55 protein-coding genes, 1 pseudogene and 2 other annotated features (1 of these 58 running past the window's edge) are annotated in these 57,671 nt (G+C 36.9%); of the genes and pseudogenes, 48 read left to right on the forward strand and 8 right to left on the reverse strand.

Annotation, left to right across the window (positions count from 1 at the left end; translation table 11 throughout):
* The 24 genes from AC1Q8M_RS16805 to pheA all read left to right on the forward strand — a co-directional run.
* Window positions 1-975, forward strand: the 3' portion of a protein-coding gene (locus AC1Q8M_RS16805) for a valine--tRNA ligase (protein WP_000072222.1). It extends 1,671 nt beyond the left edge of the window; the window shows 975 of its 2,646 coding nt (coding positions 1,672-2,646); its start codon lies off the left edge, out of view; it ends in the stop codon at window positions 973-975.
* Between the two features lie 93 nt (window positions 976-1,068).
* Window positions 1,069-2,370, forward strand: coding sequence for a bifunctional folylpolyglutamate synthase/dihydrofolate synthase (locus tag AC1Q8M_RS16810; RefSeq protein WP_000582037.1), 1,302 nt, complete (start codon window positions 1,069-1,071; stop codon window positions 2,368-2,370).
* 164 nt (window positions 2,371-2,534) lie between these two features.
* Window positions 2,535-3,485 carry a hypothetical protein gene (locus AC1Q8M_RS16815; protein ID WP_023523114.1) on the forward strand — a complete coding sequence of 317 codons (951 nt, stop codon included), beginning with the start codon at window positions 2,535-2,537 and terminating at the stop codon, window positions 3,483-3,485.
* A gap of 233 nt (window positions 3,486-3,718) precedes the next feature.
* On the forward strand, window positions 3,719-4,294 hold the full coding sequence (locus tag AC1Q8M_RS16820) for a Maf family protein (RefSeq protein WP_000720495.1): 576 nt from the start codon (window positions 3,719-3,721) through the stop codon (window positions 4,292-4,294).
* A gap of 46 nt (window positions 4,295-4,340) precedes the next feature.
* Window positions 4,341-5,018, forward strand: a complete 678-nt coding sequence (gene radC / locus AC1Q8M_RS16825) for a DNA repair protein RadC (RefSeq protein ID WP_001013391.1) — start codon at window positions 4,341-4,343, stop codon at window positions 5,016-5,018.
* Between the two features lie 157 nt (window positions 5,019-5,175).
* Entirely contained in the window at window positions 5,176-6,195 is a 1,020-nt protein-coding gene (gene mreB, locus AC1Q8M_RS16830) for a cell shape-determining protein MreB (protein ID WP_000466736.1), read from the forward strand.
* Between the two features lie 41 nt (window positions 6,196-6,236).
* On the forward strand, window positions 6,237-7,088 hold the full coding sequence (gene mreC / locus AC1Q8M_RS16835) for a rod shape-determining protein MreC (RefSeq protein ID WP_001135487.1): 852 nt from the start codon (window positions 6,237-6,239) through the stop codon (window positions 7,086-7,088).
* 14 nt (window positions 7,089-7,102) lie between these two features.
* Window positions 7,103-7,648: a rod shape-determining protein MreD gene (gene mreD, locus AC1Q8M_RS16840; RefSeq protein WP_000975765.1), complete on the forward strand. Its 546-nt coding sequence runs from the start codon at window positions 7,103-7,105 to the stop codon at window positions 7,646-7,648.
* Between the two features lie 35 nt (window positions 7,649-7,683).
* A complete protein-coding gene (gene minC, locus AC1Q8M_RS16845; protein WP_000391521.1) occupies window positions 7,684-8,370 on the forward strand; it encodes a septum site-determining protein MinC in 687 nt (228 codons plus the stop codon).
* A gap of 2 nt (window positions 8,371-8,372) precedes the next feature.
* Complete coding sequence (gene minD / locus AC1Q8M_RS16850) at window positions 8,373-9,170, forward strand: septum site-determining protein MinD (RefSeq protein WP_000503309.1); 798 nt, start codon at window positions 8,373-8,375, stop codon at window positions 9,168-9,170.
* Window positions 9,171-9,303: 133 nt separating this feature from the next.
* Window positions 9,304-10,050 (forward strand): stage IV sporulation protein SpoIVFA, encoded by a 747-nt coding sequence (gene spoIVFA / locus AC1Q8M_RS16855; protein ID WP_029443366.1) that lies wholly within the window; start codon window positions 9,304-9,306, stop codon window positions 10,048-10,050.
* On the forward strand, window positions 10,043-10,903 hold the full coding sequence (gene spoIVFB, locus AC1Q8M_RS16860) for a stage IV sporulation intramembrane metalloprotease SpoIVFB (RefSeq protein ID WP_098855681.1): 861 nt from the start codon (window positions 10,043-10,045) through the stop codon (window positions 10,901-10,903). Before spoIVFA ends, spoIVFB begins: the two co-directional genes overlap by 8 nt.
* Before the next feature lie 67 nt (window positions 10,904-10,970).
* Complete coding sequence (locus tag AC1Q8M_RS16865; protein WP_098855680.1) at window positions 10,971-12,359, forward strand: Rne/Rng family ribonuclease; 1,389 nt, start codon at window positions 10,971-10,973, stop codon at window positions 12,357-12,359.
* Between the two features lie 77 nt (window positions 12,360-12,436).
* Window positions 12,437-12,514 (forward strand) — a sequence feature (ribosomal protein L21 leader region).
* A gap of 14 nt (window positions 12,515-12,528) precedes the next feature.
* Window positions 12,529-12,837, forward strand: a complete 309-nt coding sequence (gene rplU / locus AC1Q8M_RS16870; RefSeq protein ID WP_000270907.1) for a 50S ribosomal protein L21 — start codon at window positions 12,529-12,531, stop codon at window positions 12,835-12,837.
* 11 nt (window positions 12,838-12,848) lie between these two features.
* Window positions 12,849-13,193, forward strand: a complete 345-nt coding sequence (locus AC1Q8M_RS16875) for a ribosomal-processing cysteine protease Prp (RefSeq protein ID WP_002094147.1) — start codon at window positions 12,849-12,851, stop codon at window positions 13,191-13,193.
* 3 nt (window positions 13,194-13,196) lie between these two features.
* The gene (rpmA, locus tag AC1Q8M_RS16880) at window positions 13,197-13,487 is read left to right on the forward strand and encodes a 50S ribosomal protein L27 (RefSeq protein WP_000944957.1); all 291 of its coding nucleotides are present in this window, start codon (window positions 13,197-13,199) and stop codon (window positions 13,485-13,487) included.
* Between the two features lie 63 nt (window positions 13,488-13,550).
* Window positions 13,551-14,099 carry a sporulation initiation phosphotransferase B gene (locus tag AC1Q8M_RS16885; RefSeq protein ID WP_001003587.1) on the forward strand — a complete coding sequence of 183 codons (549 nt, stop codon included), beginning with the start codon at window positions 13,551-13,553 and terminating at the stop codon, window positions 14,097-14,099.
* Window positions 14,099-15,385, forward strand: coding sequence for a GTPase ObgE (obgE, locus tag AC1Q8M_RS16890; RefSeq protein ID WP_000497130.1), 1,287 nt, complete (start codon window positions 14,099-14,101; stop codon window positions 15,383-15,385). The genes AC1Q8M_RS16885 and obgE overlap by 1 nt, the downstream gene beginning before the upstream one ends.
* A gap of 140 nt (window positions 15,386-15,525) precedes the next feature.
* Window positions 15,526-16,233: a response regulator transcription factor gene (locus AC1Q8M_RS16895; RefSeq protein ID WP_002082113.1), complete on the forward strand. Its 708-nt coding sequence runs from the start codon at window positions 15,526-15,528 to the stop codon at window positions 16,231-16,233.
* The gene (locus tag AC1Q8M_RS16900; protein WP_098661979.1) at window positions 16,223-17,305 is read left to right on the forward strand and encodes a HAMP domain-containing histidine kinase; all 1,083 of its coding nucleotides are present in this window, start codon (window positions 16,223-16,225) and stop codon (window positions 17,303-17,305) included. The genes AC1Q8M_RS16895 and AC1Q8M_RS16900 overlap by 11 nt, the downstream gene beginning before the upstream one ends.
* 93 nt (window positions 17,306-17,398) lie before the next feature.
* Window positions 17,399-18,175, forward strand: a complete 777-nt coding sequence (locus tag AC1Q8M_RS16905) for an ABC transporter ATP-binding protein (RefSeq protein WP_000114526.1) — start codon at window positions 17,399-17,401, stop codon at window positions 18,173-18,175.
* Window positions 18,150-20,072 carry an ABC transporter permease gene (locus AC1Q8M_RS16910; protein ID WP_098366041.1) on the forward strand — a complete coding sequence of 641 codons (1,923 nt, stop codon included), beginning with the start codon at window positions 18,150-18,152 and terminating at the stop codon, window positions 20,070-20,072. Before AC1Q8M_RS16905 ends, AC1Q8M_RS16910 begins: the two co-directional genes overlap by 26 nt.
* A gap of 49 nt (window positions 20,073-20,121) precedes the next feature.
* Window positions 20,122-22,035, forward strand: coding sequence for an ABC transporter permease (locus AC1Q8M_RS16915; protein ID WP_098855679.1), 1,914 nt, complete (start codon window positions 20,122-20,124; stop codon window positions 22,033-22,035).
* A 96-nt stretch (window positions 22,036-22,131) separates the two neighbouring features.
* Entirely contained in the window at window positions 22,132-22,983 is an 852-nt protein-coding gene (gene pheA / locus AC1Q8M_RS16920; RefSeq protein WP_065229389.1) for a prephenate dehydratase, read from the forward strand.
* 160 nt (window positions 22,984-23,143) lie between these two features.
* On the opposite strand, the gene AC1Q8M_RS16925 is transcribed toward pheA, so the two are convergent.
* From AC1Q8M_RS16925 to AC1Q8M_RS16935, 3 genes are all read right to left on the reverse strand, one after another.
* Window positions 23,144-23,791: an MOSC domain-containing protein gene (locus tag AC1Q8M_RS16925; RefSeq protein WP_023523107.1), complete on the reverse strand. Its 648-nt coding sequence runs from the start codon at window positions 23,789-23,791 to the stop codon at window positions 23,144-23,146.
* A gap of 79 nt (window positions 23,792-23,870) precedes the next feature.
* A complete protein-coding gene (locus AC1Q8M_RS16930) occupies window positions 23,871-24,413 on the reverse strand; it encodes a transcription repressor NadR (protein WP_000812275.1) in 543 nt (180 codons plus the stop codon).
* Window positions 24,413-25,555 carry an IscS subfamily cysteine desulfurase gene (locus tag AC1Q8M_RS16935; protein WP_098684213.1) on the reverse strand — a complete coding sequence of 381 codons (1,143 nt, stop codon included), beginning with the start codon at window positions 25,553-25,555 and terminating at the stop codon, window positions 24,413-24,415. Before AC1Q8M_RS16935 ends, AC1Q8M_RS16930 begins: the two co-directional genes overlap by 1 nt.
* A 152-nt stretch (window positions 25,556-25,707) precedes the next feature.
* Between AC1Q8M_RS16935 and nadB the strand changes: the two genes are divergently transcribed.
* The 5 genes and pseudogenes from nadB (at window position 25,708) to AC1Q8M_RS16960 (ending at window position 32,116) form a co-directional block, all read left to right on the forward strand.
* Window positions 25,708-27,237, forward strand: a complete 1,530-nt coding sequence (gene nadB / locus AC1Q8M_RS16940; RefSeq protein WP_098361474.1) for an L-aspartate oxidase — start codon at window positions 25,708-25,710, stop codon at window positions 27,235-27,237.
* A gap of 19 nt (window positions 27,238-27,256) precedes the next feature.
* Complete coding sequence (gene nadC / locus AC1Q8M_RS16945) at window positions 27,257-28,090, forward strand: carboxylating nicotinate-nucleotide diphosphorylase (RefSeq protein ID WP_001092229.1); 834 nt, start codon at window positions 27,257-27,259, stop codon at window positions 28,088-28,090.
* Between the two features lie 30 nt (window positions 28,091-28,120).
* Window positions 28,121-29,227 carry a quinolinate synthase NadA gene (gene nadA / locus AC1Q8M_RS16950; RefSeq protein WP_000025335.1) on the forward strand — a complete coding sequence of 369 codons (1,107 nt, stop codon included), beginning with the start codon at window positions 28,121-28,123 and terminating at the stop codon, window positions 29,225-29,227.
* A 225-nt stretch (window positions 29,228-29,452) separates the two neighbouring features.
* Window positions 29,453-29,603, forward strand: a pseudogene (gene safA, locus AC1Q8M_RS16955) (SafA/ExsA family spore coat assembly protein); the annotation flags it as partial.
* 1,868 nt (window positions 29,604-31,471) lie between these two features.
* Window positions 31,472-32,116, forward strand: coding sequence for a YhcN/YlaJ family sporulation lipoprotein (locus AC1Q8M_RS16960; RefSeq protein ID WP_001093537.1), 645 nt, complete (start codon window positions 31,472-31,474; stop codon window positions 32,114-32,116).
* Between the two features lie 33 nt (window positions 32,117-32,149).
* Here AC1Q8M_RS16960 and AC1Q8M_RS16965 read toward each other — a convergent pair whose 3' ends face one another.
* Window positions 32,150-32,584 (reverse strand): hypothetical protein, encoded by a 435-nt coding sequence (locus AC1Q8M_RS16965; protein ID WP_000721216.1) that lies wholly within the window; start codon window positions 32,582-32,584, stop codon window positions 32,150-32,152.
* Window positions 32,585-33,014: 430 nt separating this feature from the next.
* Here AC1Q8M_RS16965 and AC1Q8M_RS16970 point away from each other — a divergent pair, with 430 nt between their 5' ends.
* Complete coding sequence (locus AC1Q8M_RS16970) at window positions 33,015-33,545, forward strand: BofC C-terminal domain-containing protein (protein WP_000871172.1); 531 nt, start codon at window positions 33,015-33,017, stop codon at window positions 33,543-33,545.
* 11 nt (window positions 33,546-33,556) lie between these two features.
* Here the strand turns inward: AC1Q8M_RS16970 and AC1Q8M_RS16975 are convergent, their stop codons facing one another.
* Entirely contained in the window at window positions 33,557-34,501 is a 945-nt protein-coding gene (locus tag AC1Q8M_RS16975; protein ID WP_000823606.1) for an iron-hydroxamate ABC transporter substrate-binding protein, read from the reverse strand.
* Between the two features lie 188 nt (window positions 34,502-34,689).
* On the opposite strand from AC1Q8M_RS16975, the gene ruvA reads away from it, so the two are divergent.
* Genes ruvA through yajC form a run of 6 tightly spaced genes read left to right on the forward strand, consistent with a single transcriptional unit; the run spans window position 34,690 to window position 39,023 of the window.
* The gene (gene ruvA / locus AC1Q8M_RS16980; protein WP_000464511.1) at window positions 34,690-35,307 is read left to right on the forward strand and encodes a Holliday junction DNA helicase RuvA; all 618 of its coding nucleotides are present in this window, start codon (window positions 34,690-34,692) and stop codon (window positions 35,305-35,307) included.
* 5 nt (window positions 35,308-35,312) lie between these two features.
* On the forward strand, window positions 35,313-36,314 hold the full coding sequence (ruvB, locus tag AC1Q8M_RS16985) for a Holliday junction branch migration DNA helicase RuvB (RefSeq protein ID WP_000344450.1): 1,002 nt from the start codon (window positions 35,313-35,315) through the stop codon (window positions 36,312-36,314).
* Window positions 36,311-36,511, forward strand: coding sequence for a DUF2905 domain-containing protein (locus AC1Q8M_RS16990; protein ID WP_000970410.1), 201 nt, complete (start codon window positions 36,311-36,313; stop codon window positions 36,509-36,511). Before ruvB ends, AC1Q8M_RS16990 begins: the two co-directional genes overlap by 4 nt.
* Before the next feature lie 19 nt (window positions 36,512-36,530).
* Window positions 36,531-37,583, forward strand: a complete 1,053-nt coding sequence (gene queA / locus AC1Q8M_RS16995) for a tRNA preQ1(34) S-adenosylmethionine ribosyltransferase-isomerase QueA (protein ID WP_086410356.1) — start codon at window positions 36,531-36,533, stop codon at window positions 37,581-37,583.
* 12 nt (window positions 37,584-37,595) lie between these two features.
* On the forward strand, window positions 37,596-38,735 hold the full coding sequence (gene tgt, locus AC1Q8M_RS17000; RefSeq protein WP_000125365.1) for a tRNA guanosine(34) transglycosylase Tgt: 1,140 nt from the start codon (window positions 37,596-37,598) through the stop codon (window positions 38,733-38,735).
* 27 nt (window positions 38,736-38,762) lie between these two features.
* Window positions 38,763-39,023 (forward strand): preprotein translocase subunit YajC, encoded by a 261-nt coding sequence (yajC, locus tag AC1Q8M_RS17005; RefSeq protein ID WP_000991115.1) that lies wholly within the window; start codon window positions 38,763-38,765, stop codon window positions 39,021-39,023.
* A gap of 36 nt (window positions 39,024-39,059) precedes the next feature.
* Here yajC and AC1Q8M_RS17010 read toward each other — a convergent pair whose 3' ends face one another.
* A complete protein-coding gene (locus tag AC1Q8M_RS17010) occupies window positions 39,060-39,443 on the reverse strand; it encodes a TIGR04086 family membrane protein (protein ID WP_000349148.1) in 384 nt (127 codons plus the stop codon).
* A gap of 103 nt (window positions 39,444-39,546) precedes the next feature.
* Between AC1Q8M_RS17010 and AC1Q8M_RS17015 the strand changes: the two genes are divergently transcribed.
* Entirely contained in the window at window positions 39,547-40,194 is a 648-nt protein-coding gene (locus AC1Q8M_RS17015; protein ID WP_000454821.1) for a DUF421 domain-containing protein, read from the forward strand.
* An 80-nt stretch (window positions 40,195-40,274) separates the two neighbouring features.
* On the opposite strand, the gene spoVB is transcribed toward AC1Q8M_RS17015, so the two are convergent.
* The gene (spoVB, locus tag AC1Q8M_RS17020; protein ID WP_000198301.1) at window positions 40,275-41,834 is read right to left on the reverse strand and encodes a stage V sporulation protein B; all 1,560 of its coding nucleotides are present in this window, start codon (window positions 41,832-41,834) and stop codon (window positions 40,275-40,277) included.
* 185 nt (window positions 41,835-42,019) lie between these two features.
* On the opposite strand from spoVB, the gene AC1Q8M_RS17025 reads away from it, so the two are divergent.
* The 11 genes from AC1Q8M_RS17025 (at window position 42,020) to AC1Q8M_RS17075 (ending at window position 56,466) form a co-directional block, all read left to right on the forward strand.
* On the forward strand, window positions 42,020-42,304 hold the full coding sequence (locus AC1Q8M_RS17025; protein WP_016512296.1) for a post-transcriptional regulator: 285 nt from the start codon (window positions 42,020-42,022) through the stop codon (window positions 42,302-42,304).
* 269 nt (window positions 42,305-42,573) lie between these two features.
* Complete coding sequence (secDF, locus tag AC1Q8M_RS17030; RefSeq protein WP_001119065.1) at window positions 42,574-44,838, forward strand: protein translocase subunit SecDF; 2,265 nt, start codon at window positions 42,574-42,576, stop codon at window positions 44,836-44,838.
* A gap of 156 nt (window positions 44,839-44,994) precedes the next feature.
* The gene (locus AC1Q8M_RS17035; protein WP_000409746.1) at window positions 44,995-45,888 is read left to right on the forward strand and encodes a cation diffusion facilitator family transporter; all 894 of its coding nucleotides are present in this window, start codon (window positions 44,995-44,997) and stop codon (window positions 45,886-45,888) included.
* A gap of 101 nt (window positions 45,889-45,989) precedes the next feature.
* Entirely contained in the window at window positions 45,990-48,329 is a 2,340-nt protein-coding gene (gene recJ / locus AC1Q8M_RS17040) for a single-stranded-DNA-specific exonuclease RecJ (RefSeq protein ID WP_016512297.1), read from the forward strand.
* A 47-nt stretch (window positions 48,330-48,376) separates the two neighbouring features.
* Entirely contained in the window at window positions 48,377-48,889 is a 513-nt protein-coding gene (locus AC1Q8M_RS17045) for an adenine phosphoribosyltransferase (RefSeq protein WP_000346217.1), read from the forward strand.
* Window positions 48,890-49,099: 210 nt separating this feature from the next.
* A complete protein-coding gene (relA, locus tag AC1Q8M_RS17050) occupies window positions 49,100-51,283 on the forward strand; it encodes a GTP diphosphokinase (protein ID WP_001262795.1) in 2,184 nt (727 codons plus the stop codon).
* A gap of 16 nt (window positions 51,284-51,299) precedes the next feature.
* On the forward strand, window positions 51,300-51,740 hold the full coding sequence (locus AC1Q8M_RS17055; protein ID WP_001266965.1) for a D-tyrosyl-tRNA(Tyr) deacylase: 441 nt from the start codon (window positions 51,300-51,302) through the stop codon (window positions 51,738-51,740).
* A 165-nt stretch (window positions 51,741-51,905) separates the two neighbouring features.
* Window positions 51,906-52,082, forward strand: coding sequence for a hypothetical protein (locus tag AC1Q8M_RS17060; protein ID WP_001242605.1), 177 nt, complete (start codon window positions 51,906-51,908; stop codon window positions 52,080-52,082).
* Window positions 52,083-52,136: 54 nt separating this feature from the next.
* Window positions 52,137-52,367: a binding site (T-box leader), on the forward strand.
* Window positions 52,368-52,436: 69 nt separating this feature from the next.
* Window positions 52,437-53,708 carry a histidine--tRNA ligase gene (gene hisS, locus AC1Q8M_RS17065; protein WP_000027079.1) on the forward strand — a complete coding sequence of 424 codons (1,272 nt, stop codon included), beginning with the start codon at window positions 52,437-52,439 and terminating at the stop codon, window positions 53,706-53,708.
* A gap of 12 nt (window positions 53,709-53,720) precedes the next feature.
* Entirely contained in the window at window positions 53,721-55,496 is a 1,776-nt protein-coding gene (gene aspS / locus AC1Q8M_RS17070) for an aspartate--tRNA ligase (RefSeq protein ID WP_000840885.1), read from the forward strand.
* 202 nt (window positions 55,497-55,698) lie between these two features.
* Window positions 55,699-56,466 (forward strand): tRNA threonylcarbamoyladenosine dehydratase, encoded by a 768-nt coding sequence (locus AC1Q8M_RS17075; protein ID WP_000903182.1) that lies wholly within the window; start codon window positions 55,699-55,701, stop codon window positions 56,464-56,466.
* A gap of 536 nt (window positions 56,467-57,002) precedes the next feature.
* Here AC1Q8M_RS17075 and AC1Q8M_RS17080 read toward each other — a convergent pair.
* Complete coding sequence (locus AC1Q8M_RS17080; protein WP_000857722.1) at window positions 57,003-57,644, reverse strand: RsfA family transcriptional regulator; 642 nt, start codon at window positions 57,642-57,644, stop codon at window positions 57,003-57,005.
* Window positions 57,645-57,671 lie beyond the last annotated feature (27 nt).

The raw sequence follows: 57,671 nt of genomic DNA on the forward strand, positions 1-57,671 counted from the left end.
GCACCAGGTCAAGATTTACGTTTCAGCATGGAAAAAGTAGAATCTACTTGGAACTTCATTAATAAAATTTGGAACGCATCACGTTTCGTATTAATGAACATGGATGATATGAAGTATGAAGAAATTGATTTAACTGGTGAAAAATCAGTTGCAGATAAGTGGATCTTAACTCGCTTAAACGAAACAATCGAGAGTGTAACACGTAACATGGATAAATATGAGTTCGGTGAAGCTGGTCGTTCATTATACAACTTCATTTGGGATGATTTCTGTGACTGGTACATTGAAATGGCGAAACTTCCACTATACGGTGAAGATGAAGCAGCTAAGAAAACGACTCGTTCTATTTTAGCTTACGTATTAGATCAAACAATGCGTCTATTACACCCATTCATGCCATTCGTAACAGAGAAAATTTGGCAACATTTACCGCATGAAGGCGAATCTATTACAGTAGCTGCGTGGCCAACAGTTCGCGAAGATTTACAAGATACGGAAGCTGCGGCAGAAATGCACCTTCTAGTTGATATCATTCGCTCTGTTCGTAACATTCGTGCAGAAGTAAATACGCCAATGAGCAAAAAAGTTCAAATGCAAATTAAAGCAAAAGATGAGGCTGTACTTGCTCAACTTACGAAAAATAGCTCTTACATTGAGCGTTTCTGTAACCCAAGCGAATTAACAATTCAAACGGACTTACAAGCGCCAGAAAAAGCAATGACTGCAATCGTATCAGGTGCAGAGTTATTCTTACCGTTAGCTGATCTTATCAATCTTGATGAAGAGAGAGCTCGTCTTGAGAAAGAACTTGAGAAGTTCGATAAAGAAGTAGAACGTGTACAGAAGAAACTTTCTAACCAAGGTTTCGTAGCGAAAGCTCCTGCAGCGGTTATTGAAGGAGAGCGTGCGAAAGAGCAAGATTACCTAGAAAAACGCGAAGCAGTTCGTCAACGTCTAGCAGATCTTGAAAAGTAAAAATATTTTTAGAGACTCACTATATTGGTGAGTCTCTTTTCTTTGCGTATAATAGAACTATGAAAGTTGTCTTTTGAAAGGGGAAAAGCATACGTGATACATACATACGAAGAAGCGATAGGGTGGATTCATAGCCGATTGAAATTTGGTATTAAACCAGGATTAGAAAGAATGAATTGGATGCTAGAAGAGCTCGGAAATCCAGAGCGTCATATAAAATGTATTCATCTTGCTGGTACAAATGGAAAAGGTTCAACGTTAACATATATGCGTTACATGTTAGAAGGCGCGAAATATAAGGTAGGAACGTTTACCTCTCCTTACATTGAAACATTTAATGAACGCATTAGTGTGAATGGAACACCAATTGCAGATGAAGAGATTACTGAACTCGTAAAGATGGTAAAACCAGTCGTGGAAAAACTAGATGAAACGGATTTAGGGGAAGCGACTGAGTTTGAAATTATTACTGTTATGGCAATTTGCTATTTCGGTAAAGTCAATTTCTGTGATGTTGTTTTATTTGAAACAGGGCTCGGTGGACGTTTTGATTCTACCAATGTTATACACCCTGTTCTCACGATTATTACGAATATCGGTCACGATCATATGCATATTTTAGGGAATACACTAGGAGAAATTGCATATGAAAAGGCGGGGATTATTAAGTCTGGTGTGCCGGTAATTACTGGTGTAAAAGATGAAGAAGCTTTGCAAGTCATTCAAAATGTTGCAAAGGAAAACCATGCAAACTTATACGAACTTGGCAAGCATTTTACAGCGTTACATAAACAGTCTAACGAAGATGGGGAACAGTTTGATTTTACTTGTCCTTTTACCGCATTTGAAGATTTGCAAATCTCAATGAAAGGTATTCATCAAGTAGGAAATGCAGCGCTAGCACTTATGGCAGTAATGTATGTAAAAACATATTTATCATTTTTAATTGAGGAAGAGGGAATAAGAACGGGATTACGGGAAGCGTATTGGATTGGGCGCTTTGAAAAGCTACAAAGTAACCCGGATATTATTATAGATGGTGCTCATAATCCAGAAGGTATCGAAAGCCTTGTGAAAACAGTAGAAGCGCATTACAAAGATAAAAATGTAATAGTTTTATTTACTGCCCTTGGTGATAAACAATTGCATAACATGGTAGGCCGATTAGAAACCATTGCAGATGAAATGATTTTTACAACATTCGCCTTTGATCGTGCTATTTCTGCAGACAAGCTTGCATCATATTCACAAAAAGAATCAAAATTAGTTTTTGAAAATTGGAAAGAGGCAATTGATACAAAAGTTGAAATGATAGGGGAAAATGATGTTTTTATCATAACAGGTTCTCTTTATTTCATTTCTGAAGTTCGAAAATATATTCGAGAGAAAAACTAGATAGTCTTTGCTATCTAGTTTTTTGTTCTACAAATGAAGTCAAATGCATACATATAAGATAAATATATAGGGTTATTTGGCGAATTCCTCTGACAAATATCTCGTTTTTTTGTGAAATGAATATGATATGATGCGGACAACGATAAGAGGTGAGGTGTGAGTGTATGGACAAGCAATCACGAACGATCTCAGTGAAAGTGAATGGAACAGAAGCGAAGTATGAGGAAAAGAAGAAAGATGAATTTGAATGGATGGTAGTAGAAAGTGAACGACCTAAAAATGTTGTTCCGTTTCAAAAAGCGAAATCAGTGTCTGTGGAAAAATACCGAAAGAAGTGGAGTAATACATTAATTGCAATCGTTGCAACCGCAATTATTATCGGTACGACGTTTGGAATGGGGATGCTTCATTTACTTACTGGACAAGGAACAACAGGAGGAAGTGAAGTAACTGCTTCAAGGCCGACTGGAAATGGAGAATCAAAGGTGGGTGGAACGGCAGAACAAACACCAGCACCGAAAGAAGAAAAACAAAAGGCGCAGACAGGAACGTCATTGGATCCGATGAAATTATTCTTTGTTCAAGGGGGGCTTTATTCTTCTGAAGAAAAGGGACAGGCAGCTCTTGAAGAATGGAAAGGCAATGGGGGCATTGGTGCTTTGAGACCGAGCGGGGATAAGTATGCAATAGTTGTTGGTATTGCTAGCGATGAACAGGCTATAAATCAATTAATGACTAAGTATAAAAATGATGGTGTCTCCGTTTTAAAAAAGAACTGGGATATAACAGATAAAGCATTGCTGAAAGATGATAAAGAAGTAGGAACATTTTTAACAAAAGTGCAGCCATTATATACTCATTTAGCAAAATATGCTTCTAGCGTACAAGTTGGTGGAAAAAGCAGCGCAAAAGATATAGAAGTGATTGAAAAAGAATGGAAAGCGATTGAAAAAGAAGGGAAAAGTATGAAGCGAGAAGAAGCAAAGAAACTGTATATGTATACGTCGGTAGCTGTACAAACAGTAAAAGATGGGAAAATGGATAAGGAATCTTTGGCGAAATTAAATCAAGTTATTATTGATGGCTTACTCTCGTATGAAAAAATTGTTTCGTAGAAAGTGAAATGATAGGATAATAAAATGAGTAAGAAAGAAGTACATGTACTTCTTTCTTTTCTTTTGAATTTAGAGCAAAGTGCTTTCTCTATGACAGGAATATAATCGTATGCAATAAAGAAGTGTTATTTTTAGTTAGAGAAATTAATATTTCTTTCATTTGTGGGCAAACTATTCCTTTGATACGATTGATATAAATTGTTCTGCTTCATGTGAGAAAGGAAGGAGAAAATATGAAAAAAATAATTTTAGCTTCAGGGTCACCTCGGAGGAAGGAATTGCTTGAGTTAGCTAGCGTACCATTTGAAATCGTTGTAAGTGAAGTAGAGGAAACAATTGGTGCATATTCATCGCCTTCTGATATTGTAATGTCGCTTGCCTTGCAAAAAGCATCAGCGGTTGCAGAAAACAATAGTGATTACATTGTGTTAGGTGCAGATACAATTGTTACATATGAGTCGCGTATCCTTGGTAAGCCTTCTAATAAGGATGAGGCGAAAGAGATGTTACAATTACTATCTGGGAAAACACATGAAGTGTATACAGGTGTTGCGATTATATCAAAAGAAAAAACGGTTACTTTTTATGAGCGTACAGAAGTTACGTTTTGGGAATTAACAGAAGAGGAAATTGATACATACGTCGCGTCAAAAGAACCTCTTGATAAAGCAGGTAGTTATGGGATTCAAGGTAAAGGGTCTATTTTCGTTCAACATATTCAAGGGGACTACTATAGTGTAGTTGGCTTACCAATTGCACGTCTCGTTCGAGAATTAAAACAATTTGATATTGATGTAACCCATGCGTAAAATTGCATGGGGTTTTCTTTGAGAGAACAAATAAAGGGGTGGAGAGATGAACGGTATTCGTGATGTTGTAAGAGAAGAACAGCCACGGGAGCGTTTATTGTTAGAAGGTGCTGGAAGTTTATCAAATCGAGAGCTTCTCGCAGTGTTACTCAGAACAGGTTCTAAAGAAGAAACAGTTTTAAAGTTGTCAGATAAAATTTTACACCAATTTGATGGCTTACGTATGTTGAAAGATGCAACATTAGAAGAGCTAATTAGTATACATGGTATTGGGATTTCAAAGGCATCGCAACTTATGGCAGCCTTTGAACTAGGCAGAAGAATGGTACGTTTAGAATATCAAAATAGATATAGTATTCGAAGTCCAGAAGATTGTGCGAAATACATGATGGAAGAAATGCGTTTTTTACAACAAGAGCATTTTGTTTGTTTATATTTAAATACAAAAAATCAAGTTATACATAGGCAAACGATCTTTATTGGAAGTTTAAACACGTCAATTGTACACCCGAGGGAAGTTTTTAAAGAAGCCTTCCGTCGTGCAGCAGCCTCTATCATATGTCTTCATAACCATCCCTCAGGAGATCCCACGCCGAGCCGTGAAGATATTGAAGTAACCAAACGCTTAGTAGAATGCGGTCAGATTATCGGAATTGAAGTGCTTGATCATATTATAATAGGTGACCATAAATTCGTGAGTTTAAAGGAAAAAGGTCATATTTAAGACTATGCTTTTTACTTATTTTGTTTTATAATGTGATTTATGAGTTTTTTGTAGAAATTTATCTACAAAAAGGATAAAGATATAAAAAACGTACTGTTTTTATAATATAAAGTAAGAAAAAATGAGTCCGTGAAAACAAGAAAGGAAGATAAATAATATGTTTGGATTTGGTGGATTTACTCGCGATCTTGGAATAGACTTAGGAACTGCGAACACGCTTGTATATGTAAAAGGAAAAGGTGTAGTTTTACGTGAACCTTCAGTAGTTGCGTTACAAACTGATACGAAACAAATCGTTGCTGTAGGTAGCGATGCAAAACAAATGATTGGTCGTACACCAGGGAACGTTGTGGCACTTCGCCCGATGAAAGACGGTGTAATTGCTGATTATGAAACAACTGCAACAATGATGAAATATTACATTCAACAAGCTCAAAAATCAAACGGTTTCTTCTCACGTAAGCCGTATGTAATGGTATGTGTACCATCTGGTATTACAGCTGTAGAAAGACGTGCAGTAATCGATGCGACTCGTCAAGCGGGTGCTCGTGATGCTTATCCTATCGAAGAGCCATTTGCAGCAGCAATTGGTGCAAACTTACCTGTTTGGGAACCAACTGGTAGTATGGTTGTTGATATCGGTGGTGGTACAACAGAAGTTGCAATTATTTCTTTAGGTGGTATTGTAACAAGCCAGTCAGTTCGTGTTGCTGGTGATGATATGGATGATTCAATCATTCAGTACATTAAGAAAAGCTATAACTTAATGATTGGTGAAAGAACAGCTGAAGCATTAAAATTAGAAATTGGTTCTGCAGGCGAGCCAGAAGGTATCGAGCCTATGGAAATTCGCGGTCGTGATTTAGTAAGTGGTTTACCAAAAACAGTACTAATTCAGCCAGAAGAAATTGCAGATGCATTAAAAGATACAGTAGATGCGATTGTAGAATCAGTTAAAAATACGTTAGAAAAAACGCCACCTGAATTAGCGGCTGATATTATGGACCGCGGTATCGTATTAACAGGCGGCGGGGCATTACTACGTAATTTAGATAAAGTAATTAGTGAAGAAACGAAAATGCCAGTTCTTGTTGCAGAAGATCCATTAGATTGCGTAGCAATTGGAACAGGTAAAGCATTAGACAATATCGATCTTTTCAAAACTGCTGCTCGATAATATTGCAAAATAAAAATCAGTGAAATTAAGAGGGTGTGAACGTGCCACAGTTTTTCTTAAACAAAAGATTAATTGTTTTGTTGGTTAGTATTATTCTTCTCGTGGCATTGATTGGAATCTCATTGAAAGAACGGAACAGTTTAACATGGCCAGAGCAGTTTGTTAAAGACACTGTCGGTGTTGTAGAACGTGTATTCCAAAAGCCAGCGAAATACGTAGCTGGATTCTTCGAAAATGTAGAGGATGTAAAGCGCACGTATGAAGAGAATAAAGAATTAAAAGCAAAATTAGATAATTATGCAGGTCTATCAGGGAAAGTAAAACAACTAGAAGATGATAACAAGAAGCTACAAGAGCTAACTGGTAAAAAAGAGTTAAATAGCGGGTATACTGAAATTCCAGCTACTGTTGTTTCTCGTAATCCAGATAAATGGTACGATTTAATTGGAATTGATAAAGGGGCACAGCAAGGAATTAAAAAAGATATGGCTGTAGTAACTTCACAAGGGTTAGTTGGAAGAGTGAAAAGTGTATCTCAGTTTACATCATCAGTAGAATTACTAAGTTCTATGAGCCGAACAAATCGCGTTTCTGCTATTGTACAAGGGCAAGAGAAAATCTTTGGTTTGATTGAAGGTTATGACAAAGAAAAACAATTACTTCTTTTCACAAAGATTGGCTCTGATGCACCGGTAGAAAAAGATCAACTAGTTGTAACATCTGGACTTGGTGATATTTTCCCGAAAGGTCTTGTAATTGGAAAAATCGTTGATGTTCAGCCGGATGCATATGGCTTAACAAAAACAGCTTATGTAAAACCTGCCGCTGATTTAAATGACGTAGAGCATATTACGGTTGCTAAACGTGCAACACCTTCAGCGCCATTAGAATAGGAGGAGAAGAAGAGATGATGAAGATATTAAAAAGAGCAGCTCTTCCTCTTTTGCTCCTTTTTGTGTTTCTATTTGAAAATATGTTTGCTACTGTTGTTCCAACGGATGTGTTTTGGAAAGACAGTATAGCAGCACCGCATTTCTTTATAATCGTCTTATGTTTTATTACAGTGTATTATAGTCCGGTCCAAGGGATTTATTACGGACTATTATTTGGCTTCTTATTTGATACCGTATACACAGAACTTGTCGGGATATATATTTTTGCTTATCCGATTTTAGCTTATTTAGTTTATAGTGTGATGAAAGTATTACAATTGAATTTATTTATTGTTGTTTCTATCATATTAGCTAGCATTGTAGCACTAGAGTATTATGTGTATGGATTCTTAACTTTGTTAGGACGTACTCATATGCCAGCGCATGTCTTTTTCACAGATCGTCTCCTTTCTACTTTATTGTTAAATGCTATTTTCTTATTGATAGTTTGTTTCCCACTGAGACGATATATAGTGCGTCTTTCAAAAGCGATGGAAGAAAAAGAAAAAAGGATTTTCTAATTTTATGTCGAATTGAATCGGTGGGGTGAACTTTAGTGGAAGAAAAAAAGCAACAAAATGTAACGATAAAAGGGACAAAAGATGGGATAACGCTTCATTTAGATGATTGTTGTTCATTCTCAGAATTATTGATGGAATTAGACGAAAAACTTTCTACGCATTACTACGATGGTGATGGGCGCTCTTTAATTGAAGTGCATGTGAAAGTAGGAAATCGTTATTTAACAGAAGTCCAACAAGAAGAGATTCGTACGTTAATTCGTAATAAAAAGAATCTTGTTGTGGATTCAATTGAAAGTGATGTTATCACTAAAGCAGAAGCAATAGCTTGGAAAGAAGAAACAGAAATTGTCCCTATTTCCAAAATTGTTCGCTCTGGACAAGTTTTACATGTAAAAGGAAATTTGTTGTTAATTGGAGATGTTAATCCAGGCGGAACGGTTATCGCTGGGGGGAATATTTTTGTCGTAGGATCATTAAGAGGAATTGCACATGCTGGGTATTATGGGGATTCAGATGCTGTAATCGCTGCATCTGTTATGAACCCGATGCAACTTCGAATTAGTGATGTGGCAATGCGGGCTCCGGAAGAGAAAGAAGACGGAGCGGAGGCGGCAGAATGTGCGTATATTAATGAGAACAATCACATTGTTGTCGATCGCCTGCAACTTCTCACTCATCTTAGACCTAATTTAACAAAGTTAGAAAGGGGAATTGTATAGCTGTGGGAGAGGCAATAGTAATTACATCTGGAAAAGGCGGAGTAGGTAAAACTACTACATCTGCGAACATTGGTACGGCCCTAGCGTTATCTGGAAAGAAAGTGTGCTTAATTGACACAGATATCGGTCTTCGAAATTTAGACGTAGTAATGGGGCTGGAAAATCGTATTGTATTTGATCTTGTTGATGTCGTTGAAGGGCGTTGCCGTTTACCTCAGGCTCTTATTAAAGATAAACGTTTTGATGATCTTTATTTATTACCTGCAGCACAAACGAGTGATAAATCAGCGGTAACACCTGAACAAATGGATGAATTAATACAAGTATTACGTCAAGATTATGATTACATATTAATCGATTGTCCTGCGGGGATTGAGCAGGGATTTAAAAATGCGGTAGCTGGTGCGGATAAAGCAATCGTTGTTACGACTCCAGAAGTATCCTCAATGCGCGATGCAGATCGTATTATTGGGCTTTTAGAAAAAGAGGATATTGAACCACCGAAACTTGTTATTAACCGTGTACGTAGTCATATGCTTCATGAACAGGATATGTTAGATGTTGATGAAATTGTACGTACATTGTCAATCGAGCTTCTTGGTGTTGTCGAAGATGACGATGAAGTTATTCGAGCTACAAATACAGGTGAACCTGTGGCGTTGCAACCAAGCGGAAAAGCAGCGTTGGCTTATCGTAATATTGCAAGACGCTTGTTAGGTGAGAATGTACCATTACAAGCATTTGAACAAGAAAAGGTATCGGTATTTGCAAAGGTGAAAAACTTCTTTGGAATCCGTTAAGAGCACTTCGCACATATGCGAAGTGCTTTCTTTTTTCTTCACACGAATATCTTTCTTTCTTAGCTCATACATATGTACAAACTGTATACAACTGTTTCTATTGAAATTAGCTTAACGAAAGAAAGGAGACAGTATGAAGAATAGACGCGTAGAAGAAATTAAAAAGCGGATTGCAAAAAGGAAGGCCGAGCAAGAAAGGATGGAGGAAGAACAGTATTTTACCGGAGGGAATTTTGATAGCGAAACAGTATTTATTGAAGATGGAGAAAAGGAAATGCATCCTTTATTTCGAAAGGAAGTCTTTTTCTTCAAAGTTTTATTATCGGCAATATTAGTTCTTTCGGTTGCTATTTTATATAAGAATGCTCCTTCTTCATTCAATGGAGCTAAAGCTGTTACAGAAAAAGTGATGAAAGAGGAATTTCAGTTTGCTACTGTAGCGAAATGGTACGAAAAGCAATTTGGAAAACCGCTCGTATTCTATTCGCCAAACGAGAAAAAAGAAGGAAGTATTCAGCAAAAAGATTATGCAATTCCCGCTTCTGGAAAGGTAATGCAAGGGTTTCAAAAAAATGGCCAAGGTGTATTTGTCCAAACAGCTACAAATGCAACGGTTGAGTCAGTGAATGAAGGATTAGTTGTTTTTGCGGGTAAGAAAGAGGAACTTGGAAATACAGTTCAAATTCAACATGCAGATGGTACGGAGTCATGGTATGCAAACTTAAACGATATGTCAGTGAAATTATATGATTACGTTTCAAAGAAACAAAAAATTGGAACGGTGAGTAATGATACAAATGATAAAAATGGAAAGTTTTATTTCGCGATAAAAAAGAATGAAAAATTTATTGATCCGATCCAGGTGATATCATTTGATTAAATATAGAGACGTTTTGACGAAAATTTCCGTGCATCCATTATTTTGGGTTATTATTGTCATTGGTATTTTTACTGCACGTTTTAAAGAGTTACTACTGTTATTTTGTATCGTTCTTATTCATGAACTTGGGCATGCTATTGCAGCAGCACACTATAATTGGCGTATAAAAAGAATTCAGCTTTTGCCGTTTGGTGGCGTTGCCGAGCTTGAGGAACATGGTAATAAGTCATTGAAAGAGGAACTTGTTGTCGTAATTGCAGGACCGATTCAACATGTTTGGATGATGCTAGTAGGTTATATGTTGTTTGAAGCCGGTTGGTTGAATGCAGATTTATATTATTTCTTTATGTGGAATAATATAATTATTTTAGCGTTTAATTTACTCCCTATTTGGCCGTTAGATGGCGGGAAAGTATTGTTTAATATACTATCATATCGTTTTCCTTATTTACAAGCACATGAAAAGATGATGAAATTGTCATGTGTTTTTTTTGGTGTAATATTAGGATGGCAGTTGCTCTGGAATAGTAACAATATTATGATGTGGGTACTACTCATATTTTTGGCAGTGTCGTTATATCAAGAGTGGAAACAAAGACGGTATGCATTTATGCGTTTTTTATTAGAACGTTATTATGGAAATAAAAGAGGGATTGAAAAGATTGCACCTATTGAAGTGCAATCAGAAGATCATTTATATAAGATATTCACAAAATTTCGTAGAGGATATAAGCATTCTATTATCGTCCGTGGAAAATATAAAGAGCATTACACATTGGATGAAAATGAATTGCTCTATGCATATTTTACTGAAAAACGAATAACCTCATCAGTTGAAGAATTAATCGGTTAGTGTTGACGATAGCACTAACCTTTTATTATTGTAAAAGCAAAGAAGATTATAAAGTGAGGAAATAATTTTGAAAACGTTATATGTGAATTACGCTGGTTCGGAAAAGCGCGTTGCAATTGAAGAGAAGAAAAAGATTGTTGAGTTTTTATGGAAACGTAATGAAGAGCAAGAGATTGTTGGGCATATTTATGTTGGACGTATCGTAAGAACAATTGCTGGAATGAACGCAGCTTTTGTAAATATAGGTTTAGAAAAACATGCGTATCTTTCATACGATGATGTACCAGCTTCTTATCGTATACATGAAGGGCAAGCGATACTCGTACAAGTTGTGAAAGAGGCAATTGATACGAAAGGGCCTAAATTGACAGCGAATATAGAATTTACCGGGAAATATGTCGTTTATATGCCGTTTGATGAGATGCGAGCTGTTTCTCGGAAAATAAAAAATAATAAAAGAAGACAACAGTTACTTGAAATTGAAGTAGAAGGAACGGGAGGTTACATTTTCCGCTCTGCTTCTGAAAAAGGGGGAATTGAAGAAATACAAGCTGAAATGCAAAGGTTACAACAGTTGTATGAAGAGTTAAAAAGAAAAGAGGATCAAGGAAAGGCGCCGTTATTACTTCATCGACCGGCGACCTTTTTAGATCGTGTATTTCAAGAGAACCCAATTGAAACAATTGAAAAAGTAGTTGTAGATACAAGAAGTATAGTAAAAGAATTAGAAGACAAAGTTGGAAAAGAAAAAGTATCTTTTTATAATGAAAAGTCTTCGATGTTTAACCATTTTGGAATAGAGCGTGAAATTGAGAAAGCACTCCAAAAAATTGTGTGGCTTCCAAATGGTGCTTATTTAATTGTAGAGCAAATGGAGACGATGACTGTAATTGATGTGAATACGGGCAAGTTTACTGGAAAACAAAATTTACAAGATACAGTACTTCGCACAAATGAGATGGCAGCTGAAGAAATTGCACGCCAATTAAGACTTCGTGATATTGGTGGTATGATATTAATTGATTTTATTAATATGAAAAAAAGAGAAGATAAAGAAAAGGTAAGAGAATGTCTCATAGCTGCTATGAAAGATGATCGTACTTATACAAGAGTACTTGGATTTACTGAGTTAGGAATTTTGGAGATGACACGAAAACGTAAAAAACATTCTTTACGTGACGTATTACTAGAAGAGTGTGTATCTTGCAAAGCGACGGGTTATGTAATGTCGTATGAAACAATTGCGTATGAGCTAGAGAGAGAATTAATCACATATGGCAACATAGAGGATGAGGCAGTATTAATCGCTGCGCCTAAAGAACTGCAAAAACAATTTTTGCAAAAAGAATTACAAAAAAATATTCCATTTGAAATTTATTTCAAAGATGATATTATCGAAAAGTACGCTATTATCCGTTTTGGAAGTAAAAAAGAAATTGTAGAACGGAAAAAATAGTTAGTAGAAGATTCATTGACAATACTCAATGAATTATGGTAACATCTTTATGTTATAGTTTATAGCACCTAAACGGCTATATGCTACAACCGCACAAGACAGGTTCCCTAAAGGCATTTATGTCTACCTCGTTTTTGGCGAGTCTTAGTAATTAAGAGGAGGTGCAAGTATGTACGCAATTATCGAAACAGGTGGAAAACAAATTAAAGTTGAAGCTGGTCAAGCAATCTACATTGAAAAATTAGATGTTGAAGCTGGTGAAACTGTTACTTTTGACAAAGTTCTTTTCGTTGGTGGCGAAAACGTTAAAGTTGGTAGCCCAGTTGTAGAAGGTGCAACAGTTACTGCGAAAGTTGAAAAACAAGGTCGCGCTAAGAAAATCATTGTTTTCAAATACAAAGCGAAAAAGAACAATCGTAAGAAACAAGGTCATCGTCAACCTTACACTAAGCTAGTTGTTGAAGCTATCAACGCTTAATTCTGGTTAACATGATTAAAATTACGATAAGTCGCACGAAATTAGGAAGTATCCAATCATTTAAAATGACTGGACATGCCGATTATGCGCCACATGGACAAGACCTTGTCTGTGCTGGAACTACAGCGGTTGTGTTTGGTTCTATAAATGCAGTGGAAGAACTTTGTAATGTGCAGGCAACTATTGAACTCGGAAGTGATGGCGGATTCTTAACGTATGAATTGCCTAATGATTTAGACGTTCATGCAGCAGAAAAAGCACAGATACTTTTAGAAGGATTGGTTGTTTCGCTTAAGACGATCGAACTTGATTACGGAAAGTATATCCGTTTAATAGAAAAAGTGCAGGAGGTGTAACGTATGTTAAGATTAGATCTTCAGTTTTTCGCATCTAAGAAAGGTGTAGGTAGTACAAAGAACGGTCGTGACTCTCAGTCAAAACGTCTTGGTGCTAAACGCGCAGATGGTCAAACGGTTTCAGGTGGTTCAATTCTTTACCGTCAACGCGGTACAAAAATTTATCCAGGTGTTAACGTTGGTCGTGGTGGCGATGACACTTTATACGCGAAAGTTGACGGCGTAGTACGCTTTGAGCGTCTTGGCCGTGACCGCAAACAAGTGAGCGTATATCCTGTTGCTCAAGAAGCATAAGAACTCACGGAAAACTCTAACCTGAGTGCAGGTTAGAGTTTTTCTATATTAAGGGGTATCTAAATGAATGAAAAATGGACAATTATAGATGCATTGCGCCATTCAAGACATGATTGGCTCAATCGTATGCAGATGGTGAAAGGAAACCTTTCACTTGGAAAAGTGGAAGAAATTCATAGTCTCATCGATCGTTTTGTCCAAGAAGCGAGACAAGAATCCAATCTGATGGGGCTATCAATGCCTTTATTTTCAGAGTGGATTTTAACATATAATTGGAAACAGCAGCCGTGCTTATTGGAGTACGAAGTATTAGGGAAATTACATAACTTATCTCACTTAGATGAGACTGTATGTACATGGACGAATCAATTTTTCTCAATGCTTCAGCATAGTTTAGACGTATATGTTGAAAATTATGTTTGTATCACAATTGAATGTGACGCGGAGAATGCTCGTTTCTTTTTTGATTTTCGTGGTAAGCTAACGAGTGTAGAAGAACTACAAAATTGGCTTGCGACCCAAAACAATAAATGGTATTCCATTTCTTATACAGTGCGAGACGAAGAAGTCTCAGTTATATTACAACCAATTGAAAAAAGTGTGGTGAAATAATGTTTGTAGATCAGGTCAAGATATATGTAAAAGGCGGCGACGGTGGTAACGGTATGGTTGCGTATCGTCGTGAGAAGTATGTTCCTAAAGGTGGCCCAGCAGGTGGTGACGGCGGTAAAGGTGCAGATGTTGTTTTCGTAGTTGAGGAAGGCTTACGTACATTAATGGACTTCCGCTACCAACGTCATTTCAAAGCTGATCGCGGTCAGCACGGAATGAGTAAAGGTCAGCACGGGCGTAAATCTGAAGATTTACTTGTAAAGGTTCCGCCAGGAACAGTAGTAAAAGATGAAAAAACTGGTCAAATTCTTGCCGATTTAGTAACGCATGGACAAACTGCTGTAATTGCAAAAGGTGGCCGTGGTGGCCGTGGTAACTCACGTTTTGCAACAGCTACGAACCCAGCGCCAGAAATCGCTGAGAACGGGGAACCAGGTCAAGAGCGTGATGTCATTCTAGAACTTAAAGTACTAGCAGACGTTGGACTTGTTGGATTCCCAAGTGTAGGTAAATCTACATTATTATCTGTTGTATCATCAGCGCGTCCGAAAATTGCAGAGTATCACTTCACAACAATCGTTCCGAATCTTGGTGTTGTTGAAACTGGTGATAACCGCAGCTTCGTTATGGCTGACCTTCCAGGACTAATTGAAGGCGCACATGCTGGCGTCGGACTTGGACACCAATTCTTACGTCATATTGAGCGTACACGTGTAATCGTGCATGTTATTGATATGTCTGGTTTAGAAGGCCGTGAGCCATATGAAGATTACGTAACGATTAATAATGAATTGAAAGAATACAATCTTCGCTTAACTGAGCGTCCACAAGTTGTTGTTGCAAACAAAATGGATATGCCAGATGCAGAAGAAAACTTACAAGCATTTAAAGAGAAAGTGGGAGACGAAGTAAAAATCTTCCCAATCTCAGCTGTAACAAGACAAGGTGTTCGTGACTTACTGTTTGAAGTAGCAAACTTAATAGAAACAACACCAGAATTCCCAATACATGAAGTTGCGGATGAGTCTGATACAAGTGTAATGTACAAATTTGATACTGAAGGTGTTAAATTTGAAATTACACGTGAAAGTGATGGCACGTTTGTTATCTCTGGTTACGATATCGAGAAAACATTCAAGATGACAGACTTCTCACGTGATGAATCTATACGTCGTTTCGCTCGTCAAATGCGCGGAATGGGTATTGATGAAGCGCTTCGTGCACGTGGTGCAAAAGACGGAGATATTGTGAAAATTCTTGAATATGAATTTGAATTTATCGATTAAGACTGCCGAAATACGGCAGTCTTTTTTTATATCGTAAAAATCGGATTTATATAGGAAAAAATCCCCACTAATTAAATTTTCAATTTATAATGGAAAAAGGAGTAAATGTAGAAGAATTCTTTTATGGGGAGAAAAAGAACATGTATAAAATATTAATTGTAGAAGACGATGAGAAAATTGCGGGAATATTAGAGGAGCATTTAGAAAGGTATGGCTATCAATCATTTAGAGCAAGTGATTTACGTCATATAAAAGATGAGTTTGTAAAAATAAATCCTCATCTTGTGTTACTTGATATTAATTTACCGTACTTTGACGGTTTTTATTGGTGTCGTCAAATTCGTACTGTATCGAATGCGCCGATTATTTTTGTTTCTGCAAGAACAGGGGAAATGGATCAAGTAATGGCGATTGAAAATGGCGGCGATGATTATATTACGAAGCCATTCCATTTAGATATCGTAATGGCAAAGGTGAAGAGTGCGCTTCGCCGTGGCTATGGAGAGTATGCCTCTGCTGCTGAGAGTGATTGTTTAGGTGTAAATGGACTGTTGTTATTCCCGTCCCAGCATATCGTTGAGTGGCAGGGACAACAAACTGAACTGACAAAAAATGAGTTTTACTTATTAGAGTGTTTAATGAAACAGGTGAATCAATATGTAACGCGTGAAGAACTGTTAGAAGCTCTATGGGATGAAGTAGCATTTGTGGATGATAATACATTAACCGTAAATGTAAAACGTGTAAGGAAGAAACTAGAAGAGCTAGGCATTAAAAATGCAATTGTAACGAAACGTGGATATGGTTATGCGCTTCTTACAGAGTGGGGCGAAGGGCATGAAGGTTAAAAATTACCTCATGGACCGCTTTTCTTTAATACTTTCTTATATTGTTAGCCTTTGTTTATTTGGGCTTGTTTTGCAGTTGCAAAGTCTTTTAGAAAAGAAATCCATTGATTGGAGTACGTGGTTATATGGACTTTTATTAGGAACAGTTGTGTTTACTGTATACCTCATTTACGATTACCGAAAACGGAGTGTGTTTTTAAAGAGTATCAAAAAGTATGTTACTGGCGGAAATACATTACATGACTCTTTACTTATTGATGAATCTTATACATTAGAGCAAGAAATGGTCGTTGAATCTTTTACGTTATTAAGACAGCAATATATGAATGAAGTTCATAAACAGCATGCGAAAGAGCAACAGCAAATGATATTTATGAACCAATGGATTCACCAAATGAAAACACCAGTATCTGTTATTGAATTATTGTTGCAGAAGTTTGGCAAGGAGCATCGTGAGGCAAGAGCAACAGTTGAAAGTATTCGTGAAGAAAATAACCGTATACTAAATGGTTTAGATTTAGCGTTACATATGGCAAGGCTAGAGCAGTTTGCGAAGGATTATAAAGTAGAAGTAGTAAATGTTATAGATGTCGTGCGAGGTATTATTAATGAAAATCGAAAATCCTTCATTCAATCGTCTGTATTTCCGAAAGTGATGTTTGAAGAAGATACTTGTATGGTTGCATCTGATAGAAAATGGCTGAGTATTGCTATAGGTCAAATTGTTGTAAACGCAATCAAGTATACAAAAATTTCAGCGGCAGAGAAAAAAGAAATTCAATTTCAAATTGAAGAGAAAAATCAAAAGGTGTTATTACATATTAAGGACAATGGAATTGGTATTCCAGAGCAAGACGTAAAGCGCATATTTGATCCATTCTTTACGGGAATAAATGGACGTAAAACGAGAGAAGCGACTGGGATGGGCTTATATATTACGAAGGAAATTTGCGATAATTTACATCATGGAATATATGTTCAATTGGCTGAAGGAGAAGGAACAACATTCACGTTCCAATTTGCAAAAGATGAAGAGTATCATACATTAATGAGAAAAATGACAAAACTGTAAGATAACAAAACGTTTTGTAAGGGAAATCACTCGTTTCTTTTTCTTATTTTTCTTATAGTAAATGTAAGAAGAAAACACATAGGGGGATTAGAAATGAGTGTTCTTGAAGTAAAAGGATTAACGAAGGTGTACCAATCAAAAGGTTCAGTAGCGACGACTGCTTTAAACGATATAAATTTTAAAATAGAAGAAGGCGAATTTGTAGGGATTATGGGTCCTTCAGGAAGCGGAAAAACGACGCTTTTAAATTTATTAGCAACAATTGATAAGCAAACTTCAGGTCATGTGCTTGTAAATGGTGAAGAAATTAATCAAATGCGTGCTGCAAAATTAGCGGAGTTTCGCCGTACACATTTAGGGTTCATTTTCCAAGATTTTAACTTACTTGATACGTTATCCATTAAAGAAAACATAATTTTACCGCTTGTAATGGCGAAAAAACCTGTAAATGAAATCGATGCGAAAGTACTGGAAATTGCGAAGTTTTTAAGCATCGAAGAAATTTTAAATAAAAAAGTATACGAAGTATCAGGCGGACAACAACAACGTGCAGCAGCAGCGAGAGCAATCATTCATGAACCGACGTTAATTTTAGCAGATGAGCCAACTGGAAACTTAGATTCGAAGTCAGCGAAATCGCTAATGGGCGCTCTACAAGATTTACACGAGCAAAAGAAAGTAACGATTGCAATGGTTACGCACGATCCAGTAGCGGCTAGTTATTGTGAACGTATCCTTTTCATACGCGATGGAGAAATTTTCTCGGAAATACATAAAGGAAGAACGAAACAAGCCTTTTTCCAAGAGATTCTGGACGTACTTGCGATGCTAGGAGGAGAGTATCATGAACTTTCGCCAGCTCGCGCTTAATAACGTAAAAGGAAATTGGCGTAACTATAAAGCGTTTCTTATAAGTAGTTGTTTATCGATTGTCGTATTTTTCATGTATGCTTCTTTTATTTATCATCCAGATGTCGTAAGCGGTAATATTAGTATGAGGAAGATGATCACAAAAGGATTAGAATCGATGAATTATATTGTGGTCATCTTCTCGGCACTCTTTATTTTATATGCAAATTCAACGTTTTTACGAGCAAGAAAAAAAGAGTTTGGTCTACTAACATTAATTGGCGGAACGAAATCGCAGCTCGGCCGAATGATTATATTAGAGCAACTGATGTTAGGTAGTATTGCAATTGTAGTTGGTATTGGGGCTGGAATGCTTTGTTCAAAATTATTTTTCCAAGCGTTAAGCGTATTATTGAAAATAGATAAGACACTTCCACTCGTTTGGAATAGTAAAGCAATTCTTATTACAGCTGGTGTATACTTTATTCTATTTTTAATCCTATCATTGTTTAGTGTTTGGACAGTCGGGCGCTTGCAAATTATTGATTTATTAAGAGAAGCAAGAAAGCAAAAAGTAGAGCCGTTTGCATTTACATGGTTATGTGTAGTTGGTATAGGATGTATTATTGCTGCGTATGTACTTAGCTTCCAAGTAACGTTTCTGAATTTCCTCATCCTCTTTTTACCGGTTGTAGGACTGACAATTGGCGGAACGTATTTACTATTTACACAAGGTAGTACAGTCGTATTAAAAGCATTGCAAAAACGAAAACAATCTTTTTATACGTACCCAAATATGTTCGTCCTTAGTAACCTTATTTATAAAATGAAAGATAATGCTCGTTTTCTATTTGTAATTTCTATTATTACGGCGGTTGTATCCTCGGCAGTTGGCACGCTTTACGTATATTTTGAAAATTTGAGTGCGAAAACGGTAGAACTTACACCACACGCTATTTCATATGAGGAAAAGGGGTTAAATACGCATAGCCTTATTAATGAAGAAAAGGTACAGGAGCTTGTGAAGAGACATGGGTTTGAAGATGCGCGAAAAGTAACCTACGTTAAACTACCGGCAACACAGAAAATAACGTTGTTTAATAGTGAACATGAAGTACCGATGACGATTATTTCAGAAAAAGAATATAATACGGAAGTGCGCAAACAAAAGAGAGAGCAACCTACAGAAGTTCATAATGCACCAGGTAGTGCAACAATGGTTATGGTTGATATGTCAAATGAACTGATGAAGCCAGACCGCACGAAACCGTATGAATTTACAATTAACGGACAAAAGCAGTCTGTTCAATTAAATAATCCAACGCAGTATTCTGTTTTTAATGATAGTGAATATCTCGTTGTAAATGCTCAAGATTTTGAGAAGTATGCAAAACTCGTACCAGATGAAGAAAAGACGAAATATTACGGTTATTATATTGAGGATTGGAAAAGTACAGAAGATCTTGTATTAGATTTGAAAAATGAAATTGCACCAGAAAAGCAAGGAGAATTGAGAAATTCAGTGTTTGCGTATAAGGATATAAGAGAAGGTGGAGCGATTACAATGTTCATCGGTTTCTTCGTGGCGGTACTATTCTTCTTCTTCGCTTGTAGTATGACATACTTTAAATGGTTTAACGATAAAGAACAAGATCGTATTCAATTTAAATCGTTAAAGAGAATCGGTATGACAGATAAAGAAATTCGCAAAATTGCGATTCGACAAATGGGAGTTATCTTCTTTATACCAATTTTAATCGGTTCCATTCATAGTGGATTTGCTCTTCATACGTTAGGGAAAATGCTTTATATTAATTTGTGGAAATCAGGTGCGCTTGTAATTGGAGCATACATTTTAGCTTCTGCCATTTACTTTATGATCGCGCAAAGAGGATATTTAAAACACGTAAAAAGCTAGGGGAACCTCTAGCTTTTTGCCTATGTAGTAAGTTACAGGAGGAAGATAGATGAACATTCAGCAACTAGCGCTGCAAAATATAAAAGGAAATTGGCGTAATTATAAAGTGTTTTTCTTAAGTAGTTGTTTTGCGATATTTGCATCTTTTGCATATATGTCTGTCATTGTACATCCGTATATGCAAGAGACGATGTGGTATCAAAACGTACGCTGGGGACTTATCATATGTAATGTTATAATTATTTCTTTTTTCGTCATATTTATTTTGTACTCTACTTCTATTTTCATAGAAGCACGTAAGAAAGAATTAGGGTTATATATGTTAATGGGAGCAACGAAGTCTAACGTAATAGGAGTAATTATGACCGAGCAAATATTAATTGGAATTTTTGCTAATATTTTCGGTATAGGGCTGGGCTTGATCTTTTTAAAGCTCTTCTTCATGGTGTTTAGTATGTTACTGGGGCTTCCGAAAGAACTCCCTGTTATATTTGACGTAAGTGCGATTGGTGTAACATTTATTACATATATGGTCGTTTTTATTCTGTTATCTTTTATAAGTGCTTTACGTATATGGAATATAAAAATCATTCGGTTATTGAAAGAATTTCGAACAGATAAAAAAGAGAAGAAAACATCAAAGTGGCTTTGTATATTCGGCTTTATTTGTTTAGGGATAGGATATGCGTTAGCGCTACAAGTGACGATGGCTACGATAGCAATATACTTTTTCCCTGTGTCTATACTTGTCTTTTTGGGAACGTATTTTTCTTTCGCGCATGGTGCTACCCAAGTGTTAGAAGTGATAAAGCGAAATAAAAAGATTATGTATACATATCCATATTTATTTATAGTGAATCAATTGTCACATCGAATGAAGGAAAATGGTCGCTTTTTCTTTCTGATGTCTATGGCAACGACGTTTGTAGTTACGGCAACAGGTACGGTGTTCTTGTATTTTTCTAGCATGCAAGATATGTGGCGAACGGGAGGGATACACTCGTTTTCGTACATAGAAAAAGGTATTTCTACTTATGAAGTCTTTGAAGAAGGTGCGGTTGAAAAATTACTGAATCAATATGGGTATGATGATTTTCAATATATGAGTTTTGTTGGAGTGTATGCATCCTTTCAGTCTAATAAAGGAGAAACAACAATAGCACCGCTTATAAAAGAAAGTGATTATAACCAAGAAGCGAGGAAACAAAAACAGAAAACATATCATCCTAAAAAAGATACAGTGACACTCGTTTATTATAATAAATACAATAATTCGAATGTATATAATCAAAAAGAGATTCAATTGCAAGTAATGAATCAACCATATCAATTCGTATTTAACGGTCAGAAAGAAGGGGTTCAATTTAACTATCACCCTTCGTACATTAATGGTCTGTTCTTCGTTATGAATGATGAAGACTTTGACAATATAGCAAATAAGGTTCCTGATTCTGAAAAGATGATATATAGAGGCTACACATTATCAAATATCGAAAAGACGAAGAAATTGAACGAAGATTTACGGAAACATATGAAACAAGATAATAATAATGCATTTCGAAGTAATATGGAGTTATATGTAAGTATGAAAGAAGGCGGCGATATTACTCTATTTGTGGGCTCGTTTATTAGTATATTATTCTTTCTTACTTCATGTAGTATCGTGTATTTTAAATGGTTCCATAATATTGCATCGGACCGAAAGCAGTATGGTGCACTCTCTAAACTTGGAATGACGAAGGAAGAAGTATGGAAAATTTCTCGTTGGCAATTATGTATGCTATTTTTTGCGCCAATTATAGTAGGGAGTATGCATAGTGCAGTTGCGTTATATACGTTTCATAATACTTTTTTTATGGATGGATCATTAAAAAAAGTAGGTTTGTTCATTCTGTTTTATATCGTAGCATGTATCATTTATTTCTTCTTCGCTCAAAGAGAATATAAGAAACATTTAGACTAGCAAATGCTAGTCTTTTTTTAATATTCGAAATTTACATAGAAGAATATAAAAAAGTATGGTATAACAGTAAGAAAACGAAAAAGAGGGGAAAAGACGATGATTCGAGTAGGATATTTAGGACCAGAAGCAACATTTACAAATATGGCGGTGAGTCGTTTTTTTCCGGAAGCAGATCATGTACCGTATCGAACGATTCCAGATTGTATAGATGCAGCTGCAAATGAAAATGTAGACTTCGCAGTCGTACCGTTAGAAAATGCAATAGAAGGTTCAGTGAATATAACGGTTGATTATCTTGTACATGAGCAGCCGCTTTCTATTGTAGGAGAAATTACAGTACCAATTCAGCAGCATTTACTTGTACATCCGCAGTATGCAGAAGTGTGGGATGAAGTATATGCGGTGCATTCTCATCCGCATGCCATTGCACAGTGCCATAAGTTTGTAAATGAAGAATTAAAAGGAGTAACTGTTAGAGATATGACATCCACAAGTGCCGCTGCGCAATATGTGAAAGAACATCCTGAAGAAAAAATTGCCGCTATTGCAAATGAAGCAGCTGCAGAAAAATACGGATTAACAATTGTAAGACGTAGTATTCATACGCATAAAAATAATCATACACGCTTCCTAGTGCTCCATAAGAAAAAGAAAGCAATACTCCCGAATAACGGAGAAAACCGCGGAGAGAAAACGACGCTTATGATAACGTTACCTGCAGATTATGCAGGTGCCCTATATCAAGTGCTATCAGCTTTCGCATGGAGAAAATTAAACTTATCAAAAATCGAATCGCGTCCGATGAAAACAGGTCTTGGAAATTACTTTTTCTTAATCGATGTCGATAAAGCATACGATGACGTATTATTGCCAGGCGTAACGATGGAACTTGAAGCACTCGGTTTTTCTGTTACTGTACTGGGGAGTTATTCTTCTTATTGGTTGTAAGATGTAGATGGAATATTTGTATTTGCCTAATCGTCCATATCATTTCATTGCCTAGTATATTTTTTGATAGATTAATAAAATCCCACCTGCAAAAGGTGGGATTCTTTATCCCGCTATTTGCCGGGCAGCCCGATTGGTGAGGGCTGATTAAAGTTTCACTTTATTTTAACTTCGCAAGACGATCTTCTAACTGACCACGCCAAATATCAGCTAGTTCTGGAACAGCAAGAATTTTTTCAATGCCATCTTTATCTTTTCTATTATGAAAATAAATTTCGTTAGAGAACAAAACAGAAACATTGCCGGGTTGACGTTCTAGTAATGTAATTTTAGAATCTTTACGTACAGTACCTTCTTGAAGAACACGGCATAGGTAGCCAGTAAATCCAGTTGCTACAATGCGCGGCAAAATGCCAGGGATGCCAAGACGTTTTGAAATTGTGCTACAAGGTACGCGAGCTTGCGTTACTTGAATGATTGCTTCGCCTAGTTGATATGTATCTCCGATGCATACGTCATGCTCTAACATATTTGTTACGGTAATGTTTTCACCAAATGTGGAAGCGGGAAGCGTAGTTTGAAATTCCTCTTCCCATAGTGCGTAATGCTCGTGTGGGTACACACAAACGGCACGATCAGGTCCCCCGTGATGTTTTAAATCCGCTACGTCATCACCACGAAATCCGTCTTTTGAGAGAAAGGCCTCTTCTGTAGGATCTTTACATATACCTGTTATCATTTCTTTATCTTCGCCATATTTCATTTGTTTCGGTTTGCCAATGCTAAAGTGAACGAGTTCAATTCCCATATTTGATCTCCTTTACGATTGATTACAATATTATAGCATTAAAAAAGCACAGAGAATGATAAAAACTCTGTGCTTTACATTAATAAACGAGAAATCCTGCTTTATCCAGTGCCTCACAAGCAGCATCTAATTTTTCTTTAGAATCTGCCTCGATTGTATGTAAGTGAATACCATCTGTTAGTTGTGAAAGATAGGAAGCATTTGTGTTTTCGATTTTTTGTAAATATTGCTCTACATCAAAGCGATTGCTTACCATAATGGATGCTGTTAAGTCACCGTATACAGGATGCTCAACTTTTACGTCTTTAATCGTAACGCCATGGTCAACAAGCATTGTAAGTTCCTGACGTACTTCTGCTGGTTTATGTTGGCATACAATTACGCGTTCGAAAGTTTGTTGCTTCTCTTGTGGCTTTAAATATAAATAACCTTGAGCAGTCGCAATAATTGGTTCGTTTCGTGCTTTAAGCAAGGAAATATCTTGCACGATAACTTGTCTACTTACGTTCGTCTTTTTCGATAGTTCATTCCCAGATAACGGTTCATTTGCAGCAAGAAGCCACTGGAGGATAAGCTGTCGTCTTTCTTCACCTAAAATCTTTTTTTGTTCATTTTGTTTCATTATGATTTAACACCTCTATAAAATTGATTTCCAATTGTGTGTAGTGCATGAATAGTAGTATCAATTTGATCTTTCGTTGTTTGTTGTCCGAAAGAGAAGCGGACATATTGTTTGGCCTCTTCATACGTTTTTCCAATTGCAAGCATAGTTTTCGAAGGCTCTTGTTTACCGACTTGGCAAGCACTTCCGGTGGAAATGGCAATACCATGACGATTACATTCTAGCATAGTATATTGACCTTCTATTCCTTTTATTGTAACCCCAACAATATGTGGTAAACAAGAAGTAGAATGGCCTTCTACTTCAATTTCTAGCCGAAGTGTTTGTATTTGCTCTAAAAAGTAGGATCGTAACTCTTTAAAACGTAAACTTTCTTCCCATTGGGTTTTTAATATATTTTCAGCAGCTGTTAAAAAAGATGCGATGCCGGGAACATTTACTGTACCTGGGCGAAATCCTTTTTCGTGAGAAGTTCCTGGAAATACTTGTTCCCAGCGAGATTGCGGATTTATGTAGCAAGCGCCGACACCTTTTGGTCCGTATATTTTATGTGCTGAAACAGAAAGACTATCAATCCCCATCTCAAAAACATGGATAGGCAGTTTACCAAACGTTTGCACACAATCCGTATGAAATAAAACATTATATTTTTTTAAAAGTGGCCCGATTTTTGTAATGTTTTGAACGGTTCCGATTTCAGAGTTTCCATGCTGTATACTTGCTAGCACAGTATCTTCTGTAATAGCTGCCTCTAAATCTACTAAACAAATGAGTCCGCTTTTATCAACAGGAATTTCAGTGATCGTATAACCTTTTGATTTTAGAGATTGAAAATAACTTCGAATGGATGCATGTTCCATAGGTGTCGTAATAATATGCTTCTTATTTCGGGCATTTAGAAGTGATTGAATCGCAAGATAGTTCGATTCCGATCCACCGCTTGTGAAAAATACGCCTTGTTCTTTGCCTCCAATCATTTCCGCAAATGTTTTTCGGCAAACTTGTAATAAAGAAGAAGCCGTTCCTCCAATATCATGTAAACTTTGTTCATTTCCGAAGTATTGCGAAGCTGCTTTCATATATGTTTGTAACGCTTCCTCGCTCATAGGTGTAGTAGCTGCATAGTCAAGATATATCATCATGTAAGTTCCTCTCTCTAGTAAGAGTTACATTTCTTTTACTTTTTAAATGGTAGTGAAAATAAGAATTATAAAAAAACTCTTGTCATTATTTTAAAACTATGTAAATATAGGTGTCAAGACAGTTGAAAAGTGTAAAGTAGGAGGCAACAATTATGCCAAGTGCAGATGTCTTAATTATTGGAAGTGGCGTTGCGGCACTTCGTGTTGCAAAAGAGATTTGTCACGAAAAGAATGTGATTATTATCACAAAGGAGACGGAACGTAATAATAATACACATTTAGCTCAAGGTGGAATTGCCGCAGCGGTAGCTACATATGACAATCCTAATGATCATTTTGAAGATACGTTAGTAGCAGGGTGTCATTATAACAATGAAGAAGTGGTCCGTTATTTAGTCGAGGAAGGACCGAAAGAAATTAATAACCTTATTGAAAGAGGAATGAAATTTGATGGAGATGAAACAGGTCCTCATCTTGGAAAAGAAGGAGCGCATCGAAAACGTCGTATTTTACATGCAGGTGGCGATGCAACAGGAAAGAATTTATTAGAGCATCTTATTCAAGAAGTAGCTCCATACGTTACGGTAGTGGAACAGGAAATGGTGCTCGATTTTATTATAGAAAAAGATAAATGTGTTGGGGCTTTAACTCGCAACAATAAAGGAGAACTGAAACGTTACAATGCAGATTATACGGTGTTAGCTTCAGGCGGTATTGGCGGTTTATACGCCTTTACTTCTAATGATGAGACAATTACAGGTGATGGACTTGCAATGGTGTACCGTGCAGGCGGAGAGCTTGTAGATTTAGAGTTTATACAATTTCATCCGACGATGTTATACGTGGGTGGGCGTTGTTCCGGCCTCGTGTCCGAAGCTGTTCGTGGAGAAGGAGCTGTCCTTATAAATGGCAAAGGGCAGCGTTTTATGATGGATATACATTCCGAACAGGATTTAGCGCCTCGTGATGTAGTCGCAAGGGCTATTCATGAACAGCTACTTGCGGGTGAAAAAGTGTACTTAAACATCGAAATGATTCAAAACTTTGAACAACGCTTTCCGACCGTGTCATCGATATGTAAAACGAATGGAGTCGATATAAATAAAAACCTTATTCCAGTCGTGCCCGGTACTCATTTTCACATGGGTGGCGTGAAAACGAACTGTGATGGAGAGACGTCTATTCCGAACCTATACGCAGTCGGAGAAGTAGCTTGTAATGGGGTTCATGGTGCAAATAGATTAGCGAGTAATTCATTATTAGAAGGTCTTGTGTTTGGAGGAAGAATCGGAAGGCACATTTTATCTAGAGAGACAAAAGAAAAGGTGAACATGCTAGCCGACAAAGAAGCAAAGTTTATCGTTCTGAATCATTTACCGACGAAAGAAGAAATACAAAAATGTATGATGAAATATGTTGGGATTGTGCGAACAGAGCAAAGCTTATTTTATGCGAAGAGCTGGCTTAGTAAGTACGGTGTTCGAAATATGATATTACAACATGATGTTCTTACGAATGAAGAGATAACGCTTATTAATATGTTAACAGTTTGTGAGCTTATAGTTGTTTCAGCCCTGCAAAGAGAAGAAAGTATTGGCGGGCATTACCGAAGTGATTATCCAGATAGAAATATAGGAAAGAAAGAGATTGTTCGAGTAAAGAGAAAACTACAACTTGTGTGATGAAGGGAAGAGGGGCTTTATGAACACGATAAAAGTTAAAGAAGCATTAAATCGATTTTTTTTAGAAGATATAGGAGAAAGAGATGTAACATCTCAGCTTATTTTTCCAGATAACTTACTTTCGAAAGGAACGTTTCTTGCGAAGGATACAGGGGTCTTTGCAGGACGTTTAGTAATTGAATCAGGATTTAAATTAATTGATGAGAGAATTGAAGTAGAGCTTCATAAAAAAGATGGAGATCTTGTAGAAAAAGGCGAAATCATTGCAACTGTGCAAGGGCCAATTGCATCGTTATTAACAGCAGAGCGCGTTATATTAAACGTTATTCAGCGTATGAGCGGAATAGCGACGATGACGCGTAAAGCGGTTCTTGCTTTAGATAGTAGCCATACTCGCATTTGTGATACGCGAAAAACGATGCCAGGACTACGTATGTTTGATAAGTATGCAGTCGTGTGTGGTGGTGGATTTAATCATCGCTTCGGTTTATATGATGGTGTCATGATTAAAGACAATCATATTGTGTTTGCTGGTTCTATTACAAAAGCTGTTACATCAGTGAAAGAAAAGTTAGGACATATGGTGAAAGTAGAAGTAGAAACAGAAACTGAGGAACAGGTGAGAGAGGCTGTTGCTGCTGGTGCGGATATTATTATGTTCGATAATCGTACGCCAGATGAAATCCGGGAGTTTTCGAAAATTGTACCAAGCGCTATCGTTACAGAAGCTTCAGGGGGCATCACAATTGAAGATTTATCGAAATACGGAAAAACAGGGGTAGATTATATTTCACTTGGAGCGTTAACACATTCAGTGAAAGCACTTGATATTAGTTTCAATATTGAAGGGTAAGGAAAGTGGCTTAGAGGGGGAGAAACGTATATGAGTATTTTAGAACAAGTACAGCCAATTGAAACGATGTTACCAGAGCGTTATTACACGATGTCAACGGAAGATATGGAAAAGCGTGTTCGTGAAATTAAAGAGAAGATGGGGAAAATGTTATTCATTCCAGGGCATCATTATCAAAAAGATGAAGTGGTACAATTTTCAGATGCAGCAGGGGATTCACTTCAGCTTGCGCAAGTTGCAGCGAGCAATAAAGACGCAAAATATATTGTGTTTTGCGGGGTACACTTTATGGCGGAAACAGCAGATATGTTAACGACAGATGATCAAGTTGTTATCTTACCAGATATGCGTGCAGGTTGTTCGATGGCGGATATGGCAGATATTGAACAAACAGAAAGAGCGTGGAAAGAGTTAAAGAAATTATTTGGAGATACGATGATTCCGTTAACATATGTGAACTCTACAGCTGCAATTAAAGCGTTTTGTGGTCGTAACGGAGGAGCAACAGTAACTTCTTCTAATGCAAAGCAAATGGTATCTTGGGCGTTTACTCAAAAAGAGCGTCTCGTCTTTTTACCAGACCAACATTTAGGGAGAAATACAGCGTACGATTTAGGTATCCCGTTAGATAAAATGGCAGTATGGGACCCACACACAGATTCATTAGAGTACGATGGGGATATAGAAGAAATTCAAGTGATTTTATGGAAAGGGCATTGTTCTGTTCATCAAAATTTTACAGTGAAGAACATTGAGAGCGTACGAAAAAATCATCCTGATATGAATATTATTGTACATCCAGAATGTTGCTATGAAGTGGTAGCTGCTTCAGATTATGCAGGCTCAACGAAGTATATTATTGATATGATTGAATCGGCGCCATCTGGTAGCAAATGGGCGATTGGTACAGAAATGAATTTAGTGAACCGAATTATTCAGCAACATCCAGATAAAGAAATTGTTTCACTTAATCCATTTATGTGTCCATGCTTAACGATGAACCGAATTGATTTGCCTCACTTATTATGGGTACTTGAAACGATAGAAAGAGGAGAAGAAATTAACGTTATTAGCGTAGATAAACAAGTAACGGCAGAAGCGGTTCTTGCATTAAATCGTATGTTAGAGCGTGTGTAAAGCAACGGTATTCCCGTTGCTTTTTTTCATACATATAATCATAACAAGAACAAAATGGGCATACATTGTTTTGAAGAAATCATTGTGGTTCTTTATGCTTATTCCACTTCGAATGATATTGAAAATCGAAGAAGTGATAAAAGTGAAAAGAAGTTAATGTTATTTAGAAAGAGTTACTTCATGAGATTTGTTACTTATAGATAAGTTATACAGGAGGGGGAAAATTTGAAAATTCATATCGTGCAAAAAGGGGATACCCTTTGGAAAATTGCGAAAAAGTACGGAGTGGATTTTGACACGTTGAAAAAAACAAATGCACAACTTAGTAATCCAGATTTAATCATGCCAGGTATGAAAATTAAAGTGCCATCAAAGAGTATTCACATGAAACAACAGGCTGGAGCAGGTTCAGCGCCTCCAAAGCAATACGTAAAAGAAGTGCAGCAAAAAGAATTTGCAGCAACACCAACTCCGCTTGGAATAGAAGATGAAGAAGAAGTTACGTATCAATCAGCACCAATTACACAGCAGCCAGCTATGCAACAAACACAAAAAGAAGTGCAAGTAAAACCGCAGAAGGAAATGCAGGTAAAGCCGCAAAAAGAAGTACAGGTGAAACCGCAAAAAGAGGTGCAAAAAGAACAGCCAATTCAAAAAGAGAAACCAGTTGAAAAACCGTCTGTTATTCAAAAACCACCTGTGATAGAAAAACAAAAACCGGCGGAAAAAGAAAACACGAAGTTTTCGGTAAATGTATTGCCACAGCCGCCACAACCACCAATAAAACCGAAAAAAGAATATAAAATTTCAGATGTAATAAAAAAAGGAAGCGAGTTAATTGCTCCTCAAATTAGTAAAATGAAACCTAACAATATCATTTCTCCGCAAACGAAAAAAAATAATATAGTATCGCCGCAAGTGAAGAAAGAGAATGTAGGTAATATAATAACGCCGCAAGTGAAGAAAGAAAATGTAGGGAATATAGTGTCACCGCAAGTCAAGAAAGAAAATGTAGGAAATATAATGTCACCACAAGTGAAGAAAGAAAATGTAGGGAATATAGTGTCACCACAAGTGAAGAAAGAAAATGTAGGGAATATAGTGTCACCACAAGTGAAGAAAGAGAATATAGGGAATATAATATCGCCACAAGTGAAGAAAGAAAACGTAGGGAATATAGTGTCACCACAAGTAAAGAAAGAAAACGTAGGGAATATAGTGTCACCACAAGTAAAGAAAGAAAACGTAGGGAATATAGTATCACCAAATGTATCGAAAGAAAATGTAGTTATTCCACAAGTCATACCGCCAAATATTCAAATGCCAAATATTCAAATGCCAATTATGGATAACAACCAGCCACCGAATATAATGCCAATTATGGATAACAACCAGCCACCGAATATAATGCCAATTATGGATAACAACCAGCCACCGAATATAATGCCAATTATGGAAAACAATCAAATGCCGAATATAATGCCGATAATGGATAACAATCAAATGCCGAATATGATGCCGATAATGGATAACAATCAAATGCCGAATATGATGCCGATAATGGAAAACAATCAAATGCCGAATATGATGCCAATTATGGAAAACAATCAAATGCCGAATATGATGCCGATAATGGATAACAATCAAATGCCGAATATAATGCCGATAATGGATAACAATCAACCACCGAATATGATGCCATATCAAATGCCGTATCAACAGCCCATGATGCCGCCGAATCCGTATTATCAACAACCAAATCCATATCAAATGCCATATCAGCAAGGAGCGCCGTTTGGACCACAATATACGTCTATGCCAAATCCGAATATGATGCCAATGGATAATAATATGCCGCCGCTTGTGCAGGGTGAGGAAGATTGTGGATGCGGAGGAGAAAGTAGACTATATAGTCCACAACCAGGTGGTCCGCAATATGCGAATCCTTTATATTATCAACCAACTCAGTCTGCATATGCACCACAGCCAGGAACGATGTATTATCAACCAGATCCACCAAATGTATTTGGAGAGCCCGTTTCAGAAGAAGAGGACGAAGAAGTTTAAAAAGGCGGGAGTATTCCCGCTTTTTTGCATTCGTGTTAATTAAGAAAATGCAGTTTTTTTATGAAGTGCTAGAAAATTCCCAGTGAAATATTAACAGTGTAAAAACCTTCTCTGTTACTCATCATAAGAGGGAGCTTTTCAGTAGAGAAGCTCATTCTAACAGAGGGGGTTTTTGTATTGAATACGAAAGTAAAAGTGATTGCTGCTTCTTTGTTAGTTACCAGTGCATTAGCTGCATGTGGTACACCGAAAGATAACAATGCAATGGATGGACGTAACTACAATTACGAACGTACATCTTATAATGATACACACCAGTATCGTGATAATGTGACACGTAATGATCGTTATACAGATTATGTAACATATAGAAATGGTCGTAACGATACAGGATACAATTATTATCGAGATGTAAATTACAATGGACAAATTGCTAATCCGCATCCAACTCGTAATATTACAATGAACAATTCATACATTAACAATGATGGTAAAACAGCTGAAAGAATAACAAATCGTGTGAAACGTATGAATAACGTAGACCGTGTGTCTACAGTTGTATATGGAAACGATGTAGCGATTGCGGTAAAACCACGTAACACAGTGACAAATGAAACGGCGATGGCGAACGAAATTCGTCAAGCGGTTTCAAATGAAGTTGGAAACAGAAACGTATATGTTTCTGTAAGAAATGATATGTTTACTCGTGTCGATGCAATGAGTACGCGTCTACGTAACGGTACAGTTACAAACGATTTTAATCGTGACATAGTGAATATGTTCCGAGACATTCGTTACGGTTTAACTGGTACAGTGCGATAACAAAACAAAAGAGGAAGGGTGAGCCCTTCCTCTTTATTCATCGTTGTCTTGTAAACGACGTTTTTTAATAAAATAACTAACGGAGTAAGAAACTAAAAAGCATATGAAAAGAATACTACCTGTTAAAATAGCTTCAAACAGTGGTCTTTCTGGACTGAAAATAATATAAATAATAGCCATAACGATTCCTACAATAAGGGAGCGGAAGACAAGTTTATAATAAGGAGTTGACTTTATTTCCTTTTCACTTTCTTCTACATCGATTGAAACACTTAACTGTAAATAACTAAGGACGATACTTGTAAGAATAAATAATAGCCATAATGGAGATTTCGTAATTTGATCCATTCCTTCAGTGAATCCGATATAGCCTAAAATGCCAATTATACCAAGCGATTGAAAAAGAAAGGCAATACGTATGTTTTTTAATGTTTTCAGAATGAGACGTTCATCCTTTATTTTTTTCACAATATCCATCTCCTGTTTATTATGATTTCGCTGTTATATTAATTGTAACATATATATTACTTTTATCAATTTATAATTTACATATTATTCAGTTGGATAAAAGAGGGAATAAAATATTTTTATAAACATGTTGCACTTATAATTTATTAATGTTATATTAACAAAGCGATGAGCTAATTTACGTAAGACGAGAGATATGCTTAAGTGCTAAACACGCGAATGTGGTCGCCTGGTCTCTCGCCGTAAACGCATCAAGACGCCTGCTTTGCAGGCGTCTTTCATTTTATATAAAAGTAAATGATACATGCAGATGAGGTAAACCCTTATCTGCATTTTTTATTTTTCGAAAGAAATGTAATATGGATAAAACCCCCATTTCCGGAAAAACTACTAATGAAAGTATGATCTTGCCTAAAAGAGGTGAACGGAAATGAAATGGATACTGATTGCGATGCAAGCTTTCGTTATGATGTTTTGTTTCGTTTATGAAACGAATGTGAAGGCGGAAGGGCCAGTACCAGAAGTAACGGAAAAAGAACCTGAGGTTACAATTTTATTAGAGCGTATGTATGTTGATGGAGAAGTAAGTGAGGAAATACTTACAGAAAAAGTAGCGGATTTAGAAAAGTTTTTACAGCAATATAAAGAATGGCAACTTGTTGATCGTGATGATGTACAAATCGTATTACAAAAGAAAGTTGATGATATTTCTCCGTTATTGAAAACGAGCGGATATTTTGGTGTTTCAGAGGAAGGGATATTACAAATTTTCAAAGGTGTGCCAAAAAGTGATAATGCGATCCATTCTTTCTTTCAAATTGATATGAAAAAGCTTGAGAGTTATGAGCGTGCGAAATTGAAGCGTGGTATTCGGATTAAATCAAAAGAAGGTTTTGTAAAGACGATTGAAAAAATGAAACAATACGCAGTGCAAAATAAGAAAAAAAGCAGCTCATGGTGAGCTGCTTTTTCTTACTTATTTTTAGCTAAAATTTCTTTTGCGATTTCATCAATTAGCATATCTTTTCCAATTGGATTGAATGCTTTCGTATTGAAGACTTCATTTGATACTTCATATACGTGATTATTTTTAACTGCTTTATTGTCTTTCCAAACAGCACTGTTTTTGTAGTCTTCGTACACTTTATCAGCTTCGCCGCCGAAGTTTACAATAAACATTTGATCAGGCTGGAATGCAACTAGACCTTCTAGTGATACTTGCGCCATCGTTTGTTTTAAATCTGTACCTTTTGTTGCAGGAAGTTTTAAGTCGTTAAAGATGATGTCACCGTATCCGAAGCTGCCGTATACACGGAAGTTTTGAGGTGTAACTGCAACGAACATAAAGTTCTCATCTTTTGTTTTCTCTTTAATTTTTTTAGATAAAGAGTCTGCTTTCTTATCGTAGTCTGCAATCCATTTGTCTGCTTTCTTCTCTTCGTCAAATAGCTTACCTACTTCTTTAAACTTACCACGCCAGTCTTCTAAGTTTGTTTCTAGAACAACTGTAGGTGCAACCTTTTCTAGTTGATCATAAATTTTTAATTGACGGTTGTTTAAAATTATTAAGTCTGGTTTTAAAGCAGTAACAGCTTCTAAATCAACTTTAGGTGCCCAGTACCAACCAACTGCTTTTACTCCATCTAATTTGTCTGTTAAGTGATTTTGGATTTTATCTTTATATGTATTTGCTGTACCAACAGGTTTGTGTCCAAGAAGTAATAGTTCTTCTGTTGATCCAGATAAGTCAACAATTCTCTTTGGATTTACTGGAATTGTAGCTTCACCTTTAGCATGTTTTACAACTTTTGTTTTCGGTTGTTCTTTTGCTTTCGATTCTTCTTTTTGAGAAGAACAGCCAACGATAGAAAGAACAACAAGCATAATAGTAAATAAAATAAATAGCTTACGTTTCATCCTGATGTAACCCCTTTAATTAGTATTGATAATCATTATCGACCTCTGTATATTAAGGTGCTTTAACCTTTCTGTCAATGGAAAATAACAGAAGTTTCAAGTGGAGAACATTTGTTGGGGCAGTCTCGCTTTTCTATCATTAAATATGTTAAAATGGAATACATGATTTAAGAGGGAGAGATCGTATTTTGTTTGAATATGTTACAGGTTACGTGGAGTATGTAGGGCCGGAATATGTCGTAATTGACCATAATGGAATTGGTTATCAAATTTTCACACCGAATCCGTATGTATTTCAAAGAAGTAAGCAAGAAATCCGTGTCTATACATATCATTATGTGAGAGAAGATATTATGGCACTTTACGGGTTTAAAACACGTGAAGAGCGTTTATTATTTACAAAGTTGTTAGGCGTGTCTGGCATTGGGCCAAAAGGCGCTCTTGCAATTTTAGCTTCTGGTCAAACAGGACAGGTCGTTCAAGCGATTGAGCATGAAGATGAGAAGTTTTTAGTGAAATTCCCAGGCGTCGGAAAGAAAACAGCACGCCAAATGATTTTAGATTTAAAAGGAAAACTAGCAGATGTCGTACCAGATGCATTTGTGGATTTATTCTCAGACACAGAACGTTTTGATGAGAAGAAAGGTTCATCAGCTGAGCTTGATGAGGCACTGGAAGCTCTGCGCGCACTTGGATACGCAGAACGCGAAGTTTCTCGCGTTGTACCAGAGTTATTAAAAGAATCATTAACGACGGATCAGTATATTAAAAAGGCACTTAGTCTTTTACTAAATGGTAAGAGGTGAGTATAATGGACGAACGTCTCCTTTCAGGGGAATCTGCATATGAAGATGCGGATTTAGAATATTCATTACGGCCACAGACGCTCCGTCAGTATATTGGCCAAGATAAAGCGAAACATAATTTAGAAGTATTTATTGAAGCAGCGAAAATGCGTGAAGAAACGTTAGATCACGTGCTTTTATATGGACCGCCAGGTCTTGGTAAAACGACGCTTGCGAATATTATTGCAAATGAAATGGGCGTTAATGTTAGAACAACTTCAGGTCCCGCGATTGAAAGACCAGGAGATTTAGCTGCTGTATTAACAGCGCTTCAGCCAGGGGATGTATTATTTATTGATGAAATTCATCGTTTGCATAGATCAATTGAAGAAGTATTGTATCCTGCGATGGAAGACTTTTGCCTTGATATCGTAATTGGAAAAGGGCCTTCAGCACGTTCTGTACGCCTAGATTTACCGCCATTTACATTAGTTGGAGCAACGACACGCGCCGGAGCATTATCGGCACCGCTTCGTGACCGCTTCGGTGTACTTTCAAGGTTAGAGTATTACACAGTAGATCAGCTTTCTGCGATTGTTGAACGTACAGCAGAAGTGTTTGAAGTTGAAATCGATTCGTTAGCTGCATTAGAAATTGCAAGACGTGCTCGTGGTACACCTCGTATTGCGAATCGTCTTTTAAGACGTGTACGTGATTTCGCGCAAGTTCGTGGTAACGGAACGGTTACGATGGAAATTACGCAAATGGCATTAGAGCTACTGCAAGTAGATAAATTAGGTCTAGATCATATTGATCATAAATTACTGCTTGGTATTATTGAGAAATTCCGTGGTGGTCCAGTTGGATTAGAAACGGTTTCAGCAACAATTGGAGAAGAATCTCATACGATTGAAGATGTGTATGAGCCGTATTTATTACAAATTGGCTTTTTACAACGAACGCCAAGGGGCCGAATTGTAACGCCGCTTGCGTATGAACATTTCGGAATGGAGATGCCAAAAGTATGATGGAGATGCCCAAAATGCTTATTACAGCGGGAATCTTACTCATCGTTGTTGGATTAGCTTGGAAGTTCATTGGCAGGCTTCCAGGCGATATTTTTGTGAAAAAAGGAAACGTTACCTTTTATTTTCCTATCATTACATGTATTGTGTTAAGTATTGTACTATCTTTTATTATGTATATAATAAATCGATTTAAATAAGAAATAGGTGGATATAGCTATGGATATAAATCTGTTTGATTTTCATTTACCAGAAGAACTTATTGCACAAGTCCCGTTAGAAGAGCGTGAAACATCAAGATTAATGGTGTTAGACCGTGAAACAGGTGATATTGAGCATAAACATTTTACGGACATTCTTTCTTACTTACATGAGGGGGATTGCTTAGTTTTAAATGAAACGAAAGTTATGCCTGCTCGTTTGCACGGTGTGAAAGAAGATACAGGCGCGCACATTGAAGTACTTCTTTTAAAACAAGAAGAAGGCGATAAGTGGGAAACGCTTGTAAAGCCAGCGAAACGTGTAAAAGAAGGAACCGTTATCTCTTTTGGCGAAGGGAAATTAAAAGCAACTTGCACAGGAACTGCAGATCAAGGTGGACGTCAGCTTGAATTTTCATATGACGGCATCTTCTATGAAATTTTAGATGAACTTGGGGAAATGCCACTTCCTCCATATATTAAAGAGACGTTAGAAGATCGCGATCGCTATCAAACAGTATATGCGAAAGAAATCGGTTCAGCAGCAGCGCCGACTGCGGGACTTCACTTTACAGAAGAGTTACTTGAGAAGTTAAAGCAAAAAGGCGTTCAGTTGGCATTCATTACACTTCACGTAGGGCTTGGAACATTTAGACCAGTTTCTGCAGACACGATTGAAGAACACCATATGCACGCAGAATATTACCATATGTCTGAAGAGACAGCGGCATTATTAAATCGTGTGAAAGAGAATGGTGGACGTATTATTACTGTAGGTACGACATCAACTCGTACGTTAGAAACAATTGCAACAGATCATGATGGTAAGCTTTGCGCCGCTTCTGGATGGACAGATATTTTCATGTATCCGGGATATGAATTTAAAGCAATTGATGGTTTAATTACAAACTTCCACTTGCCGAAATCAACATTAATCATGCTTGTAAGTGCATTTGCAAATAGAGATAATGTACTTCATGCTTATAATGAAGCAGTAAAAGAAAAATATCGTTTCTTTAGCTTCGGTGATGCAATGTTCGTTGCATCTCACGCTAAAATGAGAAACAAATAAAAGGAGTAAGTTATGACAGCAATTCGTTATGAATTTATTAAGACATGTAAACAAACGGGTGCCCGTTTAGGTCGTGTGCATACACCGCACGGTTCATTTGATACACCAACATTTATGCCAGTTGGTACACTTGCGACAGTTAAGACAATGTCACCGGAAGAATTAAAAGCAATGGATTCTGGCATTATTTTAAGTAATACGTATCATTTATGGCTACGTCCAGGTCATGAAATTATTCGTGAAGCAGGCGGCTTGCATAAATTTATGAACTGGGATCGTGCAATCTTAACAGACTCTGGTGGTTTCCAAGTATTCAGTTTAAGTGACTTCCGTCGTATTGAAGAGGAAGGCGTTCACTTCCGTAATCACTTAAATGGAGATAAATTATTCTTATCACCAGAAAAAGCGATGGAAATCCAAAATGCATTAGGTTCGGATATTATGATGGCATTTGATGAGTGTCCACCATTCCCGGCTACTTTTGAATATATGAAGAAATCTGTAGAGCGTACGAGCCGCTGGGCAGAACGTTGCTTAAAAGCGCATGAACGTCCGCAAGATCAAGGTTTATTCGGTATTGTACAGGGCGGGGAGTACGAAGAGCTTCGTCGTCAAAGTGCGAAAGACCTTGTTTCAATGGACTTCCCTGGTTACGCTGTAGGTGGTTTATCTGTTGGTGAACCGAAAGATATTATGAACCGTGTACTTGAGTTTACAACACCACTTCTTCCAGATAATAAGCCTCGTTACTTAATGGGTGTAGGTTCTCCTGACTCATTAATCGATGGTGCAATTCGTGGTATTGATATGTTTGACTGTGTACTTCCAACTCGTATCGCTCGAAATGGTACATGTATGACAAGTGAAGGTCGACTCGTTGTAAAAAATGCGAAATTCGCAAGAGACTTCGGTCCGCTTGATCCAAACTGTGATTGCTACACATGTAAAAACTACTCACGTGCGTATATTCGTCACTTAATGAAATGTGATGAAACGTTCGGAATTCGTTTAACGTCTTATCACAACCTTCATTTTCTGTTAAACTTAATGGAGCAGGTGAGACAAGCTATTCGTGAAGACCGTCTTGGCGATTTCCGCGAAGAGTTCTTTGAACAGTATGGCTTTAATAAACCGAATGCTAAAAACTTCTAATACATAATTTAAAAGGAGGAACAAAAGATGAATGCAGGTATGATGAATATCGTTATGATCGTTGCGATGTTTGCGATTTTCTATTTCTTATTAATTCGCCCGCAACAAAAACGTCAAAAAGCAGTTGCTCAAATGCAAAGTGAGTTAGCAAAAGGTGATGCTATCGTAACAATCGGTGGTTTACACGGTACAATCGAATCAGTAGATGAGACGAAAATCGTTATTAAATCTGGTGGTTCACACTTAACTTTCGATCGCAATGCGATTCGTGAAGTTGTGAAAAACTAATGTGGAAGGCCCTGCATGAAATGTGCAGGGCCTTTTTTAGTTACTTTGCTTTGACATATTTACACCGAAAATACCACCGAGTGTACTCGCCCCCATTAATGCTAATTGATAAAGTAATTGTGAGTTCGATAAGGTTTGAGAAAAGCCTAAATAGTTAACTAAAAAGACGAGTATAGTGAATGTGAGCCCTGTTGTGAAACCTACTAGCCAACCTTTTCCTTGAGCCTTTTTGCCGGCAGTAAATCCAGACATAAGCATAGATAAAAGAGCGAGTATAAAAATAGTAACGGTTAATGTCCCTTCATTTATATTTGTAAACTTTAATAAAAGAGCCATAATCATACTAGTAATAGATGCGAGAATTAGTAGTGTAACAATACCGAAGCCAATTGCAGTTGATAATTTTTTCGTTCCATCCATTTATGCATTCCCCCTTTTTAATACAAGCATATTTTCCTTTTGCCCAAGTTAGACTAGTTTCTTTTTTATAGGGGAGTCTATACGTAAAAAAGGAGATGTAGAAATGGAATGGATATCAATAATTGGACGGACAATGCTTTTGTATATCATCATCTTAATTATTTTTCGTCTTATGGGTAAACGTGAGATAGGAGAGCTAAGTGTATTAGATTTAGTCGTATTTATTATGCTTGGAGAAATGGCCGTAGTGGCAATTGAAAATACCGATAAATCACTTTGGCATCAATTAGTTCCGATGACTTTTCTTATGTGCATCCAAATTATTTTGTCAGTCATTTCCCTAAAGTATCAACGCTTTCGGCATTTAATAGAAGGTGAGCCAGCTATTCTTGTAAACGCGGGGAAGATTGATGAAAAGAAGATGAGAAAGCAACGGTATAATATAGATGATTTAATGATGCAATTAAGGGAACAAGGAGTTGGAGATATTCGGGATGTAGAATATGCTATTTTGGAACCGTCTGGGAAGTTATCTGTCTTTCAAAAACAAAAAAATAAACAAGATACATTACAGTTTACGCTTCCTCTTATTATTGATGGAGAAATTCAATCTAGTCATTTACAAATGATTGAGCATACAGATGAATGGCTTATTGAGAAATTAAAAAACTTAGGTTATAACGATGTAACACAAATTTTATACTGTAGTTTTCAAAACGGACAATTTTTTGTTGATGTAAAAGAAAATTAGAGATTTATCCTTTGAAAGAGTAAGAATGATTGGTTTAACTAATAATCAGTGGAGATTACCCCACTGATTAAAGTTTCACCTTATTTCAAAAATGAAAGTTTACGAATGATAGGGAGACGACTTAACTCTTCTTTTCGAATGAGTTTGAAAGTGAAGAGAAGTACGATATAAACAATTGTTGTTAAAGTGATTTCCCATAATGTTTGTATGCCAAGGGAATGAGAGAAAATAATATATTTATGGAGATAAAAACCGAAGGCGCCTGCGATACCGATGGCAAGTCCGCCGAAAATATAGTCTTTTGCGTAAATGGTAAATGTAATCTTTTTTAAAACAGTAGCGTAGTGAAGAAATGTTACTGTTACAATATTTGCAGCGATAGCAAGTGCAACCCCCATCATTTGAAATTCTGGCCTTGATGCTAGTACAAAAATAACGATTAATTTCACGATGGCACCAATAAATGTATTCATCATTGCAGCCCTTGCTAAGTTTAAAGCTTGCAAAACAGAGGTAAGTGGACTTTGGAAATAATGAAATAAAAAGCAAGGCGCAAGAAGTTGAATGAATGCTGTTGCGCTGTCTGATCCATACATAAGAGTTAAAACAGGAGAAGCGAATACGTATAATATAACGACAGACCATCCGCCGGTAATTAATGAAATTCGAAGTGCTTGTTGTAAACGGTGCTCCACTAATTTATGTTGTCTTTTTGCCATTGCTTCACTAATAGAAGGGACGAGCGCTGTAGAAAGAGCGTATGTAATAAAGGCGGGTAGTGATAGAAGCGGGAATGCATAACCGTTTAATATACCGTATTGCTGGGTTGCAACAGAAGCAGCGACACCAGCGATTGCTAAGCTTTGCATAACGACAATAGGTTCAAAAAAATATGAAACGGAGCCGATTAAACGACTTCCTGTAGTTGGAAGGGCAATATCCATCAGAGAATAAAATGTCCCTTTGCTTTCCTTTACAGTAGTGAAAAATCCAGAGCGTATTGATAAATGTTTTTCTCGCTGAAATAACGTGAGTAAAAATAATAAGGATGCAACTTCACCGAGAACAGCTGATAACATAGCGCCGGCTGCAGCGTATTCTATGCCGTAAGGTAAAAATAACTGGATGCATATAGCGATAATGGTAATGCGGACGACTTGTTCTAGAACTTGCGCATAAGCGCTAGGTTTCATGTTTTGTTTCCCTTGAAAGTAACCACGCAAAACAGAAGAAACAGCAATAACGGGGACAACGGGCAAAATAGCCATTAATGGATAGTACGTTCTTTCGTCGGTTAATAATGTTTTTGCTAAAATAGGCGTGAGGAACATAATTCCGATTGTTAAAATGATACTAATAACGGATGTAACAGCTAGTGATACGGTTAATATTTTTTTAACTCTTTGTTTATCGTTCACAGCTTCTGCTTCTGCTACAAATTTTGCGATTGCGACAGGAAGACCAATTTGTGTCAATGTAATTGCTAAAATGAATGTAGGAACGGCCATCATATAAAGACCAACGCCTTCTTCTCCTAAAATACGTGCCATTACTATGCGGTTGATAAAGCCAAGTATTTTTGTAATAAAGCCGGCTATCATTAAAATAAATGCGCCTTTTAAAAAGCTTTGTCTCGTCATGTTCTTCTCCTACCTTCTCAAAATCAATGGAATGATTTACAATAATTTATATGCACGTACGAGACAAGAATGACAAGCATTTAAGAGAGTGAAGTATGATAGTGCTCTTGAAAGTAGTTATTGCTGTCCATTAGAGCGGGATTAAAGCGACTTTTTCGTGCTGAAATAAGAAGGAGATGTTATAAATGTTAGATAGAGAGGCTTTGGTAGAATCATACCGCGGACAGTTACAAGTCGTTTTAGAAAGTAAAGTAGAAGAGTTTCAAATGTTCGGTTACGACCGAGTAACAGATGATGACATTTGGAAGTTTCTCAAAGTGAAAAAGTGGAAGAAGATAGACAACGATGTTAGATTGTATGAATTAGTTAATGACGTATTAACAGTAAGTACTAATGAATATATGACATATTTAACTGTTGAAGCTTACCAAGCACCGCTTTGGTCATTTGATGAGTACGAAAATAAATAACCGACTGCAATTGGTTTGTTCTTCCTTTTGCAGTATAATGATATGTATTGATAAAGAGGAAATAATTGTGTCTAAGATTATATATAAAGGAGGTAGTGAAGAGGAAAATAAATGATGAAAGTGTAGGGAGTGTAAAAGCTTACCTATACAGCTAGTGATGAGCTAGCAAAAATTATAGAAAGGAAGTCTACTAACTAGGCGTATGCACACGTATAGCAGTGAATCGTAAAAGATTTATTGAAAGTGTTAGTAGCAGAAAGAGGGTACATATGGCAAAGCGTGGTACGAGAATTGCCGCCTTTTTCCTCATCGTCTTATTAATCGGTGGAGTAATTGGTGCGGCAGGAAAAGACATAGCAAAAGGAATTAGTCTAGGACTAGACCTTCGCGGTGGTTTTGAAATTCTGTATGAAGTAAAACCAGCCAAAAAAGGTGATAAAATCGATCGAGACGTACTTGTAAGTACAGTAGGTGCTCTTGAAAATCGTGTCAATGTTCTCGGTGTAAGTGAGCCGAACATTCAAATCGAAGGGCAAGATCGAATTCGTGTACAGCTTGCTGGTGTACAAGATCAGCAAAAAGCACGTGAAATGTTATCAACACAAGCGAAATTAACATTCCGTGATGTGGATGATAACCTTCTTATGGATGGAACGGATTTAAAAGGCGGCGGAGCGAAGCAAACATTTGATGAGCAAGGCCGTGCGAGCGTAGGTCTTACACTAAAAAGCGCTGAAAAATTCCGTGAAGTAACTGAAAAAATTTCTAAAATGCCACCACCAACGAATTTAATGGTAATTTGGCTTGATTTTGAAGAAGGAAAAGATTCGTATAAAGCAGAATCTGCAAAACCGAATCCAAAGTTCTTATCAGCAGCAACAGTAAACCAAGTATTTAACCAAGCTGAAGTATCTATCGTAGGTGGAAACTTCACAGTTGAAAGTGCGAAACAACTTTCATCTTTATTAAATGCAGGTGCACTTCCTGTTGATTTAAAAGAAATGTATTCAACATCTGTTGGAGCGAAATTTGGTCAACAAGCGTTAGAGCAAACGATTTTCGCTAGTGCGATTGGTATCGCTCTTATTTTCTTATTTATGCTTGTATTCTACCGTTTACCAGGACTTGTAGCGGTTATTATGTTAGGTTTATACATTTTCGTTACATTACTTGTCTTTAACTGGATGCATGCAGTTCTTACGTTGCCAGGTATTGCGGCGTTAGTGCTCGGAGTAGGTATCGCAGTTGATGCGAATATTATTACGTACGAGAGACTGAAAGAAGAGCTGAAAATTGGTAAGTCCATGATGTCGGCATTCCGAGCTGGTAACCATCGTTCATTAGCAACAATTTTAGATGCAAACGTTACGACTCTTGCAGCAGCTGGTGTGTTATTCGTTTATGGTAATAGCTCTGTAAAAGGATTCGCAACAAGTTTAATCGTAAGTATTTTAGTTGGTTTTATTACGAACGTATTCGGTACTCGTTTCTTACTAGGTTTACTTGTAAAGAGCCGTTACTTCGATAAAAAACCAGGATATTTTGGTGTGAAACAAAAGGATATTATTCCATTAACAAAAGGTGTAGTGCATCCGCCAACGAGATTTGATCGTATTAACTTCGTGAATATCGGTCATAAATTCCTTATCTTCTCAATTGTAGTTGTAATTGCGGGTGCAATTATCTTACCAATTTTCAAATTGAATCTTGGGATTGACTTTGCAAGTGGTACACGTATTGACTTGCAATCAAAACAAGCCGTTACGGTATCTGATGTTCATAAAGATTTTAAAGAATTGAACATTGATGTGAAGGAAGAAAATATTGTACCGACTGGAGATGACAATAAAGGTTTCGCAGTTCGTACATTAGGTGTTTTATCAAAAGATGAAATTGCCAAAACAAAAACATTCTTCCACGATAAATATGGTACAGATCCAAACATAAGTACAGTTTCACCGACAATCGGTAAAGAAATTGCACGAAATGCATTTATCGCTGTACTGATTGCTTCTGCAGTTATCATTTTATACGTAAGTATTCGATTCCGATTTACGTATGCGTTATCTGCAGTGCTTGCGTTACTACATGACGCATTCGTTATGGTTGTTATGTTTAGTATTTTCCAATTAGAGGTAGACTTAACGTTTATCGCTGCAGTACTAACAATCATCGGTTATTCTATTAATGACTCAATTGTTACATTTGATAGAAACCGTGAATTATACAAGCAGAAAAAACGAGTGCGCGATATAAAAGACCTAGAAGAGATTGTAAATGCAAGTATCCGCCAAACGCTTGGTCGTTCGATTAACACCGTATTAACAGTGTTATTCCCAGTAATTGCACTGCTTATCTTCGGTAGTGAGTCACTACGTAACTTCTCGTTTGCGTTACTTGTTGGATTAATTGTAGGTACGTACTCTTCTGTTTTCGTTGCCTCTCAAATTTGGTTAATGCTTGAAAACCGTCGTTTGAAAAAGGGGAAAAACAAGAAGAAGGTTGAGAAAGTAGAATCTGAACCGCAAGTATAGAAAAGATGATGCCTTATTATGAGGCATCTCTTTTTTCGTTTGTGGATACAATAAGATAGCAACTTTTTGATGGGAAGAAGATGGAAGAAAGTGGTGGTGTTATCGCTGTTTTTGTTAAAATAAAAAGATAGGTTAAGAAAAGAAGGGATTTTAATTATGGAAAAAGATGAACGTTTTAAACAGGCCGAGTTTGGTGCTATTGTCGGGATCGTTGGTAATATTATATTAGCAATTGTAAAGGCGGTAATTGGTTATATTGGGAACAGTAAAGCACTGCTAGCAGATGCGGTGCATTCTGCATCAGATGTAATTGGTTCGCTAGCTGTACTTTTTGGATTGCGAGCGGCAAAGCAGCCACCTGATGAAGATCATCCGTATGGTCATGGTAAAGCGGAATCGATTTCAGCGATTATTGTTGCGGTATTATTATTTATTGTGGGACTTGAAATCGCGATTTCATCTATAAAAGCTTTTTCGCAAGAACTAGAACCGCCGAAAGGAATTACGATTTTTGCTGTTGTTCTTTCAATCGTCGTGAAAGAAGGAATGTTTCAATATAAATTCCGATTAGGGAAAAGGGTAAATAGTGATGCAATTATTGCAAATGCATATGAGCACCGTTCGGATGTATTTTCTTCAATTGCAGCTTTAATCGGTATTTGTGCAGCTATACTCGGTGGTAAGCTTGGTATAGACTGGCTTGTATATGCTGATCCGATTGCAGGATTAGTTGTTTCGCTTCTTGTTGTAAAAATGGCATGGAGCATTGGAGCGGAAGCAATTCATGCAACGCTTGACCATGTTCTTCATGAGGAGGATGTTATTCCGCTTAGAGAAGCAGTTCTTCAAGTAGATGGTGTGAAAAAAATTGGTTCTTTATATGCACGGGAGCATGGTCATTATGTTATTGTCGATATTAAAGTGTCTGTAGATCCATACATTACTGTAGAAGAAGGACACCGTATTGGAAAACATGTGAAAGAAATACTTATGAAACAAGATAATGTACAAAATGTATTCGTACATATAAATCCGTATTCTCCAAATTAAACATCATTAACATTTTAGTATATAGATATTGCATCGTAGTTTGCATTATATTGTCACCCCTTAATCTGTCTTGTATAATGAACAGGTTAAGGGGTGATTTCGTGTTACAACCGAAGACGCGTTGGAAAGAAAAAGAATATAATGACGAACGAGTGAGTGAATTAGCAAGTAAATTACAGTTATCGCCACTTGTCGTTTCATTATTCCTCGGTAGAGGACTAGATACAGAAGATAAGATTTTAGATTTTTTAAATACAGAAAATCAAGAATTTCATGATCCATTTTTATTAGAAGGAATGGATAGAACGGTAGAACGTGTAAATAAGGCGATTCAAAATGGAGAACAAATATTAATATTTGGTGATTACGATGCAGACGGAGTAAGTAGTACAACTGTGTTATATCTTGCTCTTCAAGAATTAGGTGCAGAAGTAGAATTTTATATTCCAAATCGTTTTACAGAAGGGTATGGGCCGAACGAAGAAGCGTTTCGTTGGGCGCATAGCGCAGGGTTCTCACTGATTATTACTGTCGACACTGGCATCGCAGCAGTACATGAAGCAAATGTAGCGAAAGAGCTTGGAATAGATCTAATTATTACAGATCACCATGAGCCACCGCCAGAATTGCCAGAAGCACTTGCGATTATACATCCGAAATTAGATGGCGGTGTATATCCGTTTCACTATTTAGCTGGTGTAGGTGTTGCGTTTAAAGTTGCGCATGCACTATTAGGCCGTGTACCAGAACATTTATTAGAGATTGCAGTAATCGGTACAGTAGCCGATTTAGTGTCACTTCATGGTGAAAATAGGTTGCTAGTGAAACGCGGTTTAAAACATATGCGTATGACGAAAAATATTGGTTTAAAGGCATTGTTTAAAGTTGCTAACGTTTCGCAAAGTGAAATTACAGAAGAGAGTATTGGCTTCTCAATTGCACCGCGTATTAATGCGGTCGGGCGTTTAGAAGATGCAACGCCGGCTGTACACCTTTTATTATCAGATGATCCTGAGGAAGCGAAAGAGTTGGCCGAAGAAATTGATGAGCTGAACAAACTGCGAAAAGATATTGTAAAGCAAATTACAGAAGAGGCTATCGCTGAAGTTGAAAATAACTTCCCACCAGAAGAAAACAAAGTGTTAGTACTTGCAAAAGAAGGTTGGAATCCAGGTGTAATTGGGATTGTCGCTTCTAAATTAGTTGAACGTTTTTATCGTCCGACTATTGTATTATGTATTGATCCTATAAAAGAAACAGCAAAAGGCTCAGCGCGTAGTATTGCAGGATTTGATTTGTTTGCAAATTTATCAGATTGTAGAGAGTTATTGCCACACTTCGGAGGGCATCCAATGGCAGCGGGAATGACGCTACATATGAATGATGTAGATGAATTACGTCGCCGCTTAAATGAACAAGCAGATGCAATTTTAACAGAAGAAGATTTTATTCCAATTACAGCAGTTGATGTTTTTTGTAAAGTAGAGGATGTAACACTAGCGGCAATTGAAGATATGCAAAAACTAGCCCCGTTTGGTGTTGGAAATCCGAAACCACGTATTGCAGTGAAAGATGCAGAGTTAGAAAGTATTCGCGCGATCGGATCAGATGGCTCTCATTTAAAAATGGCTCTTCGTGATGGACAAGCAACACTGGATACAATTGGATTTGGTTTTGGTGCATATGCGAAAGAAATCTCTCCAGTTGCAAAAGTATCTGTAATAGGAGAAGCATCCATCAATGAATGGAATAATTTTAAGAAGCCACAATTAATGGTACAAGATATTGCTGTAGAGGCGTGGCAATTATTTGATTGGCGTAGTATGCGTAATGCAGAAGCAAATTTAGCAGAACTTCCGAAAGAAAAAATAACAATGGTGTATTTTTCTGAAGAGGTATTGAATAAATTTTCTTTAGAGAGCTATAAAGAAAAGCTCATGCATGCTTCAGAAGTAACGCATTTGGATGATCAATATATCGTGTTACTTGATTTACCAAAAGGAAAAGATGAATTAAGTGAGCTATTTAAAGTAGGATTCCCAGCGCGAATTTATACGCTATTTTATCAAGAGAATAACCACTTATTTAGTACAGTTCCGACGAGAGAACACTTTAAATGGTACTATTCTTTCTTAAACCAAAAAACACCATTTTCTTTAAGACAATATGGAGAACAACTATGTCGTCATAAAGGCTGGTCAAAAGATACAGTAAATTTCATGACACAGGTGTTTTTTGAGTTAGAATTTGTTACAATAAAAGATGGCGTCATTTTTATGGCAGACAAAAAACAAAAGCGTGATTTAATTGAATCGAACACATATCGTGAGAAGATGAACCACTTACAATTAGAAAAAGAATTGGTTTATAGCACATATCAGCAACTATATACATGGTTTGAAACGATTCGTAATCATAAAGAAGTAGAACAGTTAGGGTAAAGGATTTGTATTTACAAACCTTTTAGATCTGAGGAGGATTCAGAAATATGGATTTCAAGCAACATATCGCAATTGTACCGGATTATCCGAAAGAAGGTATTGTGTTTAAAGACATTACACCTTTAATGAATGACGGTAAAGCATACAAAGCAGCAACAGATGCAATCGTTGAATACGCAAAAGAAAGAGATATCGATGTTGTAGTAGGACCAGAAGCTCGTGGTTTCATTATCGGTTGCCCAGTTTCTTATGCGTTAGAAGTAGGATTTGCGCCAGTTCGTAAATTAGGAAAATTACCACGTGAAGTAATTACAGTTGACTACGGTAAAGAATATGGAACGGATGTTTTAACAATCCATAAAGATGCAATTAAGCCAGGTCAACGCGTATTAATTACAGATGATCTATTAGCTACAGGTGGAACAATCGAAGCGACAATTAAGTTAGTTGAAGAGCTAGGCGGAGTTGTAGCAGGGATTGCATTCTTAGTAGAGCTTACTTACTTAGATGGTCGTAAAATGTTAGATGGTTACGATGTATTAGTATTAGAAAAATACTAATCACTATATAGGTAAAACTACGGTGATAAAAAGTACCCGTGAATCTCTTGGAGAGGAGCGGGTACTTTTGTATAATTGAACAAAAAATCATGGTGAAATGTCAGTAAAATCTTTTCCTTTTCACAATTCACAATCATTGGGTTATAATGATAGAATATAATTTATTCTATTAAATAAAGATAAAGTCAATTTTCAATAAAAGGTGATTCGATGGCAAATGAGCAGGTACTAACAGCTGAACAGGTACTCGAGAAAGCAAGTCAATATTTAGCGGATGAAGATATTGAGCTAGTGGCACGTGCCTATGAATATGCACGAGATGCGCATAGCGAACAATATAGAAAATCGGGTGAACCGTATATTATTCATCCGATTCAAGTTGCAGGTATTTTAGTTGATTTACACATGGATCCAGCTACGGTATCAGCAGGTTTCTTACATGATGTAGTGGAAGATACAGAGATTACGTTAGAAGATATTGAACGGGAATTTAACAAAGAAATTGCTATGCTTGTTGATGGTGTTACAAAGCTTGGGAAGATCAAATATAAATCTCACGAACAACAACAAGCAGAAAACCATCGCAAAATGTTTATTGCAATGGCTCAAGACATTCGAGTTATTTTAATTAAATTAGCTGATCGTCTTCATAACATGCGTACATTGAAACATTTGCCTCAAGAGAAGCAGCGTCGCATAGCGAATGAAACGTTAGAAATCTTTGCACCTTTAGCACATAGACTCGGAATTAGTACTATTAAATGGGAGCTAGAGGATACGTCACTTCGCTATTTAAATCCCCAACAATATTATCGTATTGTAAATTTAATGAAGCGTAAACGTGCAGAACGTGAAGAATACTTAGACGAAGTAATGACTGGTATTCGTGAGAAATTAAAAGAAGTTGCAATTCAACCTGAGATTTCTGGAAGACCGAAACATATTTACAGTATTTATCGTAAAATGGCACTGCAAAATAAGCAGTTCAATGAAATTTACGATTTATTAGCTGTACGTGTCGTTGTAAATAGTATTAAAGATTGTTATGCGGTGCTTGGAATTATTCATACGTGCTGGAAGCCGATGCCAGGTCGTTTTAAAGATTATATTGCAATGCCAAAAGCAAATCTATATCAATCTCTTCATACGACTGTAATTGGACCAAAAGGTGATCCACTTGAAGTGCAAATTCGTACGAAAGAAATGCACGAAATTGCAGAATTCGGGATCGCGGCACACTGGGCGTACAAAGAAGGAAAAACAGCAGAAACAACAGGTACATTAGAGAAGAAACTCACATGGTTCCGTCAAATACTAGAATGGCAAAATGAAGCTTCTAATGCAGAAGAATTTATGGAGTCATTAAAAATTGATTTATTTTCTGACATGGTATTCGTCTTTACACCGAAAGGCGATGTAATGGAATTACCACTTGGATCGGTTCCGATTGATTTCGCGTATCGTGTCCATTCGGAAATTGGGAATAAAACAATTGGTGCAAAAGTAAACGGTAAAATGGTGACGTTGGATTATAAATTAAAAACAGGCGACATCATTGAAATTTTAACGTCGAAACATTCATATGGCCCAAGTCAAGATTGGGTAAAACTTGCTCAAACATCTCATGCGAAAAATAAAATTCGTCAATTCTTTAAGAAACAACGTAGAGACGAAAATATTGAAAAAGGCCGTGAACTTGTTGAAAAGGAAGTACGTGGTCTAGAGTATGAGATGAAAGAAGTATTAGCGCCTGATAACTTAAAACGCGTCGCTGAGAAATTTAACTTTGCAAATGAAGAAGATATGTTTGCAGCAGTTGGATATAGCGGAATTACAGCTTCGCAAATTGTTACGCGACTAACGGACAAGTTCCGCAAACAACGCGAAGAAGAAGAAATTGTTGAAGTTAAAGAAGTTCGTAAACCGATGAAAATTCGAAAATGGGATTCTGGTGTAAAGGTAAGCGGTGCTGATAATTTATTAATCCGTTTATCGAAATGCTGTAACCCAGTTCCAGGCGATGATATCGTTGGATATATTACGAAAGGCCGAGGTGTATCGATTCACCGCCGTGATTGTGTAAACGTTCATACAGAAGAAGCTGTAGAACGTTTATTAGAAGTAGAGTGGGAAGGTAGCCCTGAAAAAGAAATTGAGTATAACGTTGATATTGAAATTTCGGGTTACGATCGCCGTGGTTTATTAAATGAAGTACTGCAAGCTGTTACAGAGACGAAAACGTACATTTCAGCTGTTTCTGGTAGAAGTGACCGTAATAAAATGGCAACAATTAATATGTCAATCTCGATTCGTAACTTACAACACTTGAAAAAAGTAGTAGAACGCATTAAACGCGTTCCAGAAATTTATGCAGTACGACGCATGATGCATTAATAGGGAGTGTAGAAAGATGAGAGTTGTTTTACAACGATCAAAGAAAGCGTCTGTCACAGTAGACGGTGAGATCGTAGGACAAATTCCGTTCGGTTTAACATTACTAGTTGGCATTACGCATGAAGATACAGAAAAAGATGCAACTTATATTGCGGAAAAAATTGCAAACTTACGTATTTTTGAAGATGAGAGCGGAAAGATGAATCATTCTGTACTTGATGTAGAAGGACAAGTTCTATCTATTTCGCAATTTACATTATACGGAGATTGTCGCAAGGGAAGACGTCCAAACTTTATGGATGCTGCGAAACCTGACTACGCAGAGCGTTTATACGATTTCTTTAATGAAGAAGTTCGCAAACAAGGATTGCATGTGGAAACAGGGAAGTTCGGAGCAATGATGGACGTTTCTTTAATCAATGATGGTCCGGTGACCTTAATTGTAGAAAGTAAATAGTGTTGATAAAAAAGAGAGGGTTATATAATCCTCTCTTTTTTATACATTGTTGTATGTTTTGTTCATTTATTTGGAATCAATAGCAGTTTCGGTTATGTATAACTCTCTCATCAATATGGAACAATAAAAAGTAAAACATCCATATTGAATGTGAGGGATATACGTATGCGTATGAATGAAAAAGGGCATTCTGTTACAAATGGTGCAAATCAACTGTTTAACGTGAATTTTCATGATTTTATTTCAAAAGAGCAAAATAATACTTCAATGGAGCTTGCTTCCGAGTTTGGGATTTCTCTTCAAGATGTAAAGCGTTTAAAGAAGCAGATTGAACGTTCTTAGAGCACTTGACAATCCTACTTAACAAACGTATAGTAATTTTATATTTACATATGAATATAACCGTTGATAGAGAAGAGTAAATGAGATACACATGGAAAGAGAAGGAATGTCTTAGGCTGAAAACATTTCTGCATGATGACTGATTGAATGACACTCTAGAGGTTTCAACTTGAACGGCATATATGCTTAGTAGGGATGAACGCATATTTAAGCGTTATTAAAAAAGTGGAAGCATACGTGCTTCAATTAGGGTGGCACCACGGGTATAATACTCTCGTCCCTACTGTTTAAACAGTAGAGGCGGGAGTTTTTTTATTTTTATTAAGATTAAAACAATTTGAGGAGGAACTGAATATGTCTATTCAAATCCCACGCGGAACGCAAGATATTCTTCCAGGCACTGTTGAGTTATGGCAGTATATCGAAGGGCAAGCACGCGAAATTTGCCGTCGTTACAATTATAAAGAAATTCGTACACCAATTTTTGAGCACACTGAGCTATTTTTACGCGGTGTTGGTGATACGACAGATATCGTACAAAAAGAAATGTACTCATTCCAAGATCGTGGAGAGCGTAGCTTAACATTACGTCCAGAAGGTACTGCACCTGTTGTACGTTCTTACGTTGAAAATAAAATGTTTGGTGATGCAACACAACCAACGAAATTATACTATATCGGTCAAATGTTCCGTTATGAAAGACCACAAGCAGGTCGCTATCGTCAATTCGTACAATTCGGTATCGAAGCAATCGGCAGTAATGACCCTGCAATTGATGCAGAAGTAATTGCACTTGCTGTTGAATTTTACCGCGGCATGGGCTTAAAAAATATTAAAGTTGTATTAAACAGTTTAGGTGACGCAGCGAGTCGTCAAGCACACCGTGATGCATTAATCGCACACTTTGAGCCACGTATCGGCGAATTCTGCTCTGACTGTCAATCTCGCTTAGAAAAGAACCCACTTCGAATTTTAGACTGTAAGAAGGACCGTAACCATGAATTAATGGCAACAGCTCCATCTATTACAGAATACTTAAACGAAGATTCAGCAGTATACTACGACAAAGTACAAGAACTATTAACGATGATGGATGTTCCATTTGAAAAAGATCCGAACTTAGTGCGTGGTTTAGACTACTATCAACATACTGTTTTTGAAATTATGAGTGAGGCAGAAGGTTTCGGTGCGATCACTACATTAAGCGGTGGTGGCCGTTATAACGGACTTGTACAAGAAATCGGTGGACCAGAAATGCCAGGTATCGGTTTTGCAATGAGTATTGAACGTTTAATTATGGCGCTAAAAGCTGAAAACATTGAATTACCACTTGAACATAGCATTGATTGTTACGTTGTAGCGCTTGGTGAAAAAGCGAAAGACCATGCTGCAAAAGTGGCATTCGATCTTCGTAAAGCTGGATTGTCGGTTGAAAAAGATTATTTAGATCGCAAAATGAAAGCACAATTTAAATCAGCAGATCGTCTAAAGGCGAAATTTGTAGCTGTATTAGGAGAAGATGAGCTAGATAAAGGCATCATTAACTTAAAAGATATGGCAACAGGTGAACAAGAAGAAGTAGCGTTAGATGTATTTGCTTCATACGTAGCAGAGAAATTAATATAGGGGGAACTTACAGTGGCTGAAAGAACACATGCATGTGGAAAAGTAACAGTAGAAGCTGTTGGACAAACAGTTCAATTAAAAGGTTGGGTACAAAAACGCCGTGACTTAGGTGGATTAATCTTTATCGATTTACGTGACCGTACAGGTATCGTACAAGTTGTATTTAACCCAGAAACATCAAAAGAAGCGTTAGAAGTAGCAGAAACAATTCGTAGCGAATACGTATTACACATAGAAGGTACAGTTGTTGAACGTGGTGAAGGCGCAATTAATGACAATATGGCAACTGGTCGTATTGAAGTACAAGCAACAAAAGTAAATGTACTAAATGCAGCGAAAACAACACCAATTATCATTGCTGATGATACAGATGCATCAGAAGATGTGCGTTTAAAATATCGTTATTTAGACTTACGTCGTCCTGTAATGTTCAACACATTCAAAATGCGTCACGACGTAACAAAAACAATTCGTAACTTCTTAGATACAGAAGAGTTCTTAGAAGTAGAAACACCAATTTTAACGAAAAGTACGCCAGAAGGAGCTCGTGACTATTTAGTACCAAGTCGTGTACATGACGGTGAATTCTATGCATTACCACAGTCACCACAGTTATTTAAACAGCTTCTTATGGTCGGCGGATTTGAGCGTTACTATCAAGTAGCACGTTGTTTCCGTGATGAAGATTTACGTGCAGATCGTCAACCGGAATTCACGCAAATCGATATCGAAGCTTCATTCTTAACACAAGATGAAATTTTAGAAATGATGGAGCGTATGATGACGAAAGTTATGAAGGATGCAAAAGGTGTAGAAGTTAGTGCACCATTCCCTCGTATGAAATATGCTGATGCAATGGCTCGCTACGGTTCTGATAAGCCAGATACACGCTTTGAAATGGAACTAACAGACTTATCTGAGTTTGCAGCAGGTTGTGGCTTTAAAGTGTTTACAAGTGCTGTAGAAAGCGGCGGACAAGTAAAAGCAATCAATGCAAAAGGTGCTGCAAGTAAATATTCTCGTAAAGACATCGATGCATTAACTGAATTCGTGAAAGTATATGGTGCAAAAGGTCTAGCTTGGCTTAAAGTTGAAGAAGACGGCCTAAAAGGACCGATTGCGAAATTCTTCGGTGAAGAAGATGCAAATGTGTTAATGAGCACATTAGAAGCTACTGCTGGCGACTTATTACTATTCGTAGCAGATAAGAAGAGCGTTGTTGCAGATAGCTTAGGCGCACTTCGTTTACGTCTAGGTAAAGAGCTTGAGTTAATTGATGAAAGTAAATTTAACTTCCTATGGGTAACTGATTGGCCACTTCTTGAGTACGATGAAGATGCAGATCGTTATTTCGCAGCTCATCACCCATTCACAATGCCATTCCGTGAAGACGTTGAGCTACTAGAAACAGCACCAGAAAAAGCACGTGCACAAGCATATGACCTTGTATTAAACGGTTATGAGCTTGGTGGTGGATCACTTCGTATTTACGAGCGTGACGTACAAGAAAAAATGTTCAAAGCACTTGGATTCTCACAAGAAGAAGCGCAAGAGCAATTCGGATTCTTATTAGAAGCATTCGAATACGGTACACCACCACACGGCGGAATCGCATTAGGTTTAGATCGTCTTGTTATGTTACTTGCAGGCCGTACGAACCTTCGTGATACAATTGCATTCCCAAAAACAGCAAGCGCAAGCTGCTTATTAACAGAAGCTCCAAGCCCAGTTGCAGAAGCACAGCTTGAAGAGTTAAACTTAAAATTAAGCTTAAAAGAAGAAAAGTAAGAATAGGGTCTAGATGGTTATACTATAACCATCTAGACTTTTTTAATGGATAATTAAAAGAAGAAACAAAATCCCGGTTTACACTATGTTTTCATTATCGAAATATGTATTTTTAGGAATTCTATAACTTTTTCTATACAAATAGTCGGAAAAACGCTAGAATACATGGTAGACCATTTTTGTAATAGGAGTGTAGAGCTGAATGTTACATCAATTTTCACGTAATGAATTAGCCTTCGGTAAAGAAGGACTTGAAATATTAAAAAATAGTACAGTCGGTATTTTAGGAATTGGCGGCGTAGGTTCATTTTCAGCTGAAGCGTTAGCGCGTTCTGGAGTAGGACGTCTCGTATTAGTTGATAAAGACGTTGTAGATATTACAAACGTAAACCGTCAAATTCACGCTTTAGTATCTACTGTAGGACGTTCAAAAGTAGAATTAATGAAAGAGCGTATTGCAGACATTAATCCGGAATGTGAAGTAATTGGACTAGAAATGTTTTATACAGATGAAACATATGAAGAGTTCTTTAAACACGGTTTAGATTTCGTAGTGGATGCATCTGATACGATTACGTTCAAAATCCATTTAATTAAACAATGTTTACGTCGTAAAATTAAAATTATCTCATGTATGGGTGCAGCAAATAAAATGGACCCAACTCGTTTCCGTATTGCGGACATTTCTAAAACACATACAGATCCAATTGCGAAAGTAATTCGTACGAAGCTTCGTAAAGAGGGTATTAAAAAAGGTGTAAAAGTTGTCTTCTCTGACGAAAACCCAATCGTAATTCGTGAAGAAGTACGTAAAGAAATCGTACCAGACGAGAATGCAAAAATTCGTAAAGCGAAATTACCGCCTTCATCAAATGCATTCGTACCATCTGTGGCAGGCTTAATTATGGCAAGTCACGTTGTACGTGAACGTATTAAAAATGTAGAAGTGAAACGTGTAGGGCAAGAATAAAAGAAAAGCATATATCCATTTTGGATATACGCTTTTTTTATATGTATTAAAGAAATATGGATACTTGCATCACTACTAGTTCAAATGTAAGTAAGGTTAGTAAGTAATAATCATATTTATCTGATTTATAGGCGGAAGTCTTTTTTAGACTGTTAATGGTGAAAAGAGCTAAAGTCAGGACGAGAAGGCCAAGAGTTATTTTGAAGATTATTAATGAAATAGCAACCATCCCCCTTTAAAGGTATATGTTTATAATAACATTTTAGTAAAAAATATCTAATCCGTTTTAGGAGTTTCCTTGTATGACAAGGAGGACTGTTATTGTCAATCTTTGTCGTTAAATCGATATCCTTTATTAAATCGTTGATATATTGCAAGTTGTGATAGATATATTCGAAAAAACGTTGATATATTGCAAGTTGTGATAGATATATTTGAAAAAACGTTGATATAATTTCATTTACCGACATGTATATATATGATTTACCGAAAACAAACAGGGATGTCACTCAGTCAAAAAAGTGACATCCCTGTTTTTAATTCTCAGCAGAATAAATAATATCTAAATTCCCGTTTTGATCGGTTTTGAAAATCGGGGCAATTTGCTCTTCTTGCTCTTCGACCGAAACAAGTTTTCGAGCACGATCCATAATTCGAACAAGCATCGCGTAATCTTCTTCGATTGCTTGTTGTTTTTTTGTGAGTACCGCTAATTTCGTTTCAAGTTCATGATTCGTTTTTTGCAGAGAAGTGAGCTGAGCTTGTAATACATCATTTTCAGTTTGCAACTTTGCGAGTGAAGGGTTATTATGCTCCAAGTTTTGCAAAAATGAGATGACATTTTGCATCGTAAGTTCTTGTTTACTTGGCGTAATATCTTCAGAAAACTCAGCATCGATTACGAGTTGTTTCGTTTTCGTGAACTGATTTTTTTCTATTTTAGCTTCAGAGCGCTTTAATTCTTTACGTTGTTTCTTCGCAAGCTGCACAGCATCTTCGTAATTCGGCCTTACTTCAGCATTCCATCTAAAGCCGCAAGCTGCTGAAGTCCGGTTCAACGTATCGCCGACTTCATCAAATGCTTTTATTTGTGTACTTCCGCTGCGAATATGTCGTAAAACAGTTTCTGCTAAAAGGAGATCATCTTCTTTTGTCCATGCATCTTGACGTGTTTTCATAAGCGAAGCCTCCATAATGGTGACGTT

This window comes from Bacillus sp. GW823-FHT06A10 (assembly GCF_058795375.1).

Excerpts from the sequence above, each read along its gene's own strand:
- AC1Q8M_RS17075 (WP_000903182.1), top strand. The coding sequence starts at position 55,699 with ATGTTACATCAATTTTCACGTAATGAATTAGCCTTCGGTAAAGAAGGA.
- AC1Q8M_RS16930 (WP_000812275.1), bottom strand. The coding sequence starts at position 24,413 with ATGAAACAAAATGAACAAAAAAAGATTTTAGGTGAAGAAAGACGACAG.
- nadB (WP_098361474.1), top strand. The coding sequence starts at position 25,708 with ATGCCAAGTGCAGATGTCTTAATTATTGGAAGTGGCGTTGCGGCACTT.
- AC1Q8M_RS17035 (WP_000409746.1), top strand. The coding sequence starts at position 44,995 with ATGGAAAAAGATGAACGTTTTAAACAGGCCGAGTTTGGTGCTATTGTC.
- AC1Q8M_RS17025 (WP_016512296.1), top strand. The coding sequence starts at position 42,020 with ATGTTAGATAGAGAGGCTTTGGTAGAATCATACCGCGGACAGTTACAA.
- relA (WP_001262795.1), top strand. The coding sequence starts at position 49,100 with ATGGCAAATGAGCAGGTACTAACAGCTGAACAGGTACTCGAGAAAGCA.
- rplU (WP_000270907.1), top strand. The coding sequence starts at position 12,529 with ATGTACGCAATTATCGAAACAGGTGGAAAACAAATTAAAGTTGAAGCT.
- pheA (WP_065229389.1), top strand. The coding sequence starts at position 22,132 with ATGATTCGAGTAGGATATTTAGGACCAGAAGCAACATTTACAAATATG.
- mreD (WP_000975765.1), top strand. The coding sequence starts at position 7,103 with ATGATGAAGATATTAAAAAGAGCAGCTCTTCCTCTTTTGCTCCTTTTT.
- spoIVFA (WP_029443366.1), top strand. The coding sequence starts at position 9,304 with ATGAAGAATAGACGCGTAGAAGAAATTAAAAAGCGGATTGCAAAAAGG.
- AC1Q8M_RS16915 (WP_098855679.1), top strand. The coding sequence starts at position 20,122 with ATGAACATTCAGCAACTAGCGCTGCAAAATATAAAAGGAAATTGGCGT.
- AC1Q8M_RS16815 (WP_023523114.1), top strand. The coding sequence starts at position 2,535 with ATGGACAAGCAATCACGAACGATCTCAGTGAAAGTGAATGGAACAGAA.
- AC1Q8M_RS17055 (WP_001266965.1), top strand. The coding sequence starts at position 51,300 with ATGAGAGTTGTTTTACAACGATCAAAGAAAGCGTCTGTCACAGTAGAC.
- AC1Q8M_RS16820 (WP_000720495.1), top strand. The coding sequence starts at position 3,719 with ATGAAAAAAATAATTTTAGCTTCAGGGTCACCTCGGAGGAAGGAATTG.
- AC1Q8M_RS16990 (WP_000970410.1), top strand. The coding sequence starts at position 36,311 with ATGATGGAGATGCCCAAAATGCTTATTACAGCGGGAATCTTACTCATC.
- nadC (WP_001092229.1), top strand. The coding sequence starts at position 27,257 with ATGAACACGATAAAAGTTAAAGAAGCATTAAATCGATTTTTTTTAGAA.
- AC1Q8M_RS16925 (WP_023523107.1), bottom strand. The coding sequence starts at position 23,791 with ATGGGAATTGAACTCGTTCACTTTAGCATTGGCAAACCGAAACAAATG.
- hisS (WP_000027079.1), top strand. The coding sequence starts at position 52,437 with ATGTCTATTCAAATCCCACGCGGAACGCAAGATATTCTTCCAGGCACT.
- ruvB (WP_000344450.1), top strand. The coding sequence starts at position 35,313 with ATGGACGAACGTCTCCTTTCAGGGGAATCTGCATATGAAGATGCGGAT.
- AC1Q8M_RS16905 (WP_000114526.1), top strand. The coding sequence starts at position 17,399 with ATGAGTGTTCTTGAAGTAAAAGGATTAACGAAGGTGTACCAATCAAAA.
- AC1Q8M_RS16885 (WP_001003587.1), top strand. The coding sequence starts at position 13,551 with ATGAATGAAAAATGGACAATTATAGATGCATTGCGCCATTCAAGACAT.
- AC1Q8M_RS17060 (WP_001242605.1), top strand. The coding sequence starts at position 51,906 with ATGCGTATGAATGAAAAAGGGCATTCTGTTACAAATGGTGCAAATCAA.
- AC1Q8M_RS16900 (WP_098661979.1), top strand. The coding sequence starts at position 16,223 with ATGAAGGTTAAAAATTACCTCATGGACCGCTTTTCTTTAATACTTTCT.
- queA (WP_086410356.1), top strand. The coding sequence starts at position 36,531 with ATGGATATAAATCTGTTTGATTTTCATTTACCAGAAGAACTTATTGCA.
- spoVB (WP_000198301.1), bottom strand. The coding sequence starts at position 41,834 with ATGACGAGACAAAGCTTTTTAAAAGGCGCATTTATTTTAATGATAGCC.
- AC1Q8M_RS16910 (WP_098366041.1), top strand. The coding sequence starts at position 18,150 with ATGAACTTTCGCCAGCTCGCGCTTAATAACGTAAAAGGAAATTGGCGT.
- AC1Q8M_RS16970 (WP_000871172.1), top strand. The coding sequence starts at position 33,015 with ATGAAATGGATACTGATTGCGATGCAAGCTTTCGTTATGATGTTTTGT.
- secDF (WP_001119065.1), top strand. The coding sequence starts at position 42,574 with ATGGCAAAGCGTGGTACGAGAATTGCCGCCTTTTTCCTCATCGTCTTA.
- AC1Q8M_RS16975 (WP_000823606.1), bottom strand. The coding sequence starts at position 34,501 with ATGAAACGTAAGCTATTTATTTTATTTACTATTATGCTTGTTGTTCTT.
- tgt (WP_000125365.1), top strand. The coding sequence starts at position 37,596 with ATGACAGCAATTCGTTATGAATTTATTAAGACATGTAAACAAACGGGT.
- radC (WP_001013391.1), top strand. The coding sequence starts at position 4,341 with ATGAACGGTATTCGTGATGTTGTAAGAGAAGAACAGCCACGGGAGCGT.
- AC1Q8M_RS17015 (WP_000454821.1), top strand. The coding sequence starts at position 39,547 with ATGGAATGGATATCAATAATTGGACGGACAATGCTTTTGTATATCATC.
- AC1Q8M_RS17045 (WP_000346217.1), top strand. The coding sequence starts at position 48,377 with ATGGATTTCAAGCAACATATCGCAATTGTACCGGATTATCCGAAAGAA.
- nadA (WP_000025335.1), top strand. The coding sequence starts at position 28,121 with ATGAGTATTTTAGAACAAGTACAGCCAATTGAAACGATGTTACCAGAG.
- AC1Q8M_RS17010 (WP_000349148.1), bottom strand. The coding sequence starts at position 39,443 with ATGGATGGAACGAAAAAATTATCAACTGCAATTGGCTTCGGTATTGTT.
- rpmA (WP_000944957.1), top strand. The coding sequence starts at position 13,197 with ATGTTAAGATTAGATCTTCAGTTTTTCGCATCTAAGAAAGGTGTAGGT.
- yajC (WP_000991115.1), top strand. The coding sequence starts at position 38,763 with ATGAATGCAGGTATGATGAATATCGTTATGATCGTTGCGATGTTTGCG.
- AC1Q8M_RS16935 (WP_098684213.1), bottom strand. The coding sequence starts at position 25,555 with ATGATGATATATCTTGACTATGCAGCTACTACACCTATGAGCGAGGAA.
- AC1Q8M_RS16895 (WP_002082113.1), top strand. The coding sequence starts at position 15,526 with ATGTATAAAATATTAATTGTAGAAGACGATGAGAAAATTGCGGGAATA.
- AC1Q8M_RS16875 (WP_002094147.1), top strand. The coding sequence starts at position 12,849 with ATGATTAAAATTACGATAAGTCGCACGAAATTAGGAAGTATCCAATCA.
- obgE (WP_000497130.1), top strand. The coding sequence starts at position 14,099 with ATGTTTGTAGATCAGGTCAAGATATATGTAAAAGGCGGCGACGGTGGT.
- AC1Q8M_RS17080 (WP_000857722.1), bottom strand. The coding sequence starts at position 57,644 with ATGAAAACACGTCAAGATGCATGGACAAAAGAAGATGATCTCCTTTTA.
- mreB (WP_000466736.1), top strand. The coding sequence starts at position 5,176 with ATGTTTGGATTTGGTGGATTTACTCGCGATCTTGGAATAGACTTAGGA.